This window comes from Leuconostoc miyukkimchii (assembly GCF_019656055.1).
Taxonomy (GTDB): Bacteria; Bacillota; Bacilli; order Lactobacillales; family Lactobacillaceae; genus Leuconostoc; species Leuconostoc miyukkimchii.
On record NZ_BPKY01000001.1, the window covers coordinates 403,701 to 461,371 of the forward strand.

General features: G+C 34.3%; 61 protein-coding genes, 1 riboswitch and 1 other annotated feature (2 of these 63 cut by a window edge). Of the genes, 58 read left to right on the forward strand and 3 right to left on the reverse strand.

Features of this window, described 5'->3' with window-relative positions; translation table 11 throughout:
- Nucleotides 1-1,056, forward strand: partial view of a Tex family protein gene (locus tag K5Q13_RS01965; RefSeq protein ID WP_220739328.1) — the final stretch only. 1,140 nt of this gene lie to the left of the window's left edge; the window shows 1,056 of its 2,196 coding nt (coding positions 1,141-2,196); its start codon lies off the left edge, out of view; the stop codon is at nt 1,054-1,056.
- Entirely contained in the window at nt 1,053-1,622 is a 570-nt protein-coding gene (locus K5Q13_RS01970; protein ID WP_220739330.1) for a GNAT family N-acetyltransferase, read from the forward strand. Before K5Q13_RS01965 ends, K5Q13_RS01970 begins: the two co-directional genes overlap by 4 nt.
- 34 nt (nt 1,623-1,656) lie before the next feature.
- Here the strand turns inward: K5Q13_RS01970 and K5Q13_RS01975 are convergent, their stop codons facing one another.
- Nucleotides 1,657-2,541: a YitT family protein gene (locus K5Q13_RS01975; RefSeq protein ID WP_220739332.1), complete on the reverse strand. Its 885-nt coding sequence runs from the start codon at nt 2,539-2,541 to the stop codon at nt 1,657-1,659.
- Between the two features lie 102 nt (nt 2,542-2,643).
- Between K5Q13_RS01975 and K5Q13_RS01980 the strand changes: the two genes are divergently transcribed.
- The 34 genes from K5Q13_RS01980 (at nt 2,644) to K5Q13_RS02145 (ending at nt 34,470) form a co-directional block, all read left to right on the forward strand.
- A complete protein-coding gene (locus tag K5Q13_RS01980; RefSeq protein WP_220739334.1) occupies nt 2,644-3,147 on the forward strand; it encodes a hypothetical protein in 504 nt (167 codons plus the stop codon).
- An 18-nt stretch (nt 3,148-3,165) separates the two neighbouring features.
- Complete coding sequence (locus K5Q13_RS01985; protein WP_220739336.1) at nt 3,166-3,981, forward strand: bifunctional hydroxymethylpyrimidine kinase/phosphomethylpyrimidine kinase; 816 nt, start codon at nt 3,166-3,168, stop codon at nt 3,979-3,981.
- Entirely contained in the window at nt 3,965-4,462 is a 498-nt protein-coding gene (locus K5Q13_RS01990) for an ECF transporter S component (protein WP_220739338.1), read from the forward strand. The genes K5Q13_RS01985 and K5Q13_RS01990 overlap by 17 nt, the downstream gene beginning before the upstream one ends.
- A 58-nt stretch (nt 4,463-4,520) precedes the next feature.
- Nucleotides 4,521-5,714: an isochorismate synthase gene (locus tag K5Q13_RS01995; protein ID WP_220739340.1), complete on the forward strand. Its 1,194-nt coding sequence runs from the start codon at nt 4,521-4,523 to the stop codon at nt 5,712-5,714.
- Complete coding sequence (menD, locus tag K5Q13_RS02000; RefSeq protein WP_220739342.1) at nt 5,704-7,332, forward strand: 2-succinyl-5-enolpyruvyl-6-hydroxy-3-cyclohexene-1-carboxylic-acid synthase; 1,629 nt, start codon at nt 5,704-5,706, stop codon at nt 7,330-7,332. Before K5Q13_RS01995 ends, menD begins: the two co-directional genes overlap by 11 nt.
- A complete protein-coding gene (menH, locus tag K5Q13_RS02005; RefSeq protein ID WP_220739344.1) occupies nt 7,325-8,140 on the forward strand; it encodes a 2-succinyl-6-hydroxy-2,4-cyclohexadiene-1-carboxylate synthase in 816 nt (271 codons plus the stop codon). The genes menD and menH overlap by 8 nt, the downstream gene beginning before the upstream one ends.
- Nucleotides 8,127-9,197 (forward strand): o-succinylbenzoate synthase, encoded by a 1,071-nt coding sequence (menC, locus tag K5Q13_RS02010; protein ID WP_220739346.1) that lies wholly within the window; start codon nt 8,127-8,129, stop codon nt 9,195-9,197. Before menH ends, menC begins: the two co-directional genes overlap by 14 nt.
- A gap of 57 nt (nt 9,198-9,254) precedes the next feature.
- Nucleotides 9,255-10,439, forward strand: a complete 1,185-nt coding sequence (locus K5Q13_RS02015) for an iron-containing alcohol dehydrogenase (protein WP_220739348.1) — start codon at nt 9,255-9,257, stop codon at nt 10,437-10,439.
- Between the two features lie 108 nt (nt 10,440-10,547).
- Entirely contained in the window at nt 10,548-11,237 is a 690-nt protein-coding gene (locus K5Q13_RS02020) for a tRNA (adenine(22)-N(1))-methyltransferase (protein WP_220739350.1), read from the forward strand.
- Entirely contained in the window at nt 11,234-12,022 is a 789-nt protein-coding gene (locus tag K5Q13_RS02025; protein ID WP_220739352.1) for a Nif3-like dinuclear metal center hexameric protein, read from the forward strand. The genes K5Q13_RS02020 and K5Q13_RS02025 overlap by 4 nt, the downstream gene beginning before the upstream one ends.
- A gap of 109 nt (nt 12,023-12,131) precedes the next feature.
- Nucleotides 12,132-13,373 carry a peptidase T gene (gene pepT, locus K5Q13_RS02030; RefSeq protein ID WP_220739354.1) on the forward strand — a complete coding sequence of 414 codons (1,242 nt, stop codon included), beginning with the start codon at nt 12,132-12,134 and terminating at the stop codon, nt 13,371-13,373.
- Between the two features lie 187 nt (nt 13,374-13,560).
- Nucleotides 13,561-14,469 (forward strand): GDSL-type esterase/lipase family protein, encoded by a 909-nt coding sequence (locus tag K5Q13_RS02035; RefSeq protein ID WP_220739356.1) that lies wholly within the window; start codon nt 13,561-13,563, stop codon nt 14,467-14,469.
- Nucleotides 14,451-15,062 carry a YpmS family protein gene (locus K5Q13_RS02040; RefSeq protein ID WP_220739358.1) on the forward strand — a complete coding sequence of 204 codons (612 nt, stop codon included), beginning with the start codon at nt 14,451-14,453 and terminating at the stop codon, nt 15,060-15,062. The genes K5Q13_RS02035 and K5Q13_RS02040 overlap by 19 nt, the downstream gene beginning before the upstream one ends.
- The gene (locus K5Q13_RS02045) at nt 15,049-15,285 is read left to right on the forward strand and encodes a YozE family protein (protein WP_220739360.1); all 237 of its coding nucleotides are present in this window, start codon (nt 15,049-15,051) and stop codon (nt 15,283-15,285) included. Before K5Q13_RS02040 ends, K5Q13_RS02045 begins: the two co-directional genes overlap by 14 nt.
- A gap of 57 nt (nt 15,286-15,342) precedes the next feature.
- Nucleotides 15,343-16,206, forward strand: a complete 864-nt coding sequence (gene ylqF / locus K5Q13_RS02050; RefSeq protein WP_220739362.1) for a ribosome biogenesis GTPase YlqF — start codon at nt 15,343-15,345, stop codon at nt 16,204-16,206.
- Nucleotides 16,190-16,954, forward strand: a complete 765-nt coding sequence (gene rnhB / locus K5Q13_RS02055; RefSeq protein WP_220739364.1) for a ribonuclease HII — start codon at nt 16,190-16,192, stop codon at nt 16,952-16,954. Before ylqF ends, rnhB begins: the two co-directional genes overlap by 17 nt.
- Before the next feature lie 215 nt (nt 16,955-17,169).
- Nucleotides 17,170-18,891 carry a glycoside hydrolase family 13 protein gene (locus K5Q13_RS02060; protein ID WP_220739366.1) on the forward strand — a complete coding sequence of 574 codons (1,722 nt, stop codon included), beginning with the start codon at nt 17,170-17,172 and terminating at the stop codon, nt 18,889-18,891.
- Nucleotides 18,892-18,895: 4 nt separating this feature from the next.
- Nucleotides 18,896-20,311 carry a glycoside-pentoside-hexuronide (GPH):cation symporter gene (locus tag K5Q13_RS02065; protein WP_220739368.1) on the forward strand — a complete coding sequence of 472 codons (1,416 nt, stop codon included), beginning with the start codon at nt 18,896-18,898 and terminating at the stop codon, nt 20,309-20,311.
- An 11-nt stretch (nt 20,312-20,322) separates the two neighbouring features.
- Nucleotides 20,323-20,565: a hypothetical protein gene (locus tag K5Q13_RS02070; RefSeq protein ID WP_220739370.1), complete on the forward strand. Its 243-nt coding sequence runs from the start codon at nt 20,323-20,325 to the stop codon at nt 20,563-20,565.
- A 74-nt stretch (nt 20,566-20,639) separates the two neighbouring features.
- On the forward strand, nt 20,640-21,617 hold the full coding sequence (locus K5Q13_RS02075) for a LacI family DNA-binding transcriptional regulator (RefSeq protein WP_220739531.1): 978 nt from the start codon (nt 20,640-20,642) through the stop codon (nt 21,615-21,617).
- A 108-nt stretch (nt 21,618-21,725) separates the two neighbouring features.
- On the forward strand, nt 21,726-22,256 hold the full coding sequence (locus K5Q13_RS02080; RefSeq protein ID WP_220739372.1) for a TetR/AcrR family transcriptional regulator: 531 nt from the start codon (nt 21,726-21,728) through the stop codon (nt 22,254-22,256).
- A 3-nt stretch (nt 22,257-22,259) separates the two neighbouring features.
- On the forward strand, nt 22,260-23,315 hold the full coding sequence (locus K5Q13_RS02085; RefSeq protein ID WP_220739374.1) for an ABC transporter permease: 1,056 nt from the start codon (nt 22,260-22,262) through the stop codon (nt 23,313-23,315).
- Nucleotides 23,316-23,319: 4 nt separating this feature from the next.
- The gene (locus tag K5Q13_RS02090; protein ID WP_220739376.1) at nt 23,320-23,991 is read left to right on the forward strand and encodes an ABC transporter ATP-binding protein; all 672 of its coding nucleotides are present in this window, start codon (nt 23,320-23,322) and stop codon (nt 23,989-23,991) included.
- 276 nt (nt 23,992-24,267) lie between these two features.
- A complete protein-coding gene (locus K5Q13_RS02095) occupies nt 24,268-24,657 on the forward strand; it encodes a fluoride efflux transporter FluC (protein ID WP_220739378.1) in 390 nt (129 codons plus the stop codon).
- Complete coding sequence (locus K5Q13_RS02100; RefSeq protein WP_220739380.1) at nt 24,654-25,019, forward strand: fluoride efflux transporter FluC; 366 nt, start codon at nt 24,654-24,656, stop codon at nt 25,017-25,019. Before K5Q13_RS02095 ends, K5Q13_RS02100 begins: the two co-directional genes overlap by 4 nt.
- Before the next feature lie 43 nt (nt 25,020-25,062).
- Nucleotides 25,063-26,187 (forward strand): N-methyl-L-tryptophan oxidase, encoded by a 1,125-nt coding sequence (solA, locus tag K5Q13_RS02105; protein ID WP_220739382.1) that lies wholly within the window; start codon nt 25,063-25,065, stop codon nt 26,185-26,187.
- A gap of 19 nt (nt 26,188-26,206) precedes the next feature.
- Nucleotides 26,207-26,818, forward strand: a complete 612-nt coding sequence (locus tag K5Q13_RS02110) for a phage holin family protein (RefSeq protein ID WP_220739384.1) — start codon at nt 26,207-26,209, stop codon at nt 26,816-26,818.
- 15 nt (nt 26,819-26,833) lie between these two features.
- Nucleotides 26,834-27,505, forward strand: a complete 672-nt coding sequence (locus tag K5Q13_RS02115) for a hypothetical protein (protein WP_220739387.1) — start codon at nt 26,834-26,836, stop codon at nt 27,503-27,505.
- Between the two features lie 964 nt (nt 27,506-28,469).
- Nucleotides 28,470-29,195 (forward strand): Firmicu-CTERM sorting domain-containing protein, encoded by a 726-nt coding sequence (locus tag K5Q13_RS02120; RefSeq protein ID WP_220739389.1) that lies wholly within the window; start codon nt 28,470-28,472, stop codon nt 29,193-29,195.
- The gene (gene xrtG, locus K5Q13_RS02125; protein ID WP_220739391.1) at nt 29,185-29,763 is read left to right on the forward strand and encodes an exosortase XrtG; all 579 of its coding nucleotides are present in this window, start codon (nt 29,185-29,187) and stop codon (nt 29,761-29,763) included. Before K5Q13_RS02120 ends, xrtG begins: the two co-directional genes overlap by 11 nt.
- A gap of 9 nt (nt 29,764-29,772) precedes the next feature.
- Entirely contained in the window at nt 29,773-31,119 is a 1,347-nt protein-coding gene (locus K5Q13_RS02130) for a TIGR03111 family XrtG-associated glycosyltransferase (protein ID WP_220739393.1), read from the forward strand.
- Complete coding sequence (locus K5Q13_RS02135; RefSeq protein WP_246574111.1) at nt 31,112-31,483, forward strand: 6-carboxytetrahydropterin synthase; 372 nt, start codon at nt 31,112-31,114, stop codon at nt 31,481-31,483. The genes K5Q13_RS02130 and K5Q13_RS02135 overlap by 8 nt, the downstream gene beginning before the upstream one ends.
- Before the next feature lie 10 nt (nt 31,484-31,493).
- Complete coding sequence (locus K5Q13_RS02140) at nt 31,494-33,032, forward strand: TIGR03766 family XrtG-associated glycosyltransferase (protein ID WP_220739395.1); 1,539 nt, start codon at nt 31,494-31,496, stop codon at nt 33,030-33,032.
- A gap of 301 nt (nt 33,033-33,333) precedes the next feature.
- Entirely contained in the window at nt 33,334-34,470 is a 1,137-nt protein-coding gene (locus K5Q13_RS02145) for a GGDEF domain-containing protein (protein WP_220739397.1), read from the forward strand.
- 217 nt (nt 34,471-34,687) lie between these two features.
- Here K5Q13_RS02145 and K5Q13_RS02150 read toward each other — a convergent pair whose 3' ends face one another.
- Nucleotides 34,688-35,446 carry an SDR family oxidoreductase gene (locus tag K5Q13_RS02150; RefSeq protein WP_220739400.1) on the reverse strand — a complete coding sequence of 253 codons (759 nt, stop codon included), beginning with the start codon at nt 35,444-35,446 and terminating at the stop codon, nt 34,688-34,690.
- A 145-nt stretch (nt 35,447-35,591) separates the two neighbouring features.
- On the opposite strand from K5Q13_RS02150, the gene K5Q13_RS02155 reads away from it, so the two are divergent.
- The 4 genes from K5Q13_RS02155 to msrA all read left to right on the forward strand — a co-directional run bounded on the left by K5Q13_RS02155 (nt 35,592) and on the right by msrA (nt 38,883).
- The gene (locus K5Q13_RS02155; RefSeq protein WP_220739402.1) at nt 35,592-35,975 is read left to right on the forward strand and encodes a hypothetical protein; all 384 of its coding nucleotides are present in this window, start codon (nt 35,592-35,594) and stop codon (nt 35,973-35,975) included.
- 2 nt (nt 35,976-35,977) lie between these two features.
- Nucleotides 35,978-36,391, forward strand: coding sequence for a MerR family transcriptional regulator (locus K5Q13_RS02160; RefSeq protein WP_220739404.1), 414 nt, complete (start codon nt 35,978-35,980; stop codon nt 36,389-36,391).
- Between the two features lie 283 nt (nt 36,392-36,674).
- Nucleotides 36,675-38,006: a dihydrolipoyl dehydrogenase family protein gene (locus K5Q13_RS02165; RefSeq protein ID WP_220739406.1), complete on the forward strand. Its 1,332-nt coding sequence runs from the start codon at nt 36,675-36,677 to the stop codon at nt 38,004-38,006.
- Nucleotides 38,007-38,067: 61 nt separating this feature from the next.
- Nucleotides 38,068-38,883, forward strand: coding sequence for a peptide-methionine (S)-S-oxide reductase MsrA (gene msrA, locus K5Q13_RS02170; protein ID WP_220739408.1), 816 nt, complete (start codon nt 38,068-38,070; stop codon nt 38,881-38,883).
- Nucleotides 38,884-39,414: 531 nt separating this feature from the next.
- Here the strand turns inward: msrA and rsgA are convergent.
- Nucleotides 39,415-40,314 carry a ribosome small subunit-dependent GTPase A gene (gene rsgA / locus K5Q13_RS02175; protein WP_220739410.1) on the reverse strand — a complete coding sequence of 300 codons (900 nt, stop codon included), beginning with the start codon at nt 40,312-40,314 and terminating at the stop codon, nt 39,415-39,417.
- 321 nt (nt 40,315-40,635) lie between these two features.
- On the opposite strand from rsgA, the gene K5Q13_RS02180 reads away from it, so the two are divergent.
- From K5Q13_RS02180 to K5Q13_RS02265, 18 genes are all read left to right on the forward strand, one after another.
- Nucleotides 40,636-40,812, forward strand: a complete 177-nt coding sequence (locus tag K5Q13_RS02180) for a hypothetical protein (RefSeq protein WP_220739412.1) — start codon at nt 40,636-40,638, stop codon at nt 40,810-40,812.
- A 184-nt stretch (nt 40,813-40,996) separates the two neighbouring features.
- Nucleotides 40,997-41,722 carry a hypothetical protein gene (locus K5Q13_RS02185; RefSeq protein WP_220739414.1) on the forward strand — a complete coding sequence of 242 codons (726 nt, stop codon included), beginning with the start codon at nt 40,997-40,999 and terminating at the stop codon, nt 41,720-41,722.
- A 60-nt stretch (nt 41,723-41,782) separates the two neighbouring features.
- Nucleotides 41,783-42,070 carry a hypothetical protein gene (locus tag K5Q13_RS02190; protein ID WP_220739416.1) on the forward strand — a complete coding sequence of 96 codons (288 nt, stop codon included), beginning with the start codon at nt 41,783-41,785 and terminating at the stop codon, nt 42,068-42,070.
- Nucleotides 42,063-42,821 carry an ABC transporter ATP-binding protein gene (locus tag K5Q13_RS02195; RefSeq protein WP_220739418.1) on the forward strand — a complete coding sequence of 253 codons (759 nt, stop codon included), beginning with the start codon at nt 42,063-42,065 and terminating at the stop codon, nt 42,819-42,821. Before K5Q13_RS02190 ends, K5Q13_RS02195 begins: the two co-directional genes overlap by 8 nt.
- 3 nt (nt 42,822-42,824) lie before the next feature.
- On the forward strand, nt 42,825-43,571 hold the full coding sequence (locus K5Q13_RS02200; protein ID WP_220739420.1) for a multidrug ABC transporter permease: 747 nt from the start codon (nt 42,825-42,827) through the stop codon (nt 43,569-43,571).
- On the forward strand, nt 43,571-44,287 hold the full coding sequence (locus tag K5Q13_RS02205; protein WP_220739422.1) for an ABC transporter permease: 717 nt from the start codon (nt 43,571-43,573) through the stop codon (nt 44,285-44,287). The genes K5Q13_RS02200 and K5Q13_RS02205 overlap by 1 nt, the downstream gene beginning before the upstream one ends.
- Nucleotides 44,288-44,548: 261 nt before the next feature.
- Nucleotides 44,549-46,402 carry a DNA primase gene (gene dnaG / locus K5Q13_RS02210; protein ID WP_220739424.1) on the forward strand — a complete coding sequence of 618 codons (1,854 nt, stop codon included), beginning with the start codon at nt 44,549-44,551 and terminating at the stop codon, nt 46,400-46,402.
- 65 nt (nt 46,403-46,467) lie between these two features.
- On the forward strand, nt 46,468-47,766 hold the full coding sequence (rpoD, locus tag K5Q13_RS02215) for an RNA polymerase sigma factor RpoD (protein ID WP_220739426.1): 1,299 nt from the start codon (nt 46,468-46,470) through the stop codon (nt 47,764-47,766).
- Between the two features lie 63 nt (nt 47,767-47,829).
- A riboswitch (PreQ1 riboswitch) is annotated at nt 47,830-47,875 on the forward strand.
- Nucleotides 47,876-47,881: 6 nt separating this feature from the next.
- Nucleotides 47,882-48,439, forward strand: a complete 558-nt coding sequence (locus K5Q13_RS02220; RefSeq protein ID WP_220739428.1) for a QueT transporter family protein — start codon at nt 47,882-47,884, stop codon at nt 48,437-48,439.
- The gene (locus K5Q13_RS02225; RefSeq protein ID WP_220739430.1) at nt 48,439-49,176 is read left to right on the forward strand and encodes a 3-oxoacyl-ACP reductase; all 738 of its coding nucleotides are present in this window, start codon (nt 48,439-48,441) and stop codon (nt 49,174-49,176) included. Before K5Q13_RS02220 ends, K5Q13_RS02225 begins: the two co-directional genes overlap by 1 nt.
- Before the next feature lie 287 nt (nt 49,177-49,463).
- On the forward strand, nt 49,464-49,952 hold the full coding sequence (locus K5Q13_RS02230; protein WP_220739432.1) for a glutathione peroxidase: 489 nt from the start codon (nt 49,464-49,466) through the stop codon (nt 49,950-49,952).
- A gap of 175 nt (nt 49,953-50,127) precedes the next feature.
- Complete coding sequence (locus K5Q13_RS02235; RefSeq protein ID WP_220739434.1) at nt 50,128-51,048, forward strand: aldo/keto reductase; 921 nt, start codon at nt 50,128-50,130, stop codon at nt 51,046-51,048.
- Between the two features lie 63 nt (nt 51,049-51,111).
- Entirely contained in the window at nt 51,112-51,687 is a 576-nt protein-coding gene (locus K5Q13_RS02240) for an NADPH-dependent F420 reductase (protein ID WP_220739436.1), read from the forward strand.
- Between the two features lie 219 nt (nt 51,688-51,906).
- Nucleotides 51,907-53,595 carry a hypothetical protein gene (locus K5Q13_RS02245; protein WP_246574114.1) on the forward strand — a complete coding sequence of 563 codons (1,689 nt, stop codon included), beginning with the start codon at nt 51,907-51,909 and terminating at the stop codon, nt 53,593-53,595.
- Nucleotides 53,596-53,653: 58 nt separating this feature from the next.
- Nucleotides 53,654-53,908 (forward strand) — a binding site (T-box leader).
- Between the two features lie 59 nt (nt 53,909-53,967).
- On the forward strand, nt 53,968-54,744 hold the full coding sequence (locus K5Q13_RS02250; RefSeq protein ID WP_220739439.1) for an acetoin reductase: 777 nt from the start codon (nt 53,968-53,970) through the stop codon (nt 54,742-54,744).
- Nucleotides 54,745-54,789: 45 nt separating this feature from the next.
- The gene (locus K5Q13_RS02255) at nt 54,790-55,656 is read left to right on the forward strand and encodes a MetQ/NlpA family ABC transporter substrate-binding protein (protein WP_220739441.1); all 867 of its coding nucleotides are present in this window, start codon (nt 54,790-54,792) and stop codon (nt 55,654-55,656) included.
- A gap of 130 nt (nt 55,657-55,786) precedes the next feature.
- The gene (locus K5Q13_RS02260) at nt 55,787-56,833 is read left to right on the forward strand and encodes a 2,3-butanediol dehydrogenase (RefSeq protein ID WP_220739443.1); all 1,047 of its coding nucleotides are present in this window, start codon (nt 55,787-55,789) and stop codon (nt 56,831-56,833) included.
- A 131-nt stretch (nt 56,834-56,964) separates the two neighbouring features.
- On the forward strand, nt 56,965-57,671 hold the 5' portion of the coding sequence (locus K5Q13_RS02265) for an AzlC family ABC transporter permease (RefSeq protein ID WP_220739445.1). It continues 22 nt past the right edge of the window; the window shows 707 of its 729 coding nt (coding positions 1-707); its start codon is at nt 56,965-56,967; the stop codon falls past the right edge of the window.

Consider the following 57,671-nt stretch of genomic DNA (forward strand, 5'->3'; position numbering starts at 1 on the left):
AGTGATTACAATGTTGAACTGATTGCGATTGGTAATGGCACAGCATCTCGTGAATCTGAAGAGTTTGTCGCAACTCATTTACCGAAAGAAACGCAATACACCATCGTTAACGAAGCTGGTGCTTCAGTGTATTCTGCTTCAGATGAAGCAAGATCAGAGTTTCCAGATTTACATGTGGAAGAACGTTCAGCTATTTCAATTGGACGTCGTATTCAGGATCCGTTAGCAGAGCTCATTAAAATTGATCCCAAATCAGTTGGTGTGGGACAATATCAACACGATTTGAATGCGAAAGCACTTGATGAGCAGGTTGCCCACGTCGTAGAAACTGCTGTAAATCAAGTTGGCGTTAATTTAAATACCGCAAGCGTTGCATTACTAACACATATTGCTGGATTGAATAAAACACTAGCTCAAAATATTGTTGCCTATCGTGATACGATTGGTCAATATACCTCCCGTATGCAACTCAAAAAAGTGACACGATTAGGACCAAAAGCTTTCGAGCAATCAGCAGGTTTCCTGCGTATTTTAGATGGTAAGAATGTGCTAGACAATACTGATATTCATCCTGAAAGTTACGCAGCGACTAAACAACTGATAGAACTTGCCAATGTTAATCCTAGAAATTTAGCAACAGACGCAGCTAACCAAACTTTACAGGCTTTGAATCAAACACAAGTTGCAGATCAGCTTGGTATCGGTATACAAACACTACATGATATTATTAGTAGCTTGCAAAAACCAGGGCGAGACGGTCGATCAGAGATGGTCGGTGCGTTGTTGAAATCAGATGTGTTACATATTGAAGATTTAAAATCTGGTATGAAGATGCAAGGTACAGTAAGAAACGTTGTTGACTTTGGCGCCTTTGTTGATCTTGGTGTTAAACATGATGGTTTGGTGCATATTTCACGTTTATCAAAACGTCGTGTTAAATCACCATCAGAAGTTGTTGCAGTTGGCGATATTATTGACGTGTGGGTTATGGATATTGATGAAAAACGACAACGTATAGGTTTAACGATGATTGAACCAGCTGAGGAGGATTTATGAAGATACAACCTGCCACAATACACGAACAAGAGGTCATTTTGTCACTTGAACAAACAATTTTTGACGACATGGCATTAGAAATTTATGATGAATTAACTGTAGAAAACGTACAAGAAGCGCTATCGCTTGCTGTTTCAATGTCAGATGAAAGTCGCTATCATTACAGTCGGGCATTGGTTGCTAAAAATGATGAAAATCAGGTTTTAGGCGTTATATTTGGTTATCCAGATACTGAAGAAAAACATCTAGATCGTGCACTTCAATCCATTCTCGCTGATAAATTTAGTTATCATCGCTGGATGTTTCCTGATTCTGAAGTTTTTGATAATGAATGGTATGTGGACTCAATTGTTGTGACAAGTGAGGCACGTGGTCAAGGTATCGGGAAAAAATTATTAGCGGCTGCTGAGAAAAAAGCAAAAGAATCAAATCGTGAGACAATTGGGTTAAATGTTGACGATGAAAATACGCGAGCACGAATGTTATACCAAAATATTGGATTTAAATCGGTCGGTCGCCTAACACTTGGCGCACACAATTATACACATATGCAAAAAGTAATCTAAAAAAAGTCATTGCTATTTATTAGCAATGACTTTTTTAGAAGAAAATGAAACGTTTTTTAGGTCGTAGATATGAAAAGCCCTCACCTAATTGTTCTTGAGCAGTAAATATGGAGACAAATGCTTTGGGATCGATTTCTTGAATAATGTGTTGTACGGTGTTAACTTCCGATGGATCAACAACAGCATAGACAACGCGTTGTTCACGATGTGAGTAACCACCTTCAGATTTTAATAGGCTCGTACCACGTTCTAACTCGTCCATTATTGCATGAGATATTTCTTCAGGATAGTCTGTAAAAATCATAAATGAACGAGCTGTGTAAGCACCTTGTTGTGTGAGACCGACAACTTGTGCAAATACAAATGATGCAATGAGCGTGTACATCATGTGAATCACATCAATGTATATTAAAGACATCAATAATACAACAGCATCTAGGGCAAACATAGTTCGTCCAATTTGAATACCTACTTTTTGTTCAATAATTCGAGCAATAACATCTGTACCACCTGATGTGCCGCCAAATCGGAAAACAATACCTAAGCCAATACCTGAGATTATACCCGCCAATAATCCGGCAATTAACATATCATGATGCAACGCTGGTGGCATGGGTATACGTTGCCAGAGGAAAAGCCAAAATGATAATGTCAGGATACCCCATATTGTATAAATGAGAGACCGACGTCCAAGGACACGATATCCAATGAGAAGCAATGGAATATTTAAAATCAAATTGCTATATGCTGGATTCCAGTTGAATAATGCGAGTAAAATTAAGGTAATACCTGATAAGCCACCTTCAGCCAACTGGTTTGGAATATTGATATTAATTAAACTCCAACCGTAAAATCCTGTTCCAATGCTAATCATAAGGATATCTTTTACTGAGATACGCGATAAATTTGTATTGTTCATGGTAATTTATTCTCCTAAACGACATTGTTATAATCTTATCATATAATCTACTGGCAGTAGTGTAGGTATATTTGATATAATAGTATCTATTGAGAGGTGCATATGGCAGATAACGATTATAAACGTCCTAAATTCCAAAAGAAAACGCATAGAATACGTAACTTTTTCCTTGTAATTGCTAGTCTGATAATTATTGGTCTAGGTGTATTTATATTTATCGGATATTCCTCATCACAAAAAACAACTGAACCGATTTCCGAAAAAGCATCTAATAGTAATACGGTAAATGAAACAATTGATTCTAATTCATCGGAAACTAGCAATGATAGCATTGAATCTAGTAGTGATAGCCAAGTTACAAGTTCATCTGATACGCATTCGTCATCGACTACTAGCAGTTCCAAGTCTTCTAGTAGTTCTAAAAATGCTGACTCAAATCAGGACTCAGCACACTTAAAAGGCAAAACCATTACTGAGGCAATTAACTGGGCAAAAGCGCATGGTCGCTATTATTCTTGGTCAATTACATCAGGTGGGGATGATGCTATTGTGACCTCTGTAACTGATGATGGTCATAATATTAGTTTCGTTGCGTCTGCAAAATAGCATAACAAGAAGGGTAAAATGCCAAATAAAATTTTAACAATTGCAGGTTCTGATTCGCTTGCAGGTGGTGGGATACAGTCTGATTTGGCTACCTTTAATGAATATGGTTACTTTGGTTTAAGTGTGATGACATCAATTGTCACGGTTAAATCACGTAATTTTAAGTTATTTCCAATCGCAACAGCAATTATTGAAGAACAATTACAGTCTGTATTGGCAGTCGATGATATTGTTGCGATTAAGGTAGGATTATTACCAACAACTGATATTATCACGCTCGTTACCCAATATTTAAGTAATGTACACGTACCAATTATTATTGATCCCGTGATGGTTTTTAAAGAAACAACGCATGTAGACACTAAAAAACTTGTTACTTCCGTCAGACGTCAACTACTGCCACTAGCTACGATAGTAACACCTAACATAAGAGAAGCTCAAATTATAGCCAACCAAACAATTAATACCGTTGACGATATGAAACATGCTGCTAAATCAATTTTTGAATTTGGAGCACAGAACGTTCTCGTCAAAGGTGGCACATCAATTTTGGGTGATCAGGCGGTGGATGTGTTGTTTGATGGTTGTTCATTTCAAGTGTTTAAGCAGGATAAAATACAAGAAAAACGATTAAATCATAATGGTGCTGGTTGTACTTTATCGGCTAGTATAGCCACAAATTTGGGGCGTTCAGCAGATGTTGTATCGGCAATTGCTGATGCCAAAGACTTTGTTTGGCAAGGCATTAAAAATGGTGTCAAGTTAAATGATGCATTTGATGACGGAAACGTTTGGCAAGGGGCTAGGAGAAGTAACTATGAAACAAAAATTTGACACAAGACAGATGGTAATTGTAGCTGTCCTAATTGCCCTTAATGTTGCGCTATCATATATTGTTAGAATTCCAGTACCTGCAACAAATGGTTTTGTGAATTTAGTTGAGGCAGGCATATTTATTGCAGCAATTCTTGGTGGTCCTCGAAATGGTTTGATTGTTGGTGGGCTAAGTGGTTTACTGCTAGATCTATTAGCTGGATATCCGCAGTGGATGATTTTTTCATTACTCATTCATGGTATAGAAGGTTTCGTTGTTGGTTATTTTGGATATCATAAAAATATTTTCAGTCAAGTTATCGGTCTTTTTTTCGGCTCAGTCATTATGATTGTTGGTTATTTTTTAGCTGGCGCGTTCTTATATAATTGGACAGCTGGTATAGCCTCAATTATAGGAAATATTGCGCAGGCTGTTATGGGATTGGTTGTTGCGTTAGTTTTAATTCCAGTTTTAAGGCGATTACCACAAGTAAATTTTTGAAATTAAAGTAAAAAGCGACAGGGATTTTTCTGTTGCTTTTTCATATGAGGTGTACTTCATGAAGTATCATTTTTCACGTGGATTACGTGATGACGATAAGCAGCATCTTTTGGCTGCACTTGATTGTTTTGATATAGTGGCTTATTTTGAAACGTCAAATGGTAAAAAAAAATTGTTTGGTTTTGGCGTGAAAGAGCAATCACAATCCCCTAAAGAATTAAAAGGTGATATTGTATTTGGTGGTTACGCCTTTGATGATCAGGTTATTGCAAATTCTAAATTGATGAATGGATTCTGGTTTATACCAAGCATTTTTGTGGCAATCAATGATGGGAAAATTCGTTTTGAATCCGATGAAATCAGTGATTTTGATCAGTGGTTAATGCAATTTCTATTTTCAAAACAAAAAGCAGTGACAATCCGACGCACTTTTGAAGAAAAAGATTGGCAGTCACGTACAAGAAATTTGATTAACAAACTGAATAACGATGCTATTTTGGAAAAAGTTGTGTTTGGTCGTCAACAACAGTATGCTTTATCTGCAAAAATAAAGATGTCATATCTTATTCAAAAAATGGCAAGTCAAGACAATACTTATCATGTCATTTTAAAAAGGCATGATGAAATATTTATTTCTGCGACACCAGAACGTTTAGTTAAAGTAACAGGTGGTAACTTAAAAACGGCTGCTGTTGCAGGTACCATTCGTCGAGGAAAAACAGTCTATGAAGATAAAGAATTTGGCGAATATCTATTAAATAGTGTTAAAAACAAACGTGAGCATCAATATGTTGTTAATAACATATTTCAAAAATTACAAGGAATGACAACAAATTTAAATGTACCAAAACAGCCGATACTACTAAAAAATAAACAAATGCAACATTTATATACACCAGTTACTGCTGATGTCAATACAGCTTATAGTATAGTAGATATTGTGCAACGATTACATCCTACACCTGCGCTTGGCGGTGTGCCTCAGATTCAGGCGTTAGAATATATACAAACACATGAACAATCACCCCGTGGGTTATTTGCGGCACCTATTGGTTATTACACAGCAGATAATAGCGGTGAATTTGTTGTTGGTATTCGATCAATGTACATCAATCAAATGGTCAATACGGCAACTCTGTTTGCTGGCGCAGGGATTGTTTCGGACTCGGATGCTACACAAGAATTTCAAGAGACAAGTTTGAAATTTAAGCCCATGCGCCAATTATTGAAGGGTTATACATATGACGATTAACGTTTTGACTAAAAATACAAAACATTTATTACATGCGCTTTACCAAAGCGGGGTCCGACATTTTGTCATATCACCTGGGTCTAGAACCACACCAGTAGCCTTGCTATTAGCCGAATACGCACAACAAAATAATAATATTAAATTATATGTTGATGTGGATGAACGTTCAGCAAGTTTTTTTGCATTAGGTATTGCTAAAGTACTGGGTGAACCAGTGGTTATTTTGGGAACATCTGGAACAGCTATTACTGAGTACACATCAGCAGTTGCAGAAGCATCTGTTTCGCATATACCACTCATTATTCTCTCCACAGATAGACCATCAGAATTGCAAAATAATGGTGCACCACAAACCTTACCGCAGCATCAAATATTTGGCAATTTGGCAAAAAATTACATAACATTGACGCTCCAAGATGCTCATCCAGATATCACAGAATATATTGACTATATGACGCAAAAATTAGTTCATAGCGCAAATTCTGGTATAAGGGGACCATTACAGATAAATTTACCACTGCGTAAACCTTTGATGCCACAATTAAATGACACAACGGAGATTACCGTTAAACCACTTATATTTAATGAGTTAGAGACGACAATGTCACCTATAACACTTTCTGAATCTCGGGTAGTTATTCTTGCTGGACCAAATGAAGGGGAAGACTACCATTTACAACTGCGTAATTTTGCAATAGAAAACAATGTACCAGTGATTGCTGATGTATTAAGTCGAACAAGAACGCAGGAAACAATTTATGGTATCGATGCATTAGTTAAAGCCAATGTTTTAACAGAGAGTTATAAACCGGATTTAGTTATTCGTTTTTGTGCAACGCCAATTTCAGCAAGTATTTTACAATGGCTAAAAGATAAAAATATACCAGTTTGGCATGTTGGAATAGCTGCGGGTTCTGATCATTCAAGGCACGTTTCTCGTGTTTTTAAAATATTACCAGCAGCATTTATCGCACAACTTTCGTTAAAAAATGATGCATCTTTTTATGATTTGTGGCAAAATTTAAACAATAAGAAGCGCAAAATTATAGGTGAGGCTGCAGTATCTCGTACACTTGATGATATATTACCTGAAAACACAGCGGTATTTGTTGCTAATAGTATGGCTATTCGTGATATGGATGACGTTTTTACTGGAAAACACACACGTCATGTATACGCAAATCGTGGTGCTAATGGTATTGATGGTGTTGTATCCACAGCATTGGGAATGGCTAGCACTTTAAAAGACCAGAGAAGTGTACTATTGACTGGTGATTTAACGTTATTTCATGATATGAATGGGTTAATGATGGCACGTCAATATCACTTACCCATTGATATTGTTGTCATTAATAATGATGGTGGTGCTATATTTTCATTTTTACCTCAAGCAGAGGCTAAAGAATATTTCGACATGTTGTTTGGTACACCATTAGATTTAAATATGGCTAAAGTGGCGGACTTGTATGATTTAACCTATGTGAAAATAGATAGCGCTGACGAGTTATTACAAACATTTAAATCATCTGTTAATGGGCCTAGATTAATTGAGATTAAAAGTGATCGTTTGCAAAATGTTAGTGCGCATCGGGAATTGATGGATCATAACTATGAATGAGAAAGTAATCACTGTTAACGGTTATCCGTACCATGTTTTTCATCAAATCAACAATAGTTTACCAATAAAATGGGTATTACTTCATGGGTTTATGGGCTCACATCATGATTTTGATACAATTGTTAATCAATTGCCTGGTGAGGTAATGACATTTGATTTGTTAGGATTTGGTTCTCAGGCTGAAACTGTCTATCGCCCATCGCGTTTTAAAATGGTTGAGCAAATTGATGATATTGTTAATATTTTAAAAATATATAATTGGTCATCTGTTAATCTACTAGGTTATTCAATGGGAGGAAGGATTGCGCTTGGCTTGGCAATTCGTCATAAAGAATCAGTGGCACATTTATATCTTGAAAGTACCACTGCTGGATTACAAACGCCTTTAGAACGTGAAAAACGACGCTTGATGGATGAAAAACGCGCTAAACAAATCATAAGTGATTTTGAAGAATTTGTTTTGTCATGGGAAAAACTACCTTTGTTTTCTACACAAAAAAAACTCACAGAACAACAACAACTAGCTATACGTTTGCAGCGTTTAGCACAAAAACCACAAAATGTTGCTAATTCTTTAAAGTATAACGGAACAGGTGCTCAGGATAATTATTGGTCACAATTACCACACATGGAAATTCAAACAACATTACTTGTTGGCGAATTAGATATGAAATTTACTCATATTGCCGACAATATGCTGGCATTATTACCACATGCAGAGAAATATATTATTAAAAACGCGGGACATAATATACATATTGAACAACCTGATAGAGTCATCGAGGTAATAAAACATGTATCACATTGAAAACATTGAAATGTTACCCATAACATTGGCATTAAAAAAGCCATTCCAAACTGCTCATCATGTTATCACACAAAGGCCTATAACCCTTATTAAACTCAATGTGCATGATTTTAAGACAAATACGCGGGTAAATGGTTTTGGTGAAATACAAGCTTTTAATGATTTTAACTACACTCTTGAAAATCAAGCAGTCAGTCAAGAAATCATCCGTACAATTATTGCACCAGTTATCAAAAGTTTATATTTTAAAACACCACAAGAATTTGCTGGGCAGTTGGCAAAGTTGACCCCATTTGGCTCATTTGCCAAGGCTAGTGTCGAGATGGCAGTTTGGGATGCTGTTGGTAAATTAACACATCGGTCATTGTCTCAAATGATAGGTGGTGTAAGGTCGAATGTGGCAGTAGGAATTGCTCTTGGTGTGAACGCCACACATGCGGAAATTGAAAATGCTATTAATAAAGGTTATCAACGTATCAAAATAAAAATTGATGCACAGACATTGGAGATAAATAAACTTGTAAGTCTGATCAATGACTTTCCGAATCAACAGTTTTCATTAGATGCTAATAGTAGTTTTAACTTAAAAAATGTACAAATCCTAAATCAATTGCCTGACAACATTGATTTTGTAGAACAGCCATTCTCTGAAAATGATTTTGTCGATCATGCGTGTTTTCAAAAAACAACAAAACATGTGTTGAGTTTAGATGAGAGCATTAATAGTATTGCCGATGTTCATACGATGATTGCACTGCGTGCCGCAAAAGCCATTACGATTAAACAAGCCAAAATAGGTGGTATTACAGCTGCTTTAACTGCTATTGATGAAGCCAATAATGCCGGTGTAAAACCGTGGATTGGTGGCATGTTAAGTAGTAATTTAGGGCGCGGTGTTGATCTTGCATTAGCAAGTCTAGCAAATGTTGCCTTTCCAGGAGATATTTCAGAAAGTGAACGATATTTTAAGCAAGATATAACTGTTGAAAAATTTCAACTATCTCACGGAACAATTGCTGTGCCTGAAACGTACGGTATTGGTGTTACTTTAGAATAATCGTTTGAAATGTTATAATAGACTCATTATAGTTGAAAAAAGGTAGGATAACTGATCATGAATAATTTTAAATTTAAAAATGAGACATCTATTCGCTTTGGTAAAGATCGATTAGAAACAGAACTATATGACGCTGTGTCTCAGTTTGGTAATCGTGTTCTATTAACATTTGGTGGGGGTTCAATAAAAAAATCTGGGCTTTATGATCGTGTTATTAATTTATTATCAGGTCTTGAGGTATTCGAACTTTCAGATATTGAACCTAATCCAAAAATCAACTCCGTTCGTCAGGGACAAAAATTGGTCAAAGAACATGATATTGATGTCATACTAGCAGTTGGTGGTGGTTCCGTAATAGATGCTTCAAAAGTGATTGCATCTTCAAAATTTTATGACAAGGATCCTTGGGAATTAGTGAAGGATTCGTCTAAGCGCTTTGGCATTAATCAACTACCAATAGTTGATATTTTAACATTATCAGCAACTGGAACAGAGATGAATGCTGGATCGGTTATCTCTAATCCAGAGACAAATCAAAAATTAGGCACAATGGGTCCTAATACGCCTGCTGTTTCGTTTTTAGATCCACAATTAACTTATTCAGTTTCTAAGTGGCAAACGGCAGCAGGTTCAATTGATATATTTAGTCACTTAACTGAGCAATATTTTGATACTGGTGCTAGTGATGTAACTTTAGGAATGATAGAGGGCTTGTATCGTGCAGTAATTAAAAATACACCGTCTGTATTAGCTGATCCAAATAATTATGACGCACGGGCAGCGCTTATGTGGTCTTCCACAATGGCACTAAATGGCTTGGTTAGTGTTGGCACACAAAATGGTTGGACGGTTCATCCCATTGAACACGAATTATCTGCTTATTATGACATTACGCATGGTATTGGACTAGGCATTTTGACACCGAGATGGATGAAACACATTTTGTCTGCGGAAACAGTACCACGCTTTGCGCAATTTGGTCGTCATGTTTGGCACTTAACAGGAACTGATGAAGTAGTTGCAAATCAAGCGATTCAAGCAACTTTTGATTGGGTAAAATCACTTAATGTACCAACAACACTACCTGGTGTTGAAATTAATGACACAACGCATTTTCAGAAAATGGCTGAAAGTGCCGTGTTAGTTGGAGATTTAAATCATAGTGCATATGTTCCGCTAGAAGTGGCAGATGTTGTTAGTTTGTTTGAACAATCAATGACAAATAGCGGATTTGTGGATTAATGATTAATTGAGGTTAGCAAGATATGCTAACTTTTTTGTTGCAATGATATGAGTATTTGGTAATAGAACATGGGAATCATGATATAATAAAATGAAGGAAATATAATTATGGACAGCACACATCTTTCAACACGCTTAAGTGCTGTGGCTGAATTTGTACCTTTGGGTGCACGGCTGGCTGATATTGGCTCTGATCACGCTTATTTACCGGCAAATTTGTTACGTAATCATAAAATAACTTATGCGGTTGTTGGAGAAGTAGCGAAAGGACCCTTAGATAATGCAGCACACGAATTAAGAAAGCATGATCTTTTAGCCACTTCATCAGTTCGATTGGCTGATGGACTAGCAGCAGTTAAGAATACTGATGCTATTGATACGATTACCATTGCTGGCATGGGTGGTATTTTAATTAGTGATATCTTGGCAGCAGGAACACAACGTGGACAATCATTTGAAACGTTAATACTACAACCCAATACGGATGAATCTGTTGTGAGACGTTGGTTGAATACGCATAATTATGTAATTACAGATGAAGAGATAGTCCAAGAAGATAATCATTTTTATGAAATTATTCTTGCAAAACCAGGTAATCAGATATTATCTGAAATAGATATTGCATTTGGCCCTTATTTACGTATTAAAAAAACATCGGTTTTTGTTGCCAAATGGCAAAAAGAGCGTGATCGTATTATGTTGATTTTCAAAAACTTGGAATCTGCTGGAAAAACTAACACAGAGAACTATAAAAATTGGCAAGCTTGGTATAATCAAATTAATGAGGTAATTTCGTGATTGTTGCACAAGATATAATTGACAAGATTGAAATGTTTGCACCAAAATATTTGGCCGAGATAGACGACCCAACTGGTTTACAAATTGGTGATCCATCTCAGACCATTAATCGTGTCATGACAGTACTTGATGTGCGCCCAGAAGTTGTTCAGGAAGCAATTGATAAACACGTCGACTTTATTTGGGCACATCATGAAGTGATGTTTTTTCCTGCAAAAAACTTGGATTTAAGTGTGCCACAAAATAAAATGTATGCTGATTTAATAAAGCATAATATCCTAGTTTATGCTACGCATACCAATCTTGATAGTGCAAGAGGCGGTATGAATGATTGGTTGGCTGAGGCCATTGGTATCGAAAACACTGTACCGCTAGAGAAAAATAGTGATGGTGAAACAGGGATTGGCCGGATTGGTCAACTTCGTCACAGCATGACGGTAAAGGCGTATGCCGAAAGCATTCGTGAGGTATTTGGCGTGAAAACTGTTCGTGTTATTGCAAATGATCTTAGCAAAAAAATCAAAAAAATTGCGGTTCTTGGTGGTGATGGTGGTCGCTGGTGGCCTGTAGCACAAGCAGCAGGTGCCGATGCTTACGTAACAGCCGACATCTATTACCATGTTGGGCACGATATTTTAGCAGCTGATTTTGTCGTAATTGATCCTGACCATCATATGGAAGCTATCGCAAATGAGCGAATGGTTGAAAAAGTTCAGACATGGTTTGGTGCAGAATTAGAAGTATTTGCTACCAGTATTAATACAGATCCGTATACCTATCTTTAAAAATTCGGGAACGTCCGGACAAAAGAGTCGACCAAATATTAAAAGGAGACGTGATTTTCATTTTGGTATCGTATCTTAATGCCAATACTTGAAAGTCATATGAATATTAATGGCTAACGAAAAATATCCTGAACTTACAAAACGCTTTTTAAAATATGTTGCAGTAGACACGCAATCAGACGAGTTTTCTCAAACGGTACCGTCGTCAAACAAAGAAGTAGCATTTCTAGCTGATTTAGCAACAGAGCTAAAAACAATTGGTTTGGAAAATGTACGTACGATGTCTGATGGTTATGTTTTTGCTGAGTTGAAAAGTAATAATAATGACGACACGACACCAACAATTGGTTTTATTTCTCATGTCGATACGGCTGATTTTAATGGTGCGGGTATCAAACCACAAATTATAGAAAATTACGATGGCAAATCAAGTATCAAATTGGGTGATAGTGGTTATGAGTTGAATCCAAATGAATTTCCAAGTTTAACAAAATATGCTGGACATACATTAATTACAACAGATGGCACAACACTACTAGGCTCAGATGATAAAGCAGGAGTAGCGGAAATCATCTCAGCAGCACAACATTTAATTGCACACCCTGAAATTCTACATGGACAATTGCGTTTTGCTTTTGGTCCTGATGAAGAAATTGGTATTGGTGCAGATAATTTTAACACGGCAGCATTTGATGCTGATTTTGCATATACTGTTGATGGCGGTCCAGCAGGTGAGTTGGAATGGGAAACATTTTCAGCTGCAGCTGCGACAATTGATATACAGGGTCGGAATGTCCATCCAGGAACAGCCAAAGACACAATGATTAATGCCATACAGGTCGCTTTTGATTTCCATTCACAATTGCCAGAAAATGAACGACCTGAGCACACCGCTGGTCGTGAAGGATTTTGGCATGTCATATCAATTGAAGGTAATCCTGAATCTGCGCAGTTACGTTATATTGTTCGTGATCATGATCGCGCTAAATTTGAAGAACGAAAGCAAAAACTATTAGACATTGCAAAGCAGTTCAATATGAAATTTGGTCAAGAGCGTGTAACCGTTACATTAAAAGATCAATACTATAACATGGGTGAAATTTTAAAAGATGATATGCGATCTGTAGATCTAGCTGAAAAAGCAATGCGCTCACTTGATATTGAGCCTATTATTGAACCTGTTCGTGGTGGTACTGATGGATCAAAAATTACTTTCCTAGGTTTGCCAACTCCTAATTTATTTGCTGGAGGTGAGAATATGCATGGTCGATTTGAGTATGTGTCGACCACTGTTATGACACAAGCAACAGATACTATTTTAAAAATCATTGCACTAGCACAAGAAAAATAATGAAAACAAGACAATCGCTAAAGTGGCTCTAGGAAACTTGGACAGATAAGTAAGTCCAATACACTATGTGGCTTGCTTAAGTAAAAAGATTGTCTTTTTATATTTAATTCAGGTAGGTTTAACGAATTTTTAGCGCACGAATGGTATTTTTGATACAATAAAGTAGACAAATTATTAGGAGCACAATATGAAAAAAATTATAGCTGGATTATTGTTGCTGGTAATGCTTGTTGGTGTTGGGGTATTTGGTTGGCAAAAACAGCAACAAAAAAGTAAAAATGCGGATCCAGTGCAGGCTGCCAAATTAGCACATGTTAAACATATTAACCTGGTAGCACTAGGAGATTCATTAACTGAAGGTGTTGGTGATAATAAACAAGAACAAGGTTATTCAGGTCGTATTGCCAAAAAAATTAAAGCTAATTATCGTGTGTCTGTTAAAATGTCTAATTTTGGGAAGGCAGGAGACCGATCAGACCAAATTCAAAAACGACTAACCACACAACCGAATTTACAAAAAGCCATTAAGCAAGCTGATGTTATTGTTCTGACTGCAGGTGGAAACGATCTACAACAGTCATTATTACAAAATGTGTTCGTAAAATCTCCAGCAAAATTATCAGCGGCGATAAAGTCCGAACAATCAAATTATCAGTATAAATTAAACACATTATTTAAAAACATTCGAAATTATAATCAACAAGCTCCAATTTTTATTTTTGGAAACTATAATCCTGTATTCGTTCACTTTCCAAAACGAGTTGATATTAATCAAGATGTCCAATTATTTAATACAGTTAATCGTGAAGTAGCAAAACAAGACAAAAATAGTTACTATGTGGGAACGTTTGACTTAACTTTTGGGCAATATCAAACGAAGACGCAAAAAAAATTATTAATGACGCAAGCAACTGATGTTTCCAAAACTGCTAATCAGCAAATGACCGCTACGTTAACAGGTGAAACACATGTTAAAAATTCGTGGATTAGTGAAGCAGATAATTATCATCCAAATGATACTGGTTATAATTACATGACAAAGCAGTTACTTAATGTTATGAGGAGAGAACAGTCAGCATGGTTGATAAAACATTAAAACGACAATCTTACTTATCCCCCAAAAAATCACCATGGTTTTGGGCATTTTTGAGTCTCTTAGGGGTAATTATACTTAGTCTCGGCTTGGTTTTTTTTGCAGCTAAACAGACCGTTCCAATGACTGATAATCGTTCTAAAATTGCTAATACAGATGCTACTTTTGATGTATCATTGAATAAGCGTCAAGTAAATGCATTAGTTGCCTATTATTTGAGTGATACGAATAATAGTGGCTATACTTTTCGAGTAGAAGATAACATCATGATGTACGGTAGTCAAAGTTTTCTTGGTCAAAAATTTAAGTTTGGTATGATGTTAAAACCAGAAGTAACTAAAAATGGTAATATTATTTTAACAGCTCAGAAATTAGCGATTGGTAATTTGCCATTGCCAATATCAGCTATTATGCAGTATGTTAGATCAAGTTATCAGGCACCTGAATTTGTTAAAATAAATCCTAGTAAAAAGCAAATTTATATTGATATGACAAAATTACCGGTGACACAAGGCATGTCGTTTCGAGCTAAGGTGATTGACATGAAAGCAGATACTTTTATTTTTGAAGGAGGACTTGCTCATGGTAGACAATAACCACCCCTTTTATAGTTGGTTGATGACACAAAAAAACACTGTAGCAGCTAACGAAATTCAACAATTTGCCAATAATGCATTTTTAGACTCAACTTTTCCAAAACAAAGTTCAAACTTTGATGATATCTCAAAATATTTGGAAGAAAACACGACATATTTAATGAGTATGACAACATTTGATACGTCATGGGAAATATATATTCAGCAAACGAATAAATACTAAGATAGGAAATGTATTGTAGTTATGTCGTAACATAAACTAACAATTACAAATTATATAATGGCACAAATAATTCAATGGTTCCCTGGCCATATGGCTAAAGCCTTTCGCTTGATGCGAGAAAATTTAAAACTGGTTGATGTTATTTTTGAACTAGTTGATGCGCGAATTCCAGAAAGTTCACGTAATCCAGAAGTTGATAAACTCATTGGTTCCAAGCCACGCTTATTAATTATGACAAAGGCTGATTTAGCAGATCCAGATCAGATCCGTGCATGGAAATTACGATTTGAGTCAGAAGGACATACGGTATTGGTACTAGATACACGTGATCCACGGACACCACAACTAGTTACCAAAGCGGCTCGACGGGCAGTCGAATCTAAAAAGGCTGCCCAGTTAGCGCGTGGTATTCAAGATCAGCCTATTCGAGCGATGATTACAGGTATTCCAAACGTTGGCAAATCTACTTTGTTAAATCATCTAGTGATGAAAAATGTCGCACCAACAGCTGATCGCCCGGGTGTGACTAAAAAGATAGCATGGTTAAAGACACCCACAAAGCTTGAACTATTGGATTCACCAGGTGTATTATGGCCTAAATTTGAAGATCAGCTGATTGGCATGAAGTTGGCACTTACTGGCGCGGTGAAAGATACTATTTTTGCAAAAGATGATGCTGCTTTATATTTAATTAGTTTTTTTAGAACCTATCGCCCAGAAGCAATTATTGAAAGATATCATTTAGATAATAATATCTTTGATCAAGAAAATGTTCAGGTACTTCTTGATATTACTAATAAGCTGGGCTTTAAAGATAATTATGAAAAAGCGAGTGAACGCTTATTAAATGATTTACGAAAGGGTAAACTAGGTACGTTTACACTAGATTTGATTGAGAATATTGATGACGGAAACAATTAACACAATTAAATCTCTACTAAAAACAATCTCTGATGTGTCAGATCAACGCATCGTAAAATGGCGATCAGATGCTAGATCAGGTGTTCAATTAGCATTGAAAAGTTGGGATAATCAACAGCAAAAAACTTTGAAAAAAGAACAGGCTTTTCAGGAACGCTTTAGTTTTGAACGTCAACATTGGCAAGAAGGTTTGGTTAATATTGCTGGTGTAGATGAAGTTGGTCGCGGGCCGTTAGCTGGTCCGGTAATAGCAGCTGCAGTTATATTACCGCACGATTTTCATAGTATAGAGGTGATTGATTCCAAACAGTTGTCTGCTAAAAAAAGAAATGAATTGTATTATTTAATTATCGAGCAAGCTATTTCAATCGGTGTTGGCATAGTGGAAGCACCACAAATAGATGAAATTAATATCTATCAAGCTGCTCGTGTTGCAATGACACAAGCTGTACAAGAATTGGCACCAACAGCTGAATTTTTGTTAATTGATGCAATGTCATTGGATTTATCTACACCACAAGCATCATTGATAAAAGGCGACGCACGTAGTAATTCTATTGCTGCTGCTAGTATTGTAGCCAAAGTGACAAGGGATAAATTAATGACTGATTATGATACTATTTATCCAGGTTACGGCTTTGCCAATAATGCCGGTTATGGGACGCAAGAACATCTTGAGGGCATTCAAAAATTAGGTATCACACCAATTCATCGCCGTTCTTTTGGACCAGTTCGTGAACGAATATAAGTATAATCATTTTTAAAATATAGTCACTCAAGTTGAGCGTTCACGCAAAAATTTAAATCAATAACAGTCAATCTTAAAGCCTGAAAAGACAATTCTGGCTTTTTTTGTGTCAACTTAATTATAGATTTCAAAATGTAAGCGCTTGCATTTTGAAATCCACGGGTTTATAATGGGCTTGTATAAATGGAACGTTCCAATTTTAAAAAGGAGAAAATATGGTAGAAGAAATGTGGTGGAAAAAGGCTGTTGTATATCAGGTATACCCTAAGAGCTTTCAAGACAGCGACAATGATGGCATAGGTGACATACGTGGTATTATCAATCGGTTAGATTATATTAAACAGCTAGGAATTGACGTCATTTGGCTTAATCCTATCTATAAAACATCTAATATTGATGGTGGATACGATATTTCAGATTATCAAAGTATAAATCCTGTATTTGGAAATATGTTTGATTTTGAAGAATTGCTCGACAAAGCGCATCATAAGGGCTTAAAAATTATGATGGATTTAGTTGTTAATCACAGTTCATTTGAACATGATTGGTTTCTAAAAAGTCGGCAAAGTGCAAGTGAAAGTAATAAATATCGTGATTATTATATATGGCGTGATCCAGTGGATGGGCATGAACCTAATAATTGGGGATCATTTTTTTCTGGTCCAGCATGGACATATGATGAACAAAGTGGTCAATACTATTTGCATCTATTTGCAAAGGAACAACCAGATTTAAACTGGGATAATCCAGATGTCAGAAACTCAATATTTGATATGATGAACTGGTGGGCAAATAAAGGTATTGATGGTTTCAGAATGGACGTTATTTCTTTGATTTCAAAACCTCAAGGTTTGCCTGATGCACCAATTGAAGGACAATCATTATACGGCAATTCAGGTGATGCATCTGCTAACGGTCCTCATGTTCATGACTATTTGAAGGAAATGAATCAGCAGGTTCTCCAAAAACATGATTGGATTACTGTAGGTGAGACAGCCGGTGTGACGACAGATGAAGCCGGAAAGTATGCGAATCTAGACGGTTCAGAGTTGAATATGGTGTTTCAATTTGAGCATGTAAGTTTAGATGGTAATCACAATCCCGCATTAGGAAAATGGTCAGATGATCACGTTACATTAACAGATTTAAGGGATAATCTGGTAAAATGGCAAAAAAAACTGAGCGGCAGGGCATGGAACAGTTTGTATTGGAACAATCATGATCAGCCTCGAGCCGTATCAAGGTTTGGGAATGATAGTGTTGAATATCGAGTAATATCAGCTAAAATGTTGGCAGCGGTACTTCATTTTATGCAGGGAACACCATACATCTATCAAGGTGAAGAGCTTGGTATGACCAATGCAAAGTTTACGGCGTTGAGCCAATACCGTGATCTTGAATCGATTAATGCATATCGAGAATTAGTAGAAGAGCGAAAATTGCTATCTTCCGATGATATGATGAAGTACCTTAGCGCACGTTCTAGAGACAATTCACGTACGCCTATGCAATGGAATGCACAGGAAAATGCTGGGTTTACTAATGGCACACCTTGGTTAACAGTTAATCCAAATTATAAGTATATTAATGTCCAAGCAGCATTAGAAGATAAAGAATCATTATTTTATTTTTACCAAAAATTAATTACTTTAAGGCATACGTTACCAATTATTACCGATGGTGATTTTGAATTAGTCGCTGGAAATGAAACAGATGAGTCAGTTTTTGCCTACACCAGACAGAATCATGAACAAACGTTGTTTGTTATAGCCAATTTCACTTCTGAATCAGTTAATCGTCAATATAATATTCCCAGTGATCATCAACTATTGGTTCAAAATTATAAAGAGATAACAAGTGCGCAATTACGTCCATATGAAGTCAGAGTCTATTTGTTTTCAAATAGGTCCATAGTATCTGCAGAAAAGGAGGATTAGTAAGATGGTTGATAATGCAACAGCAACTGTAAAAAAAGGCACAGGAAAATTACCGTGGAATGAACGATTAAGCTATGGGGCCAGTGACTTTGCTTGTAGCTTCACTTTTAGCTTAATTGGAACATATTTGATGTACTTTTATACCGATGTTTTCGGTATTACAGCAGGAGCAGTTGGTACATTGATGCTGGTTGCTCGAATTATTGATGCGCTAGATGGTCCATTTTGGGGTATAATGATTGATCATACGCATACGAAATGGGGACGCAGCCGACCATATTTACTCTGGTTTAATGCACCATTTACGATATTTACCATTCTATGTTTCACCACCCCAGATTTACCTATGAATTGGAAAATTGTTTGGGCGTATGTCACATACATTGGTATTGATGTTTTGTATTCGGCTGTTAATATTCCTTTAACATCAATTCTGCCAAGTATGACAACTGATCCCGATGAACGTGTGCTCTTGTCAACAATTCGTTCTTTGTTTTCAAATTTTGGTGGTACCTTAATATCTGTCATTGCTTTACCACTGGTAACAGTTTTTGGTGGTACTGATAATCCACGACGTGGTTTCTTCTGGATAGCTGTGATGGCAGCCGCCGTATTCTTTGTCATTTACCTCTTTGTATTTGCTAACTTACGTGAGCATGTACAAACGAGACAATCTCAGAAGGCATTACCTATTAAGACGTCTCTTAAGGCGTTACGTAATAATTGGCCATGGGTAATTATTGTGGGTTTGAACTTTATCTATTGGTTAGGAATGCAAACCAAAGGACAGGTTACAATTTATTTCTTTAAGTACAACTTGGATAAGCCAGGATTAGCATCATTAGCTCTATTTTTTAACGCTGTGGGATTAATATCTGTATTCTTAACACCTAAGGTTGTTATGAAGATAGGTAAGAAAAAGACAATATTATTTGGACTAGGGTTAAGCATTATTGGGCAATTGGTCCTTGGACTGGGTGCCCAATTGTTAAACATACCTTTAGTTATTATTGGTACAATTATTGGTAATTTTGGTAACGGATTTGTTGGCGCATTGATTGCTGTACTTTTGGCAGATTCTGTTGACTATGGTGAATGGAAAAATGGTGTTCGTGCAGAAGGTATTGTGACATCTGCCTCAAGTTTTACAGCAAAATTTGGTATGGGGATTGGTGGTGCCATAACAGGTATGTTACTGTCTTTGGGTCATTATGCACCGAACCAAAAACAATCAGCCGCCGCCTTGTTTAGTATAGAAGCAAACTATGTTTGGGTCCCATTAATTGCATTAGCTATCTCTTTTGTATTAATAATGTTCTATCGTTTAACACCAGAAAAAGAAAGAGAAATGGCTCGTTTCGTCAATGCAAAACATGCTAGGGAAGACTTGGAAGATAATGTGACTGATGTGAAAGAATAGAAAGGTAACTCATGAGTGAAAATAAAATAAACATTGATCCTAATGAATTTGCTATGTCGTTGATTAAAGCCATTAATAAATCAGACAATATGACAAATGAGCGTTTTATAAAAAATCAACTCACACTTTATTTAGAAGCGTACGTCATGATAGATGATTTTAATCATTTGGAAGTTGATCAAATAAAAAACATGGAAAAACAGCAAATCTCTGAATTATTTGATAAAATGTTATCAGGAAGATTTACGCCATGATAATTGTAAAAGTGCCTAACTGGCACTTTTTTATTACAAATATTGTTTAGAGAAGGTAAATGAAATTGGTCAATATGAATGATGTAGCTAACTTAGCAGGCGTTTCAAGGGGTTCCATATCAAATTACATCAATGGCAAAAAAACTAAATTAAGTACACAAAAAAAAATTGAGGAAGCCATTAGGTCATTAAATTATGTACCTAATGCCACTGCTCGTTCTTTGAAAACCAGCAAATCAAATTTTGTTGTTTTCATTGTGCCAACTGTTAACTCACCATTCTTTTCTGAATTAAGTTATCATATGCAACAGGAATTGCAACAAAATGGTTACAAAATGATTTTGTGTAACTCTAATAATAGTTCAAAAGAGGAAATTGAATATATCCAGATGGCTAATACACAAAAAGTTGCTGGTTTAATAACGATGTCTTATGCTGATGTAGCTAATTTAGTTGACACTAATATACCTCTTGTTTCCATTGAAAAACGCGTGTCAGATGATATTCCATTGGTGATTTCAGATAATTATGCTGGTGGTAGACTTGCTGGCGAAGTATTAACCAATCGTGGCGCAACGCGCTTATTATTTATATCAAAAAGACCTGTTCGAAATATTTCGGCTGTACGTGAAAAAGGTTTTTTGGACTATTGTCATGAAAATAATATTGCTGTTGAGCGGTTTTTAGCACGAAAAAGGACAAATTTCATCGCTGATTTTAAGCGTTTTATCTCTGAAAATATTGTTGACGGCTCTTTTGCATATGATGGTGTTTTTTCTGACTCTGATGAGTATGCAAGTGATTTTTACAATCTACTCATTCATGCAGGAATTCGGGTACCCAGCCAGGTTCAAATCATTGGATTTGATGGTTCACGTGTTTACCCAAGGCAAAAAATTATATTATCATCTATCAAACAGCATACTGAAATTATTGCAAAAACCGCTGTTGAAAAATTATTGACACAATTTGACGATCACAAAGTGGGTACTTTTTTTGGTGAACAAACTACTATACCCATTTCATTTGAAAAGGGAAGCACTACAAAATAACAGACAAAGCGTTTAATTCAGAACGTTTAATTTATTTTTTTTGCTAAAAGTTGACATTGTGTCATCTATATGACACAATGTCATATAGATAGAAATGGAGAATATTTTATGCCAACTAAAACTTTTTTTAATTTAAATGCAGAAAAACAAAATAGTATTTATGAGGCACTTTATCAAGAATTTTCTCAAAGTGCTTTATCAGAAGCCAAAGTTTCAAGTATTGTTTTGGTGGCAAATATTCCTAGAGGATCATTCTATACTTATTTTGATAGTCTTATTGATGCTTATCAATGGGTCTTAAAAGCCGTACTGACTGATATACACCATGATATTAATCAGAGGAATTTTTTGTTATCAGCAGAACTATTTATTTCGAAAGCACAAGAGAGTAAACATTTTGATTTTTTGAGCAAGTACTATATTGTAAATGAAGCGCTGCTAGAACATGAGTCTTCTCAAAGTTACCACAAAAAAGTTTTTCCTACGTTAACTGCTGATGCAACTCCCATTGAAATAGAAAACTGGTTATTATCAAAATCTATACACCAGTTAATTCGAGCCTTTTTTCTCAATCCGGATGAAAAACAAAATATAATTTTAACGCTTCATACTTTAAGTAATTGGAAAAAGGAAGTGTAACTCATGTATCTAACTTTAAATGAAATGAATAAAGAGAAACTACGTTATGGTCTTATTATTACAGTCATTACTTTGATTAGTTATTTGATTTTTATATTAAGTGCTCTGGCATTGGGTCTTGCCCAACAAAATACTTCTGCTGTAAACGATTGGGGCGTGACACATGTTTCAATGACTAGCGATGCAAATGGCAATCTTAGTCAATCCTTAATGACACGAGAAGAAGTTTTAAATACCAAGACAACGGAACATAGTGCCATAATCGGAGTAGCCCCAACTATCGTCAAATCGCATAAAAGTCCTATTTCAGCAACTTTTATTGGCACTCAAAAAAATGATTTAATTGATAAAAGCATACGTTTAACTAAGGGTACTTGGCCTAAAAATCAGTACGAAGTGTTAATTTCTTCAGAGTTAAGTCAAAAGGGTTTAAATATTGGCGATAAAATTAAACTTGGCATGCTTTCGCACAGTGTTCTAGTGGTAGGTTATGTGAAAAAGTTAGAATATAATATGTCACCAGTTATATATGGCGATTTAAATAACTGGCGACCAATTAAGGGTGTAAGTGACCAGTTTTATGCAAGTGGCATTGTGCGTAAGGATGCAAAGCTAACTCATGCAACTAACTTAAAAAATTATACCAAAGCACAATTATTTAATAAAATGCCAGGCTATTCAGCACAGAATAAGACATTTATATTCATGATAGGTTTCTTATTGGTCATTTCGGCTGTAATAGTAGCTATATTTTTGTATATTTTAACCATTCAAAAAATACCCAACTTAGCAGTTCTAAGGGCTCAAGGTGTTCCAGGTAAGTATCTTGTACTAAATACATTGAGCGAAACACTTATCATTATGATTGTTTCTGTGTTAATTAGCGCAATACTTTGTGGTATAACGGTTTGGTTAATACCCGCATCTGTTCCAATGTTTTTTGATATTAAGTTGTTGTCTTTAGCTGCAATAGGCTTAATATTAACAGGTATTATAGGCGCTATTGTACCTGTGAGAATAATAACGAAAATTGATCCAATTTCAGTTATAGGAGGATAGGAATATGACTAGTCTTAAACTGATTGATGTTACAAAATCATTTGGTATAGGTGAGAGTAAAGTTACAGCATTAGATCACATTAATTTCGAAGCCAACTCTAAGGAATTAACCTTGATTGTTGGTCCATCTGGATCAGGTAAAAGTACGCTGTTGACAATTCTTGGTGGTCTACAATCTCCCAACAGCGGTCAAGTGTTGTTGGATAAAACTGATTTAAGTCATTTTTCTAAAAAGCAGGCTGATAAATTTAGACTAAATAACATTGGTTTTGTATTGCAGTCATATAACTTAGTGCCTTATCTAACTGTGAAAAAACAGTTTGATTTAGTAGAAAAAGTCAAGCCTGAAGGCAATCTGTCTTCAGATACTTTTAAAAAATATTTAGAATATCTTGGTATTTCTAAATTACTTTCAAAATATCCTGACCAACTTTCTGGTGGGCAAACGCAACGCGTAGCAATTGCTAGAGCATTATACACTAATCCTCAATTTATATTAGCTGATGAGCCGACCTCTGCTCTGGATAGTGCTCGTGTTGAAGAAGTAGCAAAACTGTTTAAATCTATTGCTGAAAATGAAAATAAGGCTGTTGTTATTGTAACGCATGATCTTCGAATGAGAGAGTATGCAGACAAAATATATGAAATAGTTGATGGTAAAATTAGCAAAAAATAATTCCATTTCTATAGAACATGGTCTTTGGACTAAAAAATCATCGCGTTATCAGTAAATTATGTCTTTGTCAGTGCAGTCATTAATCATATTTAAAAGTTAATTTCTTAGGCTAATATTATTATTTAAGAAGTATAAAAAGTAAATCAATTTTGCCATTAATTTCAACTGTGAAGAAAAAATTAATGGCTTTTTTGATACAATACTATTAAGAGTGGCTAAGTATAGATGATTTTGACGAAGTCATTAAAGATGTTAATTTTTAGAAAGTGTACAGATATGAATAAAATAGCATTGACAAATATTTTGATTAATAGTAGCGCTGTTTTCTTTGGTGGTGCACTCGGTGGTTTAATCAGATTTTCATTTACGCAAATACCTGTCATAGGTGCTTCAACTATTGTTATAATGGTAATCAATATATTGGGCTCTTTTTCACTGGCTTTTTTTGCTGAAAAATATAGTAGTGTGAGTGCAAAAGCAGTGGTAATTAAGTCATTTATTGGGACAGGTATTATTGGTGGTTTTACTACGTTCAGCACGATGATTTTGCAAACAGCCAATTTAGCTAAAAAGAGTTTCGTATTATCTTTACTTTATCTATTTACCAGTCTCGTATTGAGTCTATTGTTAGTCAGGGCCGGTGGAAAGATGGGTTCAACAAAATGACAATACATGGCTTTTATTTATACGCTTTGATTGCGTTGGCTGGTGGTTTAGGTTCAGTTATTAGATATTTAATGACAATTTTTATGCCTGCAAATACTCAATATTTGACAGGTGTTTTCTTTGTGAATATTATTGGCGCTTTTATGATGGGAATCATAATTCATACACAGTTTTCTACTAATATGAAACTAGTTTTAGCAAGCGGTTTTATTGGTGGTTTAACCACATTTAGCACAATGATGATGCAAGGAAATCAACAAGAAAAAAGATATCAAAAGGCTATTTATTTCGTTTTACAAGTTATTTTTGGACTCATAATGTTTTATTTAGGCGTTTTATTATCTCATTTGTTAAAACTATAAAAATCATTATGATGGAATCTGAAAGGGTAAGGAGATTGATTGTATGACCAAAATTTATGATTTAATTGTTATAGGTACAGGATCAGTTGGTTCTAGTACTGGATATTATGCAGCTAAAAGAGGTTTGTCTGTTTTAGAAATTGACGCTGGAACGCCCCCACATAGTGAGGGGTCACACCATGGTGAAACGCGAATAATTCGTCATGCTCATGGCGAGAGATCATCTTATGTGCCACTCGTATTACGTGCGCAAGAATTATGGCATGATTTAAAATCAGAAACCGATGTTGATTTATTTCACGAAACCGGTGTGCTTAATATAGCGCCAAAACAGTCTGATTTTTTAGGTAATATCATATCTTCTGCGCAAAAATATGATTTACCGATAAATATTTATGACGCTGTCTCAGCTAACAAAAAATGGCCACAGTTCACGTTACCTGAACATTTCAAAGCTATTTTAGAAAAAAATTCTGGGTATTTGAAATCAGAATTAGCAATAGATACTTATATTAAAGAAGCAAAAAGATTAGGTGTGGATGAGCAATTTAATACAAAAGTCATCTCAGTTAATAATATTGATAATGATTTAGTTTCTGTCGTAACAAATGCTGGAACATTTATAGGAAAATCAGCTGTTATAACAGTTGGTACTTGGGTAAAAGACCTTATACCAAATATACCCATCCAACCAGTTAGAAAGGTTGTGTCGTGGTTTGAAGCACCGGAACATTTTTCTGAAAATGCACATTTTCCAGCTTTTACCATTCAATTAGATGACAAAGTGCAGTATTATGGTTTTCCGGCTAACAACGGCTTAATTAAAATTGGTCGGCATCAAGGTGGTCAAAAAATAAAAACCCGAGAAGAACGTCTGAGTTTTGGTGCACTAACAGAGGATAAAATCGAAATACTACCTCTATTTGATAACATTTTGACAACTGTTGGAGAATTAAATCATGGTGTGGCATGTACCTATGACTTGTCTCCGGATGAGGACTTTATTATTGACGATTTACCAGGAAAGAGGAATATCCAGTTCGTCACTGGACTGAGTGGTCATGGATTCAAGTTTGCTAGCGTGCTAGGAGAAATATTGGTGGCAAAATCCTTAAAAGAAACAATTGATTTTGATTTGTCGCCGTTTTTATTATCACGTTTCCAATAGAATAGGAAAGAAGTTTATCATGTTAGATGATTATAAAAAGAAAAGGCAAAAATTCTATATAAAAGTTAAGAAGCAATCTAAATGGGCTATAGTGATTGGTCTATTTATCGGACTTGTAGATTACTGGTTTTTATTTTGGAGTGATTTATCAAATTTTTTAATACTATTTATGACTGTAATGTATGGTTTGGTATCAATAATTTATATTTTTGCGTTAATAAGATACATCAATAATTTGAGACTTCTGAAGCAAACGGTTAACATTGAGAATGTGGCATCTACTGATATTAATTTTCTAAAAAAGATACTTGATTCAAATCAATCAAATGCTAAAACAGCGTCTTCTTTGTCAGATTACAGAATATTATCAATATATGAAACAGAATTTGATCTACTAATCGAGTTCAACATACATAGACATCATGATAATTGGCCAAAATATAAACCTTACCTTGCAATTTTTAAAATAAACAATGATGAAATACGTAATTTAATTACCTTAAGTAAAAATAATGGAAAATTAGCACAAGCAAAATATATTCATGAAGGCTTAACTCAGTTAGACTATCGATATATGTGGCAGCAATTGCTATACATAGATGCTACTACCCGAAATAATAATGAAATTTGAAGGATTTTACATGACATGAGTCGATATAATAAACAGAAGTTATGCCTCGTAGTAAGTTTTTTGATTCTGAGCCTCTTGATAACAATTGCTATCTACGTTCCTATGCAATTTGTAAAAGCAGCGCATTCACCCAAGCAGGTCGTATTAAAAGAATTGGGTTCTAAATATATTACTGGTAAAGTGATTAACAATTACTATTTTGGTGGTGATGATATCGAAGATAATATGGCAAAATGGCATATTAATCCGAATAAGGCTATTTTTGGAGAAAAACAGTATTATATTAAGGTATTAACAGATGATACTACTTTTAACCACTTAAATGAGTTTGTTCAACCAGGCGATGTATTGGATGCTAAACTAAGTCAAAAACATAACAACAATGAGTTGAAGGTGGAAAATACAGCTGTTTTTTATGGCAAAGACACGTCTTCAAATATAATTAGGACGTTATACCTTTTAAGGTTTTCTACCAATAGAGCATTAGAGGACAAAGAAGAGGTGAAAATAAAAGTAAAAAGACCAATGGTAGTTGTGCCAGATAAATTTCTGAAAAATGATGAAGTGCGGGTGAAATCTGGGAAACAATGGATAATAAAGTACGTAAAGGTATCTTATCATATCAAAAATAAGAATTATATTTCAACAAATTACCTTAAAAATGGCGATATAATAAAGAAATACTAGTTCAATTATGTATGTGGATAAAGTTTTTTGATGATTTAATGTCCAAAAGAATTAAAACTATAGAGTATGCCAAAAAACCAATTACTACGATGTAATTTTTGTAGTAGTAAAAATCCATCTTTTGATAGCTGGCTATTGAGTGATAATTTTTGTAGTGAATGAGTAATACTTGTTAATTCCTGATATTGTGATACTTTTGGGTTGCTAAGTTTATTAGCTGTATCAGTGATTAATCTTTTTTCATTTTCAGTCAGATCAGGATGGTTTTCTAAAAAGTTTAATATATATTTTCGTTTATTAGATTGAAACCTAAATTATTTCACCAATTTTTGGAATTATTTTTGAATGAGCAATGGATTATTCCTTTGGTTAGCTGCTATATATTGTCTTTATAATGATTAATGATATCATTAATCATATTGTGTGAACAAGTTTTTTCTATGCGGTATTTTCATGTATTGCTGATATGGCAGACTGCAGAAGAAAAAGAAAAAGAAAAATAAAAATGAAAAACCGCAGATATTTTTAGTGTTGTTTTTAGTAGATAGAGCAGTTTCTTATCTTAATTTTAAATTTCATAATATATAGCATTAAAATAATTGTTATCGTTAGACATTTTTTATATTGAAACGAGTTGGTCCAACATTTATATAATCGTGATCGATTATTAATAAACCGAACAAAAGCAACTCTATTTATTGATCCCTGTGTAATAATTATTATTGTGTTTATTCTATATTTCTATTCTTTTTTGTTTTTAAATATGTTAATATTATATGAAGATATACACTTAAATATGTATATTTTATATCTTAATAAAAATAATTATGATTCAAAATTATCTTGTTTCATATTGATTATTATTTATCGATAAATGTACAGTCCGGAATAAAAAAAATGATGAATCTTACTTAAATATTCTGATACTTATTGTATGTAGCGTTCACCATACAGGGAGAGAGTGATGAAAATCAAATTAGTTACTTATTTAATAAGCGTGGGAATCATTATTTTAACTCTAATAGGAACATGTAGATCAGTCTCAGCGGACAGTTGGGAATATGGTCCGTTAAACGATAGAATTGCGTCCAGTAATGCTGGTGGTACTAAATATGATACCTATCGACAAGTTGGATTAAGTGTAGATGATAAAAATGTATATATATATGTAAGTATGGATCCCTACAAATATGCAAGTGATGATCCAAATTTTAATACAGGCGATAATGGAATCCAACTTACTGGCTATGTTCTGAATGCCGCGAATCAAACAATATATATCGACAGTCATTCTTATGATTTTTATCAATTACAGTATAGTTCTCAAAATGGAACTAAATCATTCCCACTTGATATATATAATTCAACTAAAGGTACAAATGTTCATATTGAAAATAGCGTGACAGTTGATCACTTAGTACGTGATAACGGTAACCGTGTAAATAATATTATGAGGTTAATAATACCTATTAGTGCTTTAAATATTGGCGAAGTTCCTGCGAAGTCAACAATAATTTTAAGTAATAGTAATATATGGCAAGGACAAGTACCTATTACATTAATGGGAGCGTCAACAGGTCCTTGGCTGTTAGTAGTTATTGGAATTGTAATTGCGGCAATTGCTTATTTTAAATTGCAACATACGGAAGCATTGAAAATAAATCAAAGGCAGCATCAGTATGCTTATTAAAACAATTATAATTTTTTCACTAATTATTTGGGTATATGGCTTATCAGTTTTAAAACGAGCAAAAACTGATGCTTTTTATTTTTTATTTGGAAGTATTGGGCTATTTATAATTTTAATCATGGTAAGCAAACCTTATGGTGTCTGGTTATTTTCAAGTATCGTGACGTGGGGTGTGGGATTGATTGGCAAATTAACTGGATTGTTTACAACGCTATATAGTTCACATATTATTCAAGTAATTGCGAATCACCGCACTAGTATTTTATTAGTCGACTATGAATGTTCAGGTATTATTGAAACTACAGCTTTTTGGGGATTAATAGCATTTTATCCAGTCTACAACGGGCAAAAGCGATTCATATTGGGAATAATTGGAATGTTTTGGATTTTCATGGCAAACGTAATTAGATTATCTGTTGTTGCTGTTATAGTGTACTACTTTGGAGATGGGTCTTTTTATTTAGCACATTCAATTATTGGACGATTAATATTTTACATATTGGCAATTATTCTATATTACTTAGTATTCACTAAGGGACAATTAGTCAATAGGTTATTAATCCATTAAGGAGGACCTATGTCTTTTTATTTTGATCAATTAATTTATCAAATTGGCTTTTGGTTCACATGGCTGTTAATTCCGATTATTGTCGAAATTCTACCTGCTACAACTTATTTTTTTAAATTAATAAAAATAGCCCATCTGACTGATGAATTGAAACAACCACTTAAATTACCTATGATTTCGATAATTCTACCAGTTTATAATTCAGCAGATACCTTGTATACTTGTATCGAATCAATCTATAAATCTACATATTCAAAAGAGTTGATTCAAATAATTGTTGTTAATAATCACAGTACCGATAACAGTTTTCAAGAATACAAGAGAGCTCAAGAACAATTTAATGAATTACGTATTCAATGGATGGATACTGATCAAGGTAAAGCACAGGCTTTAAACGCTGCAATATACAGTAGTATTGGTCAATACGTAGTTAATCTCGACACAGATGGTATCTTACATACAGAGGCACTAAATAATTTAATGATGTATTTTGAAAATAATCCTAATATCGATGCGGCCACTGGAACAATTTTAACACAAAAAAAATTAATTGATGCTACGAAAAAAAATAGTCTTCGGATTTTGCAATCAAATGAATATTTTGAGTATGCACAGTCATTTCTAGCTGGACGTAGTATGGAAAGTCAGAATAATCAATTATTTACTATGTCTGGTGCTTTTTCAGCATTTAGAAGAAATGCACTGATTAATACATTTTTGTACAATGTGAATACTGTTGGTGAAGATACTGATATGACTTTTCAATTGCGTGATAGATTAGGCAAAAAAGTTGGTTTTTGTTTTAATGCTATTTTTTACGTTGAACCAATTTCTGGGTTATCAGAACTTTATCTCCAAAGGCAACGTTGGCAACGAGGTGAAATAGAGGTGGTTCAAAAATTTATGAAGAATAAATTGAACGTGCGTCATTTCTTTAAAGAGTTTATGATTAGTCGATTGATGATAGATCACACGTTTATGTTTCCAAAGTTAATATGGGTTGTTGGACTATTTGTATTATTGTTTTTTGGATACTCACCAATAGTTATTGGATTATCAATCATTTTTATGTATCTACTATATGTTGTCTACGCCACAATGAATTTTGTAAATGCTGGTCTGTTATTACAAAAATTTGTCCTAGAAAAAAATTACCTTAATCATAAATGGTGGGTTGTTTTTACAATGCCATTGTATAATATGTTATGTTCACTAATTAGATTTATTGGCATAATCAACACAATCACGCAAAAAGCGAGTTGGCAGACGCTCAATTTTAAAGATGAGATAAAAGAAATTAAGCAAGTGATTACTAATGATTATCATAAGTTTAAAGAGGATAAAGATAATGGTTAAAGTATACAATTACAGATTAAGAACTTTTATCAATGCGAGCCATGCCATAAGGTGGAGTCAAGGAGAGGGCGAAGAGCATCCGCATACGTGGGAATTAATTTTAGAAATAGAGCCAGAGAGTTATCCAATTAATTTGAAATTTGAGGATATTGAAACGGTTATTAGTGGTTCATTAATTAAATTTTCTGGTCAGAAAATAAATAACATTGCACCATTTAATACAATTAATCCTACGTTAGAAAATTTTTCCGACCATCTGTTTGATATCTTACAAATAGCGCTTAAAAAAATTAATTGTCAATTGGTCAAATTAAGTGTTGGAGAATCTCCTATGCGCTTTTATACTGTTAGTGCAGATCGGTAGTATAAGAAATATGCAAAAAATTTACCATAAAATCAGTGAGAAAATATTAAAAATAACGAATGCTTTTTTTGGTGTCTTTATTTTTTTAGTTTTCTATTTTGCGTTAACCTCTCCAAATTTAACATTAGGAGATAATGTTAATAAACAGACAATTGGTGACAGGACTACTTGGGTAGTAGTTTTATTTTTAGTGACTCTTATTTTGGTAACATTAATTACCTTGGTTAATAGAAAAATTAGAGTTATCTCTAGGGTCCTATTTATTGATTATGGGCTGATAACTGGCAGTATTTTATTAACACTCTCTTTCATTCTACAACTGATTGTTATCTTCCATACACATCCTGCAATCGGATTTGATCCCGGGGCAATTCATGATGCGTTACTTGATCCTAATCGAGAGGATTTAAAAAGTTATTTCAGTTACAATACGAATAATTTACCGCTATTGTTGGTTCAACGTGCAATAAGTGGGGGTTTGAAAAATTCAAGTTGGCTAACGTTTGATTTAATAAACTCATTATTGTTACTAGTAACAGTACTTTTGAATCTGTTGACCGTGTACCTACTCGATAAAAAAAGTTTAAAAGTAACATTATATATTCATGCTCTTTGGATTGTTGTGTTTCCAATGGTACTAGTACCGTATTCTGATGTTGCGATATTGCCAATGGTTAGTGCATTATTAGCACTTTATGCATTAACAAGTAAAACGAAAAACTACTTTGTAATATTATTATCCGCAATTGGTATTGGAATAGTAGTCACCTGTATTTATTTCATCAAACCTTCTGCAATAATTCCTATTATTGCTATTTTCATTATTGAGATTGTCATGGTTACTAAAAAGAATATTATTAAAACATTAATTATAATATTCGTGATATTTGGAGTGGTAAGCACTAGTTATGTTTATCTTCAAAAACAACTGAGTCAGCAAAATTATATTAAAATACAAAAAAACCGTACAATTCCGGCAATTCATTTTGTTAGTATGGGCGTGAGTGGTGATGGCGGTTATAATCCTAGTGATGCTTTGGCTATGGCTAAGTTAAAGTCACAAAAAGAAATGCGTGAATACTCTCAGAAAAAATTAATCGCTAGATTACATCAAAAAGGTGTATTCGGTTATTTAAAATTTTTAATTCACAAACAGAATAAGAACAGTGCTGATGGTACTTTCGGATGGCTAATTGAAGGTCATTTTATGCAAACAAAGCCTACTGGAAATGGATTAAAACGGCTGATTCAAGAGTTTATTTACCCAGGAGGGAAACATTTAGCGGATTTTAGATTTATCTCGCAAGTATGGTGGATTGGTTTATTAGGTGTTATTTTTTTGGGATGGCAACAAAAAAATAGATACCTTAATGTATTACGGTTATCAATCACCGGTGGTTTTATATATCTTTTGATTTTTGAAGGTGGTCGATCCAGGTATTTAATTCAGTTTTTACCCTTATTTTTAATATTAGCTTCACTGATATATCTTCCAACAATAAAATTGTTAACAGAAAAATTAGCGTGGATACATGCCAGTAATAATTAAGTAACAATAAACCATCAATTTACAATTCTAACGTTAGTGAGTATAAAAAATATTTTAGGGAATTTGACTTCGAAAGAAGTGATAATGTTATAACCTGAAGATTACTTTGCTAAAAAGTGGATTACTTTAATAATAATCAAACAAATTTGTTTAATTCAAGGTTGAGATAAATTCTAATTTTATGTTAATGAATACTTTGAATGTTGAATTTTTAATAACTTAAAAATTTCTTATATGTGGTGAAAATAGTAAATGATTTATTAATTCTAAAAGTTTACGAGTAGTTTGACAATAAGGGAAAGTGCCAAAAATTACTCTTTTAATGAATAAAGGAAACAATAAAATGCACTTTATATATCAGTATGTCATTGTATTATTTTTTGTAATTAGCACAGTGTTATCCTTATTATTAATTCAAGAAAACACAATTTTCACTAAAAATAATACTTTATTTATATTTTTATACTTTTTTTTATACATAGCATTTACGTATAATATTGTTTCGTTAAGTAGAAATTTTTTAACAGTCGTCACCCTATATTATATTCCGTTACTATTCATGATGTCTTTTTTAAGCTATTGGTTTATAGTTATTGGTGGTCTTTTTACACCACTAATTGTAAGCATGTATTTCTCATTTTGGTACCCAAATTATGGCGTTGAATTAGAAGTAAAATTGATATCCGCTGGAGTCATTGGAATGATTCTTTTATTGATTATTCGTTGGTTAGGTCAAGATAGACTAATGATGTATATTATGGCAACAATTATAATGTCGACAGTTGAGTTCTATCAAAATAAAACGCTAAATAATGGAACCAGTTTAAATTACGGATTGATTCAGATGATATTAACATTTGTTGTAAATATATCTATAGGTTTATTTGTATACTACGTAAGTAAAATTCTTAGGGAAAAAGCAGTTGAAATAAAAAATAAGCTCGCTAACTATGATCGTGATGACTTGACAGGGCTGTATAATTTTAGACAATTAAATCAAGATGTCCTAAGTGTTTTACCTAGTGATGCACGTGAATTAACAATTATCATTATTGATATTGATCACTTTAAAAAGATAAATGATACCATTGGTCATAGTTACGGAAATGAAATTCTTCAAGTCGTAGCAAAATCAATTAGAACAGTTATTACAGAGAGATTTACTAGAAAACAATATCGAATTTATCGCTATGGCGGGGAAGAACTTGTCATTATATTGGAGGGGCATGTTGAAGAAATAGAGAACCTTTTAATTAAATTAAAAAACTTAATTGCTGGTGTAGACGTTAAAGAATATCGTGAAAAATTAACAGTGTCCATAGGAGTTACTTTTAATAAAAATTATCAATTGGATAATATAGAGGCCTTTAAGCAAGCTGATCGACTATTATATAAAGTTAAATCCCAAGGTCGAGATAATTACTTAATTGAATATTAAATAATACATTTGTACTAAAAATATTATGTTGCGTTATTTTTGATATGCATCATTCCAGAGTTAGTAACTCTATGCCGGTATATTGTAAACTAGTAGACTTTTCCGGTTCATCAAGTATTCTATGACTGAGGATTCTTGTTTTATTATTATTTAAATATAAAAAACGCAATATAATTCTAAAATTATATTGCGTTTTATTGATAATCCAAAGTAATATTTAACGACTAGTGTATCCGCCATTAGCAAATATTGTTTGTCCATTAATCCACCAACCATCTGTTGTCAAAAATAGAATGATTGGTACAATATCTTCAATTTTGGTTAATTGATTTCCCATTGCTTGAGATTTATGAAAAGTTGTGGATTCCTTTGTTTCTTGACCATAAAAAAATGATGTATCCATGGGACCTGGGGCAATAGCGTTAACAGAGATTTGACGATCCATAAACTCTTTAGAAGCAGCCTTGGTATAGTGTTCCACAGGTGCTTTGTTACCGGCATATGTTGAATAAAATCCCGTATAAGCTGCTAACAGTGAGGTTAAGATAGTAATAATATGGCCATTATCGTTCATATGTTTAGACGCTTGCTTAATAAAAAAATAAGCCACTTTATTATTGACAGTATTCATACTATCAAACTCTTTTTCGTTGGTATCAACAATAGGCTTTTTCAATACTTTGCCAACAGTGTTAACGGCAATGTCAATTTTACCAAACTTATTGACCGCAAAATCAAATAGTTTAATAATATCTGACTCACTAGCTAGCGTGCTTTGAAACAGAGCCACCTCAGCACCACTAGTTTCTAGTTCATTTTTAAGTTTGTCTGCAGTTCCACGGTCCTTTTCTTGATGATAGTGCAAAACTAATTTTGTAGATTTTTTGGCAAAATTTTTGGCTGTTAAAGCACCTAAGTTTTTAATTCCTCCAGCAATAACAATTACCTTGTTCTCGAGATTTTCATATTTAACCACGATTTAATTATCCTTTCCTTATGGTAATTAAATCATAAACCTTAGAGATTACTCTAAGTCAAGTAAATGACATCAGTTTCGTATTTGCATTAGAGTAAACTCTAACGTGTATACTGGTATTAAACTTGAAAAGAGGATACATTTAATGACGAAAGTACTAGCGAATTATCAGAGCTTGAAACTAATTTTTAATCAAGAAGTGTCAAAGCCTTTACAGATGATTGGATCTGTACCAGAAAACGGGACCTATTTAATTGTTGAGGATGGTCCTATAGTAATAAAAATGACGCTGGAAAATGAAAATATTAAGGTAATTGAAATTACTTCTTCTTTGCTAAAAACACATTTATATGACGAGGTCTTCATGGCATTAGAAAAGAGTCTAAACTGCTCCTCAATTAACTTTTATAACGCTTATCAAAATGCTATTAAGAATAATACACTTGAAATCGGTCGAAATAAAGGTTTCAAAGCCACACATGATGCCAGAAATGGCCAATTAAAAGTGACAATAACGAAAGAATTTTAAAAATGAAAAAATCTGATCAAAATAATACTATAACGATTGGCCAAGTATCAAAAATTAAACAAATTAGTGCTTATACATTAAGATATTATGATAAACAAGGGTTATTACCTAAAGTGATTCGCGATAAAAATGGTACCCGTCACTTTACCAATGAGGATTTACAGTGGCTTGATATGATTAAATGTTTAAAAAATACTGGTATGAATTTAGAAGAAATAAAAGTATTTGTTGATTCTACTTACCAAGGCGCAACAACATTAGTGGCACGAATTGATTTGCTAAAACGTCAACAAGATGTCATTAAAGAAACGATTTTAGAACAGCAAAAATACATGGATCAAATTAATGCAAAAATTGATGTTTTAAATAAAGAATTAATTTCAGTTGAAAATGGAAAATCTGAAACTAATAAATGAAAAAACAGCTACGTTATTTTTGATTACACTGTAAGTTTTGCTTTGAGGAAGAAATCAATACAGAATGCATTGAACTTTTTTGCTGCCATTTTACAAGTAAATTTTTGAAATCTTTTGAATAATGATTTGATATGAAAAGTATGCGTATCATTAATCGCATTTGTCTTAAAAATTTTAATTTAATAAGCAAAATATTGGTATTTGTTTTATTAGAAGTTTATACTGAAGCCAATCGATATGTTGAGAGTTGTACTTCATTCAATTATCCCAAAGGAGGTCAAAGATGACGAATAAGTTTGATTATGATGTGCTATACATTGGTAGTGGACATGCTACATTTGACGGTGCTATACCACTCGCGCAATCAGGAGTAAAGGTTGGTATTATTGAAAGTGACATGATTGGTGGTACATGCCCTAATTATGGTTGTAATGCAAAGATTGCACTCGATGCACCCGTGGTATTACAACGAGCAGCCGAACGTTTAACATCAATCAAATCTGACCATTTAGAAATCAATTGGCAACAAAATATTAACAACAAGTCGCGTATTATTGAACCACTTCCTGATATGATTGGCAATCTGTTGGCTGAGTCTGGTGTTGAAATTATCCATGGTTACGGCAAATTTGTTGACAGCCATACAGTTAAAGTCAATAATGTCGCCAAAACTGCTGATAAAATTGTGATTTCAACAGGGCTGCATCCCCATCGTGTGGATGTTCCTGGAAAAGAATTGGCGCATGATAGCCGTGAATTTATGAATTTAAATGAATTGCCTGATCACATCGCAATTATTGGTTCTGGTTATATTAGTATGGAGTTCGCAACAATTGCTAATGCTGCTGGCGCAGAAGTGACAGTTTTCATGCATAGCAACAAAATTTTAAAAAAATTTCATGCATCATACGTTGATCAAGTGGTAAACGACTTGAAAAAAAGAGGCGTTTCATTTATAGAAAATTCTAAAGTGTCTGCTTTTACAACTGATGGTAAAGCTAATGTCGTTCATTATGGTAATGATGAGCAACTAAAAGTTGATTGGATATTGGATGCTAGTGGTCGTCTACCTAATGTTGCTCATATTGGACTAGACGAAGTTGGTATTAAATACAACCCAAATGGCATTGAAGTCAATGGTTTTTTACAAACAAATATTGAGAATATTTATGCCTCGGGGGATGTCGTTGATAAAAATCAACCTAAATTGACACCCACAGCAATTTTTGAATCAACTTATTTGTTTAAATTGTTTTCTGAAAAGACTGATGCAGAAATACAGTATCCGGTTATACCATCGGTTGTATTTACATCGCCAAGAATTGCTCAAGTAGGCGTTTCAATTGAATCTGCTAAGGCGTCAAATTATGAAGTTCAAGAGAATGACTTGACGAATGATTGGTACCGAAAGGTCATGAATGAGAAATTGGCAGCCAATACGCTTGTTTTTGATGACGAACACCATTTAGTTGGTATGAGTGAGATAAGTGATCAAGCTGAAAATTCAGTTAATAGCCTGCTACCGGCGATTGAGTTTAAAATGACGTCAGCAGAAATTGGCCGACTTATCCATCTCTTTCCGTCTATTAGTTCGGCAAGCTGGGGTCAAATATGATGTCATGAATTGGCTATTTTTTAATCGCTAAATCAGTGTATGTTTGAAGAATGGTAGAAAAATGGCAGACGAAGTGCAACGTCAAATTTACAATCTCATTCTTAATCCTGCGACGAGAGATTGGGAGCGTCAGATTTTAGTTGAGACCAAAGAAAATATGGCTGAACGATCCTTCAATAGTGAAATAGACCGCTTGGCGTCCGAATTAAGGCCTTTGGCAATCCGAAATAATTTAACGCCGGACGTCATGGACTTCTATTTGACTATAACAGGGGAACCGCCAATTGATACACATGACAAGTTGGCGGTTCATGAGAAAAAAGATCCACCTTACCAAGAACGAGCAATATTTGCGGGTGGGTGCTTTTGGTGTATGGTTGAACCTTTTGATCAATTACCTGGTATTATTGCTGTTATTTCAGGCTATGCAGGAGGCACAAGGAAGCATCCAACCTATGATGAAGTAGTTACTAACACGACAGGACATGTAGAATGTGTTGAAATCTTATTCGATCGTCGAAAAATTACCTATCAACAACTATTGACAATTTACTGGTCACTAATTGACCCAACAGATAACTTTGGTCAATTTGACGATCGTGGAGAGAATTACAAGCCTATTATTTTTGTGGCGAACAAGTCACAACGTTTGCTGGCCGAAAAATCAAAAGCAGATTTAATTCGTTCTAAACAGTTTAAAAAGCCAGTTGTTGTCGAAATTAGGGAAGCACCTAACTTTTGGGTGGCAGAAAACTACCACCAAGACTTTTATAAAAAAAATGTCCGTCGTTATCGTAGCCTTAAACGATCGCGAAATATTTTCTTAACAGTTCAACAAGTAAAAAAGGCTATACGTCTCATTTTAAAAAAGATGTGAACTCCAAAACTTAGAAAAGATCTAACAAAAATTGAAATAAAACCCGATAACTTGGACATAATACAATGTCCGATTTATCGGGTTTTATGATGTTAAAATACTCAAATGAATTTAAAACAACGGTCGTTAGGCAGTATGGGTATGTTGCTTTGACCCAAAAGTACCGACTAAAGCGTTCTAGTTTATCTTGAAACCAATTTGAAATAGTAGTCATTTTTAATTTGGACGGAGTAAATTATTCGAATTAAGTAATTTACGGAAACTTATAGCATTTGAAACGTAGCCGATTTGGAATTTGTCAGCACAATTTGTTATTTACAGCGTTGGCAATTATGAAAAGTCAACAATATTTCGGATTTGATAGAATATGTGGATAATTCAAAAAACTCAATTCACTAAAAGCTCACACACTATGAGTAAAATTAGTCGGTTATGGCGACAGGAAGCTAGATCAGGAATGACTCAACGTTATATCAATTTTTAGTAATCATTCGAAATATGATTATAATTAAAAAATTAATATAGTAGAATTTAAAATTTCCTATAATCTTTTTGTTTACTTTTTTTGAGATTTCTTACTCTTTTTGCTTCAGATTTGTTTCCAAAATAACGTTTGAACTTATCTTCGGCAATTTCCGATGATGACATTTGAGAGTACCTATTTTCCCGTAGTATTTTTTGATAATTTTCGAGGCGCTTTTTTGATAAAAGGCCTTTTTCTATTGCCGCAAAAATTGCGCAACCTGATTCACCTTTGTGTTGACAATTTTTATATTGGCAATGTTGTGCCAAAAATTCAATATCTTCAAAAGTTTCATCAATATTTCCAACATCAATTTGTAACTCTCTCATACCTGGAGTGTCTATAATCTGACTACCATTTTCTAATCGAAATAATTGCCTATGGGTAGTAGAATGCTTACCTTTATGGTCACTTGTGCGAACCTCTTTTGTATGCATAGCTTCATACCCAAGAAGGTTGTTTATCAATGTTGATTTTCCTACTCCAGATGATCCAATAAAAACAACAGTTTGTGGTTTAGCTAATAAAAAATTTTTTAACGAAGCAAAAGCATTATTGTCTGTAACAAATATTTGTAATGATTTTGCAATTTGCTTAATAGCTACTAATTTACTTTCTAGATCAGATACCAAATCAGCTTTCGTCAAAATAATAGCCGGTTGAGCGCCGCTCTCCCAGGCCACAGAGATGTAGCGTTCAATGCGACTTAAATTGAAATTTTGATCAAGTGCTGAGGTGATAAAAACTATGTCAATATTAGCTGCAATTGGCTGAATATTGTTACTGCTTCCAGAAGCTACACGAGATAACAAACTTTTGCGATGACAAATACTATGAATAATCGCAATTTTATCAAAAGGTGAATGTGTAAATTCTATAATGTCGCCAACAACGGGATACTCTATCATTGAACTAATATTGTAAGATAATTGACCAGAGATTTTCGCTAAAAAAAGTCTTGGTCCAATGAGTCATTCTTAGAAATAGAATATAAATCATGATTTTGTGAAATAATTGTAGCGAAAATAGATTTCAAATTTTTTTCTGACATATAAATACCTTTTTTAAAATAATAGCATAATTAGGAAAATAATAAAAGTTGACAAATTTAAGTTAAAGTGAAATAATAAACTCATCATATTCTAATGCATTATATATTAATCGGAAATATGTGTAGTTGCAAACTAATTTCAGTGTCATGCTGTAAGGAAAGAAATGGAGGTCAGATTATGAAAGTCGAAGAATTAGAGACAATGATTATCGAAAACACCAACAATTCTGAAGACATAAGTGCGTTTGAAGTCGACACTATTGAAGATATTATTGTAGGTGGATTGGGAAACATTTTCATCATTTATGCTGGTGATACTGGTGGATGGAACCATGGGCCAGGAATGGAGAGATAGGTTTTAGTGACCAAAAAGTATGAATACATTACGACTTCTTAATAGTTTGTAGTGTATTTTTTTATGTAAAGATTTGAGGGGGGCATGATGGTTGGAAAATTTACAGAATTTGTATATGAATTATCAAAAGTTGAACAAAACTTTGAAGTATTAAAAACTGCTTTTAGAGAGAGTTAATTTTGCTTTGCAAGTAGTAGAGGGTGAAAAATCATTAAATGAAAGAACAATTTACGCACCCTACTATTTGAACGACTTGGGTATTAGGCTCTCATCAAGTCCAAGAATATTTATGAATGAAATTGCCAAAGAAAATGATATTAGTATGCCTAGTACTGAGGGAATAGTTGCCGAATTGATGAATGTGAAAATTGATAAATTGGGACTTTGGCTTGATACAGTGGTTTTAATTACTGGTGATTTTAAAGCCGCATACCTAGTCAGTGAGGCTAGAAAGTCAGAAATTATTAAATCAAAAAATTGTGATCTTTTTATTTATTCGGGAAGCGCTGCATCTGCTATGAGAAAGCCAGAAATTGGAGCAGAATTTTTTGAATACGCAGTAAAATATGCGCCTTCAACAATTGACAGTGTAATAGCAAAGCATCGCTACTTGGTAACTAAATTGAAACGTGAGCGGAATTTTGAGTTATTTGACAAAAAAATTTTAAATTTACTTTTTAATGATGTTATGCAATTAGAGGAAAAAGACAAACTTCAAGTCATACCGCTAGTAGATAACTTGTTAGCACTCAGAATGTTGATGGGAAACGATGTGAAGGCAGATAATTTGGTTAATTCTGTACTTTTGTTTAACGCTCAAAAAATCTTAAACCATTCAAAAAATGATACTTATGATCAATCTTATATAAATCAGAGTGTCAGATATCAAAGCCAAATCTCAATAAATTAGGTACAAGTTTTACATTCTTTAGGCAAACACAAAGAAGCTGTTGAGGTTTTGGAGGCTAATTTGAAACAAGTAAAAAAATACTCAAAAGAATATGTTTCTGAAGTACTTGGGGCCCTTTCATATGCGTTGTATATAGCGGAAAGATATCTCGATGCGGTTAAATATGGTAAAGCAGCGATTCTAGAATATGCCAAAGTGGGAAACACAACAGGGATTGCAACAACTCGGCAAGTATTAGTCGGTTCGTATAGTAAGCTAGGTAATAAATCAGAGATAAAAAATGAAATTCATTTTCTAAAAGAAGATAAACTTGGATTGAAAGAAAGCGAGAATATATCTATTGCTTAAAGTAATAAATTTAACTAGGGAATTTGTATCGAAAACAGACAGGTTTGTTGCTGTTAAAGATGTCTCATTTCAAGTTGCAACAGGTCAAATTGTCGCACTATTAGGTCCAAACGGTGCTGGTAAGACAACGACTGTAAAAATGATTGCAGGTTACTTGAGCCCAACTAGTGGCCAAGTTTTTATTGATGGTGAAGACACCTCTGTCTCCACAAATTTGCTCCAAGATAAGATTGCAACTGTTTTTGGAGGAGAATTAGGTTTTTATGCACGAGCAACCGCACTTGATAACCTTAATTTTTTTGCCATTCTCTTTAAAATTCCCAAAAATAAAAGGCAAAAACGAATTGAATCGGCATTGAAAAATGTCAAGTTATTTGATGTCAGGAACAAAAAAATAGGAGAATTTTCACGTGGGATGCGTCAAAGATTGCACATAGCCCGAGCATTGCTTAAAGACACTGAAATTATTCTGTTGGACGAGCCCACTAGCGGTCTTGATGTGGAAATTGCACATGAAATTCGTGAATTAGTTCATGATCTTGCAAACAGTGGCAAAACGATCTTACTGACAAGTCATACAATGAGTGAGGTAGAAAGTCTTGCTGATAGGGTCCTTTTAATTGGAGCGGGACAAATAGCTCACGATGGTACAATCGAGAGTATTGTTAAATTATCTGGTGTCACAAAAGTTAATAGACCAGCAACTCTAGAAGAATCCTACTTGGCATTAGCTGATGAATTGAGGAGATAACTCATGAAAGATTTTTTTGATGTTGTTTGGTTCCATTTAAAACTATTTGCTAAGAATAGTTATTTCAGAACAATTGTATTTGTAACAACGATTAGTTACGTTCTTATTCAGTATGTTGCGGCATATGCAGTTCAAGATTTAGGCAATAAGACTATTTGGTTAAGAGCAGGAATTATTGGAACATGGGCAGCAGGGACGTCAGCGGCAGGTGTAATACCGTTTCAAAGAGCCCAAGGAACATTGGCTTATATACTTGATAGCCGTAGGGGCGAAGCTTTTAGTCTATCCACCTTGATTATTCCCGCAGCGTGTTTTGGCCTTTTGTCTTTTCCAATTTCTTTTATAACAAGTTATGTCTTAGGAATAGATGTATCCAGTTCTAATTGGTTTCTCCTTATACTTGGTATTTTTAGTTTATGGTTTAGTGTTATTATTTTAGATTTTGTTGTCGCAGGTATATTTGTATTGACTCCGAATGCCATGCTTTATGAAGGCCTACTAATGGCGCCAATTTTAATAGGATCGGGAATATACAGCATGCCTGGCAAGTGGGACACCATTGTAAAAATTTTAGGATTGTTACTTCCCATGACGACACCAGTAAAACTTATTTTGAATCCTAACACCATTACATATGTTGACTTAGCTCAAATGCTTGTATGTTCTATTATATGGTTGATTGTAGCCAAAGCATTGTTAACATTTTGCTTGAAGAAAGTCCGTATAAGTGGCGATATGGAGGCCATTTGATGTTGAAAATTGCTTTACAATCGCTGTCATATTTCAGAAATTATCGCACATTCATTATAACTTTTGCTATTGAACCATTATTTGACGTAATGATGGTTGGTTTATTGAGCTCACAGTTTAGTGATGCTTTATTAATTCATTCAATCGTTGCTTTGAGCATCATTTCAGGTATACAAAATCTTATTTCTACTTTGAATTCACTTTTTGTGGATGATCAGAATAGGGGTATTGACATGGAAATGGCGGTCAATTCACCATTTTCTGTTCGTTACTGGGCATCTAAAGTTTTGGCGGCTGTGATTGTGTCAATAGGTCAAATGTTAATAACACTAACATTAGTATTGCTATTTACAAGGGATACCTCATGGATAAATAGAGCAATGCTAGCTATACCAATATTAATCATATTTGGAAGCATAGTCGGTTTTACCTCAACTGTTGTGTCATGGAAAAGTAATGATCCATATTTAGTGGGCAATGTAGTAGGAATCTTGATTGTATTATTAAGTGGTGTTATTGTCCCACTTGATCAATATCCAAAGTGGTTAAACCTACTTTCACATACTCTACCTTTTTCTCACTTAATGCAGTGGTTGATGACCGGCAATGGTAATATTCTGCCTGATGTGTTAATTGCCATTGTTTGGACTGGTCTAGGTATTTCAACGTATAGAATGAAATTGTTGTCAATCAAGAAGAAATCCCATTTGATTTAAAATCAGCATTTTATCTAAAAGACAATTTCACACTACGAGAGATTCTTTAGACTTGTTATCTATTTGCTTAAAATCGATGTCTTTCATAATCAATACAAGTTAACATAATCCTAGCACCAAAATACCAAAACATTGATACATCAGTATTTTGGTATATGTTCAAGGGGTTGACAAAACAGGTAATTCCTCGTATAATTTAGTGTAGTTCAATTTAAATGTCGTAGACTTCCGTTTACGGCATTTATTGTTGAAAGGTGGTTTATGGCAAGTCGAATTCCAGACGCATTTATTGCGGAAGTACGTCAAAAAGTGAATATTGTTGATGTGATTAGTCAATATACTGATCTTGTTAAGCGTGGTCGCCAATGGAATGGTTCTTGTCCGTTTCATGATGATCGCCATCCTTCGTTATTTGTCGAAGAGAATAAACAAGTATTTAATTGTTTTTCATGTGGACGTTCAGGTTCTGTTTTTTCATTTCTAATGGAGAAGGAGAGCTTGAGTTATCCTGAGGCTATTTTATCTCTGGCTGAAAATGCAGGGATAAAAGTAGATAGTAGTATTTCTTCAGGTGTAACACGCCAAGTTGATAGCAAAACGCAAGTCATCTATCAATTACACACGGCAGCACAACGACTTTATCAACACATTTTGCTTAATACAACGTCTGGTGAGCAGGCGTTGGCTTATTTGCACGATAAACGTCAACTAACAGATGAAATCATTAAACAGTTTGGCATTGGCTTTGTGCCAGAAGATAATGCATTATTAAGTTATGCTAGAGACCAAAACTTTTCTCAAGAAATGATGCAGTCATCGGAATTGTTTATTACTAATGATGAGGGCGATTTACGTGATCGTTTTTCTGGGCGAGTCGTGTGGCCAATTAAAACTGAACGTGGGCAAGTTGTTGGATTTTCTGGTCGGGCACTCAATAATAGTAGTATCAAGTATATGAACAGTCCTGAAAGTCCATTTTTCACCAAAGGCAAAATTTTATACAATTTTGATCTTGCTAAAAATCATATTCGTCAAGCTAACACAGCTATGATTTTTGAAGGATTCATGGATGTTATTTCTGCAGATATATCTGGAAAACCAATTGGTGTGGCAACCATGGGTACAGCATTAACACAGGACCATGTCAAACAGTTGTCACGTGTCACTAAACGTATTTTACTCGTATATGATGGTGATGAAGCAGGTCAAAATGCAACACGTCGATCAATTGATTTAATTAAAACACATGCAAAAGATGTTGATATTGGTGTTGTTCATTTACCAGACAATTTAGATCCTGATGAAGTACGAACACAGCGTGGCACACCAGCCTTAAAACAAGCGTTAGAACAAAATATTCAAACGCCAATAGAGTTTTTAGTTAATGCCGCACGACTTGGAAAAAATTTGAGTAATCAAGCACAGTATCTTGCTTTTTTACAAGAAGTGATGCAAACGCTTAAATCAGCAACACCTGTTGAGCAAGATATTCAAATAACACGTATTGCTAACGAGTTTGGTACTTCTAAAAAAGCATTGCAGGCACAATTACAACAAACGCTAGACAAGAAGCAAAACCAATTTAGTCAATCAGCACAATCATATAGTACTATGGTGGCACCGTCGTTGCCTAGTGGTGAACAAAGTAATGTTCCTGAGCAAATAAATATTAACCAAAATATTACGCAAGTCGAGCAAGCAGAGCGCGCCTTACTTATGGCGATGATCAAATCACCTCAAGTCATGCTACAAGTAAAAGAGACGACAGGATTTGCATTTTTACATTCAGATTATCAATTATTGATGATGTTAACAAATATTTACCAAGATCAACATCCAGGAGAATTTAATTTAGCACAATATATGGATTTTATTCAAAAACCAGAGTTAAATCAAAAAATAATGGCAATTGAACGTAGTTATGGCGATTTGGCAATTGAAAGAGATGCAATTAATGATTATTTACGTATTATTATGCACGATGGTCCTGTAAATACTCGGATTCGTGAATTACAGCAGTTAATAGATGCTGCCAAACAACAACATGATGATACAAAGCTACTACAATTAATGACGGAATTAATTAATATTAAAAAACAACAGTCACAGCTATAAATATTAGTAAGAACGAACAGTCATCATACGTTCTTAAAACGCGTTTACGCTAGGAGAAATAATCAATGGCAACTATTTTAGCTTCAAGTAAGATTTCAGATATTAAAGACTATCTTGATTCACAAAACATTTCATATAATAGCCGCGCCAAAAAGGCTGAATTATTAGCATTGGCACAAGGAAAAACACCTGAAGAAGCCGCTGCAGCTGGTAAAGCTTCAAAACCAAAAGTAGCAAAAAAATCAGGTATTATTAAGAATCCAGAATATGATAAAGCAGTGAAAGCTTTAATTGCCGAATACAAGGCAGCTAAGGCAATAACATATGCTGTCTTATCAAAACGCTTAGCGGAACCATTTAATTTAGATGGTGAAAATATTGAGCGTTTGATGGAAAAGGTTGAAGATGCTGGTGTTGCAATTGTTGATGAAAAGGGTGAACCAGCACCTGAAGTATTAAAAGCAAAACAAAATAAGCCATCAAAAGAAGAACTAGATCAAGCACAAGAAACACCGGCAGGCATTAAAATTAATGATCCTGTGCGTATGTATCTTAAGGAGATTGGTCGTGTTAATCTTCTTAAAGGGGATGAAGAAATTAATATTGCCAAGCGTATTGAAGATGGTGATGTTGAAGCCAAGCAAGAATTAGCAGAGGCTAACTTACGTCTGGTTGTTTCTATTGCCAAGCGCTACGTTGGACGTGGTATGCAGTTCTTGGATTTGATTCAAGAAGGTAATATGGGCTTGATGAAGGCCGTTGATAAATTTGATTACACTAAGGGCTTTAAGTTTTCAACTTATGCTACATGGTGGATTCGTCAAGCTATTACACGTGCTATTGCCGACCAAGCGCGTACTATTCGTATTCCTGTCCATATGGTCGAAACAATTAATAAATTGATTCGTATTCAACGTCAACTGCTACAAGACTTGGGACGTGAACCTTTGCCCGAAGAAATAGGGGCTGAAATGGATTTGACCCCAGACAAAGTACGTGAAATCTTGAAAATAGCACAAGAACCAGTTTCTCTTGAGACACCTATTGGTGAAGAAGATGATTCGCATTTAGGTGATTTCATTGAAGATAATGAAGCGGTTTCACCTGCCGATTCAGCAGCGTACGAAATGTTACGTGACCAACTCGAGTCAGTATTGGAGACGTTAACTGACCGTGAAGAAAACGTTTTGCGTTTACGATTCGGATTGGAAGATGGACGAACAAGAACTCTTGAAGAAGTTGGACGTGTATTTGGTGTAACACGAGAACGTATTCGCCAAATTGAAGCAAAAGCATTACGTAAGTTACGACATCCTAGTCGCTCTAAGCAACTAAAAGATTTCATGGATGATGGCAATAATTAATTTTATATTATTTTTTCAAACTACGAATTTCGTAGTTTTTTTTTAAAACATATGGTATGCTATTTCTTAGCGGTTCATCAACCATCCCGCTTAAAAAAACTAGGAGTCTTTTTTTATGCAAAAAGATACAGCTTATAAAAGTGTTAGTCAAGCACAGAATATTACGTTAGTTGCCGTTGTCGCAGCCATTTATGTTGCAATTACGTTTGGATTACAGACATTTGCTTTTGGTCCTGTACAATTACGTGCCTCTGAGGGGCTAAACCATTTAGCAGCATGGCATAAACGATATATCGTTGCGCTTGCTTTAGGTGTTTTCATTGCTAACTTGATCTCTCCCTTAGGGTGGATTGATTGGATTTTTGGCACGTTAGGAACAGTGATTATGACAAGTATAACTTATCTATTAACGCGCCGTGTTAAAAGTACAATTTTAAAAATTATTATTAGCACAGTTGTTGTTAGTACCCTTGGTATGGCTATTTTGGCCGCGGAATTTACATTTGCTTTTAATATTGGTGCTAGTGGTGCATTTCCTTCTGGATCAAAGGGTGGATTATTTGCGCAATGGTTGGCTTACTACATTAGTGTCGTGCCAGGTGAAGTAGTGTCCTTAATTGTGGGGGGCGTTGTGATTTATGCCCTCAGTAAAGTAGTTGACTTAAATAAATAATGATTGCACAAGATTATACAAATAAAAAAATATTGTTGACTGGAGCTGCTTCAGGAATTGGTTTTTCGCAACTGGAAAATTATCTTGAACTTGGTGCCACTGTTTATGCATTGGATAATCAAAAAATACCTTTACAACATGCTAAGCTACAAACTTTTCAAATAGACTTAAGTCAACATCAGTTACTAACAAACTTATTTGAGGATATAACAAAACAAGTGTCATTTGATATACTACTTAACACAGCTGGTATTTTGGATGGCTATCAAGCCTCTTTAGATACATCACTAGTTGATTGGCAAAAAATATTAAACACGAATTTAACGCCGATGTTTATTTTGAGTAACGCAGTTTTACCAGCCATGATAAAACGAGGCTATGGACATATTATTAACATGGCTTCAATCGCTGGTTTCTCAGCAGGTGGTGGTGGGGCAGCTTATACTTCAAGTAAACATGCCATTATTGGGTATACGAAACAACTGGCATATGATTATGCAGCTAACGGTTTGCATGTCAATGCCATTGCCCCAGGAGCAATTAACACACCAATGAATGCAGCAGATTTCTATGGTGATGCGACTATGGCCAAAAAAGTAGCGGAGCAGACACCTGCAAAAAGATGGGCGTCACCACAAGAAGTTGCCGATTTAACTTTGTATCTAACAAGTCCGCAAGCTGATTACATCAACGGTGTTGTGTTACCAATTGATGGAGGCTGGACTTTAGGGCATTAAATTGAATCATAATTTCTAATCAGGTAACTTATTTTTTAAAAACTATAATGCTTTAATTAAAACTTATAATTTATGAGACATTGCTGATGTTGTCAAAATTATGGGCTTTTGTTTAAGGTGTTATTTTTTTATTGTATTTAATGATATATTTTATTGTGTGCAGAAAGCCATGTAAATATAGAGTCGTGATATAATTAAGTTGTAAATTCGTTTCAAAGGGTTAACGAACTGACTATTATTATGCAAAATATTTTTGTTTATCAATATGGATTTTGAAAGGAGAAATAATGGTTGAAGATGTTTATCAATTTACTGTCGTGAAAGAAAATGGCGATACGTATTCACTTGATGAGTTACGAGGGCGCCCAATAATTATTGTTAATACAGCGACTAAATGTGGTTTTGCACCACAATTTTCGGAACTTGAAGCAATCTACCAAAAATACAAAGATGATGGCTTGATGATTCTTGGATTCCCTTCAAATCAGTTTAAACAGGAGCTGAGTTCTAGCCATGAAGCAGCTGAAGCATGTCGGCTTTCCTATGGTGTCACATTTCCAATGCATCAATTAGTAGCCGTCAATGGTAAAAACACGGATCCTTTGTTTAAATTCCTTAAGAAAAATAGCACGAGCCCATTAGGAAGTACCATTAAATGGAACTTCACCAAATTTTTGGTTGATCGTCAAGGTCAATTATTTAAGCGCTTTGCGCCAAAAACAAGTCCAAAGGACATGATTGATGATATTCAACGTGTCTTAGAGAAGCCGTATTAATAAATTCAATCTGAAGCGTTTAAGGTATAAGATATCTTAAACGCTTTTTGTGTTTACTGCCAAGTTTTAATACTATTAATCAATTGTTTCATATAAATTTCTTTGAGCTAATTACTGCCATTGAACAGAAATTTGTTATATAATGACCCATAAAGATAACAAAAAGGAGGCTAATATGTTAATAGATTCAGAAAAAGTAACAAGTATTAATGGTAAGGCAGCTAAGTTAGGAATTGGAACAAATAAGGTTGGTGGATATAATTTATTTCAAGGGCTCAATGACCAAGATGGTTACGATGTTGTAAGAGAAGCCTTAGATTCTGGCATTGAAATGATTGATACCGCATACATGTACGGATTAGGTCATTCTGAAGAAATTATCGGACGAGCAATTAAGGGATATGCAAGAGAAAACTTTAAAATTGCTACAAAAGCAGCACAGGATAAAAATAATGACTTGGCAATCAATAATAAACCAGCGTTTTTGAAACAATCAGTGGATGAGGCTTTAATTAGACTTCAGACTGACTACATTGATATTTTTTATATTCATTTCCCAGATGAAACAACCCCAAAATATGAAGCTGTAGATGCTTTGAATACACTTAAAAAAGCAGGGAAAATCCGTGCAATTGGTGTATCTAATTTTAGTTTGGCGCAAATAAAAGAGGCTAACAAAAATGGTCAAGTTGATTATGTAGAGGCGCACTATAATTTACTTCAACGTGATTTGGAACAAGATATTTGGCCATATTTAAATGAAAATAATATTAAATTTGTGCCTTATTTCCCATTAGCATCTGGATTATTAACTGGGAAATATACAATTGATGATGCCAGCAAATTTAAACAATTCACAAACGACCAGTTTAAAGTTATTCTTCAAAAAATAGAACAGATAAATAAAATTGCAGAAAAGCATCATGCAACTACGGCACAAATTGTTTTAGCTTGGTATATTAAAAACCCTAATATTGATACAGTGATTCCAGGTGCTAGAATACCTAGCCAAGTAGCCAGTAACGTGGAAACCTTAAAAATTGTTTTGTCTGATGAAGACTATGACCGCATTGATAACTTATTTAAAAAAATATAGTGCTTGACATATCAGAATACTAGCGTTATGATTTACTTATAAAAAGTAAGTGAGGGAAAATTTATGACTACTGTAACAGTTTTTGGAAAAGGTAATATGGGGCAAGCAATTGGACAAAACTTCATTGATGCTGGTAATGATGTTAATTACATTGAAGCAAATGATAAAATAGAAAACATTGGAAATATTGTTGTTTTAGCTGTACCATATGACGTTGCAACTGCAATTGCAAAGGACAACGTAGCAGTTTTTGAAAACAAAATTGTGATTGATATTAGTAATCCTTTGAACTTTGAAACATGGGATAGTTTGGTCGTGCCAGCAGATAGTTCAGCTGCTGCTCAAATTGCTGAAATTTTGCCAAAGTCAACTGTTGTTAAGGGATTTAATACAACATTTGCTGGCACTTTAGTAAGCAAAAAAATTGGTGATTCACATCAGACAACAGTTCAATTGGCTTCTGATAATGATGAAGCCAAACAAGAAATTATTGCTGCTTTAGAAAACAGCGGTTTAAATGTCGTTGATGCTGGTTCATTAAAGCGTGCACGTGAACTTGAAGCTGTTGGCTTCTTACAGATGACATTGGCTGTTAAGGAAACAATTGGTTGGACTGGTGGATTTGGTTTATTCAAATAAAAGTAGAATCATGTAGGGTATGAATACGCTCTGCGTGTGATGATTTAATGCACATCAAAACCAATGACAGATATTTTATCTGTCATTGGTTTTTTTATGGCTTTGCATGCGTTAAAAACCTATAAGATTGAGACATATGTTAAACTGAAACTAACAAGAGGCAGTGATACTGTTATAAGTATTGTGGTAGATTTACTATAAATTTTTGAAGAGAGAATAGTGCTTAAAGATATCATTAAAAAATCATGGCCAATATTTATTTTAATAATGAGTTCAATATTATTATTGATACCATTTTATTTCAATCGTGCAATGATTATTGGTTCAGATACTATTTTTCATTTTAATCGGTTCTACGATACAGCTATGCAAATAAAACACGGAAATTTTCAGTATTTTATTTCTATGTATGGGTTTCAAGAATCTGGTCGTATTGTAAATGCCCTATATGGCCCTGTGATGTCTTATGTTCAAGGTGCTTTAGTTTTAATCAGTCCCTCATGGTTTGGTTACCAAATTATATCTAACAGTTGCTTATATTTTTTAGCTAGTTTATCGCTTTATTTGCTTCTCAGAAAGGCTCATATTGCAATAATATATCGGTTACCCTTGAGTCTGTTTTATCTCACAACATATGCGATACAATATTGGACATTAAGGCAAGGATTTTCTAGCTGGGGTGCAGCATTATTTCCTATTTGTTTGATACCTTTGATTGATTTAGTTGAAAAAAAGTCATTAGATCCTATCAAAACAGCACTTGCTATTGCTCTAATGTGCCAGGTTCATATGCTGTCGGCTTTGTTATTGATTTTAGTTTATGCTTGTTTTTATATTTTATCCGTCTTTAATACGACTAAAGTACTGCGAATTCAATTACTGAAACAAGCAGCGTTGTCAGTTGTTGTTTTTATACCACTAGTTTTAAATGTGTTCTATAGTTTTGTCATTATTTATCTGAAAAATAATATTGCGCAACCATTTGTCAATCCAGTAATGGCAAACACGACTATTTTTAAGGGCAGTAGTTACTGGTTATTTTCACCTATCTTACTCCTTATGGTCATAGCATTTGTTGTACTTAAAACTTTTTATTATTGGCACCACAAGGGATTTGATTTATTAAGCGTAACTGCTACAAGTTGTGGCTTACTATTTCTGTTATGTACCGACATATTTCCATGGAAAATACTAAATAGTACACACATCAAACTAGTTGAAGTAATTCAATTTCCATTTCGTTTTTTTGTTCCTTTCATTGTGTTGTTACTATTAACTTTAGGCATAATACTGCAACATTCTCAATCAAAATCCCTTCGATTTGGTTTATTGAGTTATGGCATACTTTTATTGTCATTGTTTCAAGTGATTTTATCAAATAATGCTGCTTTAAATCAGTGGCACAATAAACGTGACTATTTGAATTCAAACGTCCATACTTATTTTGTATCAGACGATGCGCAGAAAGTTAAAAAATCATTTTTTATCAAAGACAAATCAACAGCACTCAAAAATATTGTAAAGGCCACACCTGATTATTTACCTGTGAAAAGCGGCAAAGTTACTGGAAAATACGACATGTACCACCATCAAGTATTGAAAAAGCAAACACATTTTAAAAAATCTATTTTTAAAAACAAATTACTTGTGGAATGGCAGGGTGATCGTGAACGTTATATACAAATTCCGGTTGTAAAATATACTAATACTATCTTATTTTTAAACCAAAAAAGCGTACGCCATAATCAAATTATTTTGAGTAAAATTGGCGCTGTCAGTATTAAACAAGTCAAGGGTAACAATCGATTATTAGTGTATTATCGTAGTGATAACTTATTGATACTAATTTTGTTGATTACTTTTATCAGTTGGTTGACTGCATTAGGTTACATGTTTAAATATCACTAAAAATTAACTTTTTAATATTAATTGACATTTAAAACTTATCAGTATATAATTTATTTACCATATAACGTTGAAAAGATGAGTACTTATTAGAATAATTGGGTAGAGAGCTGATAGTTGGTGAAAATCAGTATTATGATAATTTGGAAGATGGTCTTGAAGTTAAAATGATATGAGTATGTTAGTATAAGTATCATTCGGGTGCACCCGTTATAGTGTTAAAGTATCGAGTGTTTATTATCTCTGTACTTAATAAGCGTATTATAGTGATATAATACGAAATTCGGGTGGTACCACGATATAATTCGTCCCGCAACTTTGTTTATCAAAGTTGCGTTTTTTGTTGTTTTTAAAATACTAAAAAGTAGGTACACAATGGTAAAAAAAGTTGCTATCGTAACAGGAAGTGGTCGTGGTATTGGTCGTGCAATTGCTGAAAGGTTGGCCCAAGAAGATTATTACGTTGCTGTGGCTGATATTGATCAGGACACGGCAAAACATGTATCTGATAACATTAATGCAACTAAAAGTGGCTATGCAACCTACTATGTTTTAGATATTGCATCGCGCACAGCGGTTTTTGAATTAGTTGAAAAGGTTGTTGCACATTTTGGACGTTTAGATGTTTTTGTTAATAATGCTGGCATAGCTTTTATTGATAGTATTATTGATAGCGACCCAACTCAAGTCGAGAGATTATTTGATGTCAATATTAAAGGAACGTTTTGGGGAATACAAGCTGCTGCCACACAATTTAAAAAGCAAGGAGACGGTGGTCGAATAATTAATGCTGCCTCTCTAGCGGCAGTGGAGGGTTCTGCATTACAAGGTGCATACTCGGCATCAAAATTTGCGATTAGAGGATTAGGTCAATCAGCTGCAAAGGAGTTAGCTGGTGATGGCATCACTGTCAATGCCTATGATCCAGGTATTGTGTTAACACCAATGCGTGACTATATTGATCAAAAAACGGCAAGCATTAAAGGCATTACGCCAGAACTTCAAAGGCAAAATGTTGTGAATGAAATAGCTTTAGGTCGTGCTGCTGTGCCAGAAGACATTGCCGATTTAGTACAGTTCTTAGTATCTCCAGGTGCTAAGTATATTACTGGCCAATCCATTTTGATCGACGGCGGTATGCGCTTTCACTAAGCAAAATTGCAATGTTTTATTTTATAAAAAGGAAAAGTAAAGACGATGTCAAAAAGAAAAATAATTATTTCAGCCGCGGTGTTAGTAGTAGCTGTGGGTGGCGTGTCAGCCATATTACTAAATAGCAAGGCTGCGCAGACAGAAAATAAGAATCAAATAACAATTGGTGCAATCGGTTCTGACTCACAGGTCTGGTCACACATTGCTAAGCTACCAGAGACAAAAAAAGCAAACATTCGTATTAAAGTCAAAGATTTTAGTGATGGTGTTTCTCTAAATACAGCTACAGCTCAAGGTAAAATAGATGTGAATGCATTCCAATCTTACGCTTACTACGTCGCATACAACAAAAGTAATGCTTCTGAAAAATTGGCTGTTCTAGGCACAACATATCTTGAACCAATGGGTGTTTATTCTGACAAGTATAAGACTATCAAAGATATACCGGATGGTGCAACAATTGCCATTGCTAACAACGCTGCAAATACTGCCAGAGGATTACGCTTACTCGCAACGTCTGGATTGATTACTTTAAAACCTAATTTTGGTAGTTTATCTGGTGTCAACGATATTTTGAGCAATCCTCGACATTTGAAGTTCAAGGAAATAGATGATACTACCGGACCACGTGTTATTAAAGATAGCCAAGTAGATGCAGCATTAATCGGTAATACTGTTGCACTTGAAGGCAAATTAAATGTTTTAAAAGATGCAATTATATATGAAAAAATTAACCGATCAACTAAAGATAACATTAATATACTAGCAACATCGAATAAAGAAAAAAACAATCAAAATTTCAAAAAATTGGTTAAGCTATATCATAGCGCCGCGGCTCAAAAGTACATCAAAAAAACTTTTGATGGTACAAAAGTTGAAGTTAAAGAACCAATCAGCTACCTGACTAAATAATACTTTTGTAGTTGTATAGACATAATTGTTATTAAATAAATTTAGTGATTTTTAACACAAACCATGTACCTAGTTGTATACTGTAGTTAAGGTTTTTAACCTGAAAATTAGACAACAAAGGAGAAACATAATGAAAGCAGCTGTATGGCATGGTGTTAAGGATGTTCGCGTTGAGGATGTTGAATTAAAGCCAACAAAATCAAATGAAGTTGTGGTGAGTGTTGCATATGCTGGTATTTGTGGCAGTGATTTACACGAATACCTTGAAGGCCCTGTTTTTATTCCTGTTAATGAGGCAGATGAACTTACTGGTGGTCAAGCACCATTGACCATGGGTCACGAATTTTCAGGTGTGATTGAGAAAATTGGTGCAGATGTGACTAAGTTTAAAGTCGGTGATCATGTCTCAATTAATCCAACAGTAACCAAGGGTAACTGGGCTGATGATCTTGATGTATATGATGGTTATAGTTTTATTGGTTTGAGTACTGACGGCGGTTTCACATCAAAAGTTAACGTACCAGAAGAAAACTTGTATCTTATACCAGAAGACTTCTCATTAAGATTGGCTGCCACTATCGAGCCTACAGCTGTTGCAGTTCAGGCTGTTAAAGAAGGTGGTTTACGATTTGGAGAAAAAGTTGTTATTTTTGGTGCCGGACCAATTGGTGTCTTAGTTGCTGCGGCAGCGAAGGCAGCTGGTGCAACTAAAATTGTTGCAGTGGACCTTTCAGAAGTACGTTTGAATAAGGCACTTGAAATGGGCGCAACTGATGTCGTAAATCCTAGCGAAGTTGCTAATACTATTGATGCAATTAATGAAATTATACCTGGTGGTGCAGATGTTTCGTTTGAAGTTGCTGGCGTTCAACCAACCTTTGAACAAGCGATTGATGCAACGCGCCCTCGTGGCACTGTTGTTATTGTGTCAATCTTTGCACGACCAATTAGTTTTAACCCAATGCAACTCATGAATGCTGGTGTTAAATTGACAACAACTATTGCTTACTCTAAAGAAACGTTCCAACAAACCGTTGATTTAGTAAGTAGTGGTCAAATCAATGTTGAGCCAGTAATTACAGATATGATCGACCTTGATAATATTGTCGCTGATGGTTTTGAAGCGTTAACGCAGGACAAGTCACAGGCAAAAATTTTAATTGATCTCAGTAAGTAATGCACATTAATTTATAGAAAAATAGCTAACTTCTAAATGAAAAATGGCTATTTTTTTATTTATCGTCAATAATCGTATTGTATGCTGATCATAAAATATTTAACTGTGTTTCAATAATATGGATGGTAAACATGACGATATCAAAAATACAATTACAGGAATTCATGAGTGGGGTAAAGGCATCATTGCCAACAATGCTCGGGTATATTAGTATTGGTGCAGCATTTGGAACGATTGCTGGATCAGCAGGTTTTTCAGTGTGGTATGTTTTTTTGTTATCGTCAGTATTTTATGCCGGATCAGCGCAATTTATTGTTGTTAACATGTTGGCAGCAAACGCCTCTATTAGTAGTATTGTGCTTATGGTATTATTGGTTAATTTTCGTATGTTTTTACAATCATTGACTGTCACACAAGTGTTTCCAAATCAATCCAGATTTTCAAGTCTATTAATGGGTGGTCTAGTAACGGACGAATCATTTGGTATATTGTCAATAAGCAAAATGGCAGATAAAAAGACTTCAGTACCTTGGATGCATGGTCTTAATATTGCTTCTTGGTTCATTTGGTGGCTATCATGTACTAGCTTTGCAATTATTGGAAAGCAAATTACTAATCCTGCAGATTATGGCCTCGATTTTGCGTTAACAGGTATGTTCGCTGGCCTTTGGCTATTGACTAGCGTATCAATGTTAGAACATCCAAACGAAAAAAAGACAGAGATTGTAGGCATTGTTATTGTGACAACCGTGTTATTATATCTATTTATGTATTTTTTTAGCTCAGTTGTTGCTGTATTGTTGGCGTCAGTATTAGGAAGCCTAATTAGTATTTACAT

Bases quoted from the DNA above. Each gene is read 5' to 3' on its own strand.
- K5Q13_RS01970 (WP_220739330.1), top strand. From the start codon at position 1,053: ATGAAGATACAACCTGCCACAATACACGAACAAGAGGTCATTTTGTCA.
- K5Q13_RS01975 (WP_220739332.1), bottom strand. From the start codon at position 2,541: ATGAACAATACAAATTTATCGCGTATCTCAGTAAAAGATATCCTTATG.
- K5Q13_RS01980 (WP_220739334.1), top strand. From the start codon at position 2,644: ATGGCAGATAACGATTATAAACGTCCTAAATTCCAAAAGAAAACGCAT.
- K5Q13_RS01985 (WP_220739336.1), top strand. From the start codon at position 3,166: ATGCCAAATAAAATTTTAACAATTGCAGGTTCTGATTCGCTTGCAGGT.
- K5Q13_RS01990 (WP_220739338.1), top strand. From the start codon at position 3,965: ATGAAACAAAAATTTGACACAAGACAGATGGTAATTGTAGCTGTCCTA.
- K5Q13_RS01995 (WP_220739340.1), top strand. From the start codon at position 4,521: ATGAAGTATCATTTTTCACGTGGATTACGTGATGACGATAAGCAGCAT.
- menD (WP_220739342.1), top strand. From the start codon at position 5,704: ATGACGATTAACGTTTTGACTAAAAATACAAAACATTTATTACATGCG.
- menH (WP_220739344.1), top strand. From the start codon at position 7,325: ATGAATGAGAAAGTAATCACTGTTAACGGTTATCCGTACCATGTTTTT.
- menC (WP_220739346.1), top strand. From the start codon at position 8,127: ATGTATCACATTGAAAACATTGAAATGTTACCCATAACATTGGCATTA.
- K5Q13_RS02015 (WP_220739348.1), top strand. From the start codon at position 9,255: ATGAATAATTTTAAATTTAAAAATGAGACATCTATTCGCTTTGGTAAA.
- K5Q13_RS02020 (WP_220739350.1), top strand. From the start codon at position 10,548: ATGGACAGCACACATCTTTCAACACGCTTAAGTGCTGTGGCTGAATTT.
- pepT (WP_220739354.1), top strand. From the start codon at position 12,132: ATGGCTAACGAAAAATATCCTGAACTTACAAAACGCTTTTTAAAATAT.
- K5Q13_RS02035 (WP_220739356.1), top strand. From the start codon at position 13,561: ATGAAAAAAATTATAGCTGGATTATTGTTGCTGGTAATGCTTGTTGGT.
- K5Q13_RS02040 (WP_220739358.1), top strand. From the start codon at position 14,451: ATGGTTGATAAAACATTAAAACGACAATCTTACTTATCCCCCAAAAAA.
- K5Q13_RS02045 (WP_220739360.1), top strand. From the start codon at position 15,049: ATGGTAGACAATAACCACCCCTTTTATAGTTGGTTGATGACACAAAAA.
- ylqF (WP_220739362.1), top strand. From the start codon at position 15,343: ATGGCACAAATAATTCAATGGTTCCCTGGCCATATGGCTAAAGCCTTT.
- rnhB (WP_220739364.1), top strand. From the start codon at position 16,190: ATGACGGAAACAATTAACACAATTAAATCTCTACTAAAAACAATCTCT.
- K5Q13_RS02060 (WP_220739366.1), top strand. From the start codon at position 17,170: ATGGTAGAAGAAATGTGGTGGAAAAAGGCTGTTGTATATCAGGTATAC.
- K5Q13_RS02065 (WP_220739368.1), top strand. From the start codon at position 18,896: ATGGTTGATAATGCAACAGCAACTGTAAAAAAAGGCACAGGAAAATTA.
- K5Q13_RS02070 (WP_220739370.1), top strand. From the start codon at position 20,323: ATGAGTGAAAATAAAATAAACATTGATCCTAATGAATTTGCTATGTCG.
- K5Q13_RS02075 (WP_220739531.1), top strand. From the start codon at position 20,640: ATGAATGATGTAGCTAACTTAGCAGGCGTTTCAAGGGGTTCCATATCA.
- K5Q13_RS02080 (WP_220739372.1), top strand. From the start codon at position 21,726: ATGCCAACTAAAACTTTTTTTAATTTAAATGCAGAAAAACAAAATAGT.
- K5Q13_RS02085 (WP_220739374.1), top strand. From the start codon at position 22,260: ATGTATCTAACTTTAAATGAAATGAATAAAGAGAAACTACGTTATGGT.
- K5Q13_RS02090 (WP_220739376.1), top strand. From the start codon at position 23,320: ATGACTAGTCTTAAACTGATTGATGTTACAAAATCATTTGGTATAGGT.
- K5Q13_RS02095 (WP_220739378.1), top strand. From the start codon at position 24,268: ATGAATAAAATAGCATTGACAAATATTTTGATTAATAGTAGCGCTGTT.
- K5Q13_RS02100 (WP_220739380.1), top strand. From the start codon at position 24,654: ATGACAATACATGGCTTTTATTTATACGCTTTGATTGCGTTGGCTGGT.
- solA (WP_220739382.1), top strand. From the start codon at position 25,063: ATGACCAAAATTTATGATTTAATTGTTATAGGTACAGGATCAGTTGGT.
- K5Q13_RS02110 (WP_220739384.1), top strand. From the start codon at position 26,207: ATGTTAGATGATTATAAAAAGAAAAGGCAAAAATTCTATATAAAAGTT.
- K5Q13_RS02115 (WP_220739387.1), top strand. From the start codon at position 26,834: ATGAGTCGATATAATAAACAGAAGTTATGCCTCGTAGTAAGTTTTTTG.
- K5Q13_RS02120 (WP_220739389.1), top strand. From the start codon at position 28,470: ATGAAAATCAAATTAGTTACTTATTTAATAAGCGTGGGAATCATTATT.
- xrtG (WP_220739391.1), top strand. From the start codon at position 29,185: ATGCTTATTAAAACAATTATAATTTTTTCACTAATTATTTGGGTATAT.
- K5Q13_RS02130 (WP_220739393.1), top strand. From the start codon at position 29,773: ATGTCTTTTTATTTTGATCAATTAATTTATCAAATTGGCTTTTGGTTC.
- K5Q13_RS02135 (WP_246574111.1), top strand. From the start codon at position 31,112: ATGGTTAAAGTATACAATTACAGATTAAGAACTTTTATCAATGCGAGC.
- K5Q13_RS02140 (WP_220739395.1), top strand. From the start codon at position 31,494: ATGCAAAAAATTTACCATAAAATCAGTGAGAAAATATTAAAAATAACG.
- K5Q13_RS02155 (WP_220739402.1), top strand. From the start codon at position 35,592: ATGACGAAAGTACTAGCGAATTATCAGAGCTTGAAACTAATTTTTAAT.
- K5Q13_RS02160 (WP_220739404.1), top strand. From the start codon at position 35,978: ATGAAAAAATCTGATCAAAATAATACTATAACGATTGGCCAAGTATCA.
- K5Q13_RS02165 (WP_220739406.1), top strand. From the start codon at position 36,675: ATGACGAATAAGTTTGATTATGATGTGCTATACATTGGTAGTGGACAT.
- msrA (WP_220739408.1), top strand. From the start codon at position 38,068: ATGGCAGACGAAGTGCAACGTCAAATTTACAATCTCATTCTTAATCCT.
- rsgA (WP_220739410.1), bottom strand. From the start codon at position 40,314: ATGATAGAGTATCCCGTTGTTGGCGACATTATAGAATTTACACATTCA.
- K5Q13_RS02180 (WP_220739412.1), top strand. From the start codon at position 40,636: ATGAAAGTCGAAGAATTAGAGACAATGATTATCGAAAACACCAACAAT.
- K5Q13_RS02200 (WP_220739420.1), top strand. From the start codon at position 42,825: ATGAAAGATTTTTTTGATGTTGTTTGGTTCCATTTAAAACTATTTGCT.
- K5Q13_RS02205 (WP_220739422.1), top strand. From the start codon at position 43,571: ATGTTGAAAATTGCTTTACAATCGCTGTCATATTTCAGAAATTATCGC.
- dnaG (WP_220739424.1), top strand. From the start codon at position 44,549: ATGGCAAGTCGAATTCCAGACGCATTTATTGCGGAAGTACGTCAAAAA.
- rpoD (WP_220739426.1), top strand. From the start codon at position 46,468: ATGGCAACTATTTTAGCTTCAAGTAAGATTTCAGATATTAAAGACTAT.
- K5Q13_RS02220 (WP_220739428.1), top strand. From the start codon at position 47,882: ATGCAAAAAGATACAGCTTATAAAAGTGTTAGTCAAGCACAGAATATT.
- K5Q13_RS02225 (WP_220739430.1), top strand. From the start codon at position 48,439: ATGATTGCACAAGATTATACAAATAAAAAAATATTGTTGACTGGAGCT.
- K5Q13_RS02230 (WP_220739432.1), top strand. From the start codon at position 49,464: ATGGTTGAAGATGTTTATCAATTTACTGTCGTGAAAGAAAATGGCGAT.
- K5Q13_RS02235 (WP_220739434.1), top strand. From the start codon at position 50,128: ATGTTAATAGATTCAGAAAAAGTAACAAGTATTAATGGTAAGGCAGCT.
- K5Q13_RS02240 (WP_220739436.1), top strand. From the start codon at position 51,112: ATGACTACTGTAACAGTTTTTGGAAAAGGTAATATGGGGCAAGCAATT.
- K5Q13_RS02250 (WP_220739439.1), top strand. From the start codon at position 53,968: ATGGTAAAAAAAGTTGCTATCGTAACAGGAAGTGGTCGTGGTATTGGT.
- K5Q13_RS02255 (WP_220739441.1), top strand. From the start codon at position 54,790: ATGTCAAAAAGAAAAATAATTATTTCAGCCGCGGTGTTAGTAGTAGCT.
- K5Q13_RS02260 (WP_220739443.1), top strand. From the start codon at position 55,787: ATGAAAGCAGCTGTATGGCATGGTGTTAAGGATGTTCGCGTTGAGGAT.